Origin of the sequence: Aquimarina sp. EL_43, assembly GCF_943422735.1 — a bacterium.
GTDB classification, from domain to species: Bacteria; Bacteroidota; Bacteroidia; order Flavobacteriales; family Flavobacteriaceae; genus Aquimarina; species Aquimarina megaterium.
Genome location: NZ_CALSBR010000001.1, coordinates 3517958 through 3575628 on the forward strand (window position 1 = coordinate 3517958; position 57671 = coordinate 3575628).

The 57671-nt window shown below is 32.5% G+C and carries 58 protein-coding genes and 2 tRNA genes (2 of these 60 running past the window's edge); 49 read left to right on the forward strand and 11 right to left on the reverse strand.

Annotation, left to right across the window (positions count from 1 at the left end; all coding sequences use genetic code 11):
- From NNL09_RS15070 to NNL09_RS15080, 3 genes are all read right to left on the reverse strand, one after another.
- On the reverse strand, window positions 1-763 hold the 5' portion of the coding sequence (locus tag NNL09_RS15070; protein ID WP_196909719.1) for a DUF2306 domain-containing protein. 38 nt of this gene lie to the left of the window's left edge; only the first 763 of its 801 coding nucleotides appear in the window; the start codon lies at window positions 761-763; its stop codon lies off the left edge, out of view.
- A gap of 289 nt (window positions 764-1052) precedes the next feature.
- Window positions 1053-1130, reverse strand: a tRNA-Pro gene (locus tag NNL09_RS15075).
- Between the two features lie 161 nt (window positions 1131-1291).
- Window positions 1292-1648 (reverse strand): hypothetical protein, encoded by a 357-nt coding sequence (locus NNL09_RS15080; RefSeq protein ID WP_025666341.1) that lies wholly within the window; start codon window positions 1646-1648, stop codon window positions 1292-1294.
- A gap of 416 nt (window positions 1649-2064) precedes the next feature.
- On the opposite strand from NNL09_RS15080, the gene NNL09_RS15085 reads away from it, so the two are divergent.
- From NNL09_RS15085 to NNL09_RS15105, 5 genes are all read left to right on the forward strand, one after another.
- Entirely contained in the window at window positions 2065-3366 is a 1302-nt protein-coding gene (locus NNL09_RS15085) for a cytochrome ubiquinol oxidase subunit I (protein ID WP_196909720.1), read from the forward strand.
- Window positions 3367-3368: 2 nt separating this feature from the next.
- Window positions 3369-4391, forward strand: a complete 1023-nt coding sequence (locus tag NNL09_RS15090; RefSeq protein WP_025666343.1) for a cytochrome d ubiquinol oxidase subunit II — start codon at window positions 3369-3371, stop codon at window positions 4389-4391.
- Window positions 4392-4647: 256 nt separating this feature from the next.
- On the forward strand, window positions 4648-4794 hold the full coding sequence (locus NNL09_RS15095; RefSeq protein WP_159025531.1) for a hypothetical protein: 147 nt from the start codon (window positions 4648-4650) through the stop codon (window positions 4792-4794).
- 63 nt (window positions 4795-4857) lie between these two features.
- A complete protein-coding gene (locus NNL09_RS15100; RefSeq protein ID WP_196909721.1) occupies window positions 4858-5031 on the forward strand; it encodes a hypothetical protein in 174 nt (57 codons plus the stop codon).
- Between the two features lie 198 nt (window positions 5032-5229).
- A tRNA-Pro gene (locus NNL09_RS15105) sits at window positions 5230-5304 on the forward strand.
- A 37-nt stretch (window positions 5305-5341) separates the two neighbouring features.
- Here the strand turns inward: NNL09_RS15105 and NNL09_RS15110 are convergent.
- Entirely contained in the window at window positions 5342-7435 is a 2094-nt protein-coding gene (locus NNL09_RS15110) for a thioredoxin domain-containing protein (RefSeq protein ID WP_196909722.1), read from the reverse strand.
- A gap of 235 nt (window positions 7436-7670) precedes the next feature.
- Between NNL09_RS15110 and NNL09_RS15115 the strand changes: the two genes are divergently transcribed.
- From NNL09_RS15115 to NNL09_RS15310, 40 genes are all read left to right on the forward strand, one after another.
- A complete protein-coding gene (locus tag NNL09_RS15115) occupies window positions 7671-10967 on the forward strand; it encodes a VCBS repeat-containing protein (protein ID WP_196909723.1) in 3297 nt (1098 codons plus the stop codon).
- 193 nt (window positions 10968-11160) lie between these two features.
- Window positions 11161-11724 (forward strand): GNAT family N-acetyltransferase, encoded by a 564-nt coding sequence (locus NNL09_RS15120; RefSeq protein ID WP_196909724.1) that lies wholly within the window; start codon window positions 11161-11163, stop codon window positions 11722-11724.
- 15 nt (window positions 11725-11739) lie between these two features.
- A complete protein-coding gene (locus NNL09_RS15125) occupies window positions 11740-12321 on the forward strand; it encodes a Crp/Fnr family transcriptional regulator (RefSeq protein WP_196909725.1) in 582 nt (193 codons plus the stop codon).
- Window positions 12322-12400: 79 nt separating this feature from the next.
- A complete protein-coding gene (locus NNL09_RS15130; protein WP_196909726.1) occupies window positions 12401-12931 on the forward strand; it encodes an NADPH-dependent FMN reductase in 531 nt (176 codons plus the stop codon).
- Between the two features lie 25 nt (window positions 12932-12956).
- Complete coding sequence (locus NNL09_RS15135) at window positions 12957-13370, forward strand: nuclear transport factor 2 family protein (RefSeq protein WP_196909727.1); 414 nt, start codon at window positions 12957-12959, stop codon at window positions 13368-13370.
- 5 nt (window positions 13371-13375) lie between these two features.
- Window positions 13376-14110: an N-acetyltransferase gene (locus NNL09_RS15140; protein ID WP_196909728.1), complete on the forward strand. Its 735-nt coding sequence runs from the start codon at window positions 13376-13378 to the stop codon at window positions 14108-14110.
- A gap of 207 nt (window positions 14111-14317) precedes the next feature.
- The gene (locus tag NNL09_RS15145) at window positions 14318-14566 is read left to right on the forward strand and encodes a GlsB/YeaQ/YmgE family stress response membrane protein (RefSeq protein ID WP_025666352.1); all 249 of its coding nucleotides are present in this window, start codon (window positions 14318-14320) and stop codon (window positions 14564-14566) included.
- Window positions 14567-14781: 215 nt separating this feature from the next.
- The gene (locus tag NNL09_RS15150; RefSeq protein WP_196909729.1) at window positions 14782-15600 is read left to right on the forward strand and encodes a DUF4440 domain-containing protein; all 819 of its coding nucleotides are present in this window, start codon (window positions 14782-14784) and stop codon (window positions 15598-15600) included.
- 12 nt (window positions 15601-15612) lie between these two features.
- Window positions 15613-15984 carry a hypothetical protein gene (locus NNL09_RS15155; RefSeq protein ID WP_196909730.1) on the forward strand — a complete coding sequence of 124 codons (372 nt, stop codon included), beginning with the start codon at window positions 15613-15615 and terminating at the stop codon, window positions 15982-15984.
- A gap of 1 nt (window position 15985) precedes the next feature.
- Window positions 15986-16501 carry an RNA polymerase sigma factor gene (locus tag NNL09_RS15160; protein WP_196909731.1) on the forward strand — a complete coding sequence of 172 codons (516 nt, stop codon included), beginning with the start codon at window positions 15986-15988 and terminating at the stop codon, window positions 16499-16501.
- Window positions 16498-16845: a hypothetical protein gene (locus NNL09_RS15165; RefSeq protein WP_196909732.1), complete on the forward strand. Its 348-nt coding sequence runs from the start codon at window positions 16498-16500 to the stop codon at window positions 16843-16845. The genes NNL09_RS15160 and NNL09_RS15165 overlap by 4 nt, the downstream gene beginning before the upstream one ends.
- A 119-nt stretch (window positions 16846-16964) precedes the next feature.
- On the forward strand, window positions 16965-17369 hold the full coding sequence (locus NNL09_RS15170; RefSeq protein WP_196909733.1) for a hypothetical protein: 405 nt from the start codon (window positions 16965-16967) through the stop codon (window positions 17367-17369).
- Between the two features lie 161 nt (window positions 17370-17530).
- Window positions 17531-18370: an AraC family transcriptional regulator gene (locus tag NNL09_RS15175; protein WP_196909734.1), complete on the forward strand. Its 840-nt coding sequence runs from the start codon at window positions 17531-17533 to the stop codon at window positions 18368-18370.
- Between the two features lie 89 nt (window positions 18371-18459).
- Window positions 18460-19017 carry a YbhB/YbcL family Raf kinase inhibitor-like protein gene (locus NNL09_RS15180; protein ID WP_196909735.1) on the forward strand — a complete coding sequence of 186 codons (558 nt, stop codon included), beginning with the start codon at window positions 18460-18462 and terminating at the stop codon, window positions 19015-19017.
- A 5-nt stretch (window positions 19018-19022) separates the two neighbouring features.
- Entirely contained in the window at window positions 19023-19400 is a 378-nt protein-coding gene (locus NNL09_RS15185) for a VOC family protein (RefSeq protein WP_196909736.1), read from the forward strand.
- 116 nt (window positions 19401-19516) lie between these two features.
- Window positions 19517-19867: a DUF1801 domain-containing protein gene (locus tag NNL09_RS15190; RefSeq protein WP_025666359.1), complete on the forward strand. Its 351-nt coding sequence runs from the start codon at window positions 19517-19519 to the stop codon at window positions 19865-19867.
- Between the two features lie 212 nt (window positions 19868-20079).
- Entirely contained in the window at window positions 20080-22590 is a 2511-nt protein-coding gene (locus NNL09_RS15195) for a glycoside hydrolase family 3 protein (protein WP_196909737.1), read from the forward strand.
- 160 nt (window positions 22591-22750) lie between these two features.
- Window positions 22751-23326, forward strand: coding sequence for a PD40 domain-containing protein (locus NNL09_RS15200; protein ID WP_196909738.1), 576 nt, complete (start codon window positions 22751-22753; stop codon window positions 23324-23326).
- A complete protein-coding gene (locus NNL09_RS15205) occupies window positions 23307-23663 on the forward strand; it encodes a PD40 domain-containing protein (RefSeq protein ID WP_196909739.1) in 357 nt (118 codons plus the stop codon). The genes NNL09_RS15200 and NNL09_RS15205 overlap by 20 nt, the downstream gene beginning before the upstream one ends.
- Before the next feature lie 20 nt (window positions 23664-23683).
- On the forward strand, window positions 23684-23935 hold the full coding sequence (locus NNL09_RS15210; RefSeq protein WP_025666362.1) for a hypothetical protein: 252 nt from the start codon (window positions 23684-23686) through the stop codon (window positions 23933-23935).
- A 62-nt stretch (window positions 23936-23997) separates the two neighbouring features.
- Entirely contained in the window at window positions 23998-24531 is a 534-nt protein-coding gene (locus tag NNL09_RS15215) for a Crp/Fnr family transcriptional regulator (RefSeq protein WP_025666363.1), read from the forward strand.
- 57 nt (window positions 24532-24588) lie between these two features.
- On the forward strand, window positions 24589-25002 hold the full coding sequence (locus tag NNL09_RS15220) for a hypothetical protein (RefSeq protein ID WP_196909740.1): 414 nt from the start codon (window positions 24589-24591) through the stop codon (window positions 25000-25002).
- A 158-nt stretch (window positions 25003-25160) separates the two neighbouring features.
- Window positions 25161-25616 carry a hypothetical protein gene (locus NNL09_RS15225; protein ID WP_025666365.1) on the forward strand — a complete coding sequence of 152 codons (456 nt, stop codon included), beginning with the start codon at window positions 25161-25163 and terminating at the stop codon, window positions 25614-25616.
- Between the two features lie 146 nt (window positions 25617-25762).
- Window positions 25763-27184 carry a serine hydrolase gene (locus NNL09_RS15230; protein WP_196909741.1) on the forward strand — a complete coding sequence of 474 codons (1422 nt, stop codon included), beginning with the start codon at window positions 25763-25765 and terminating at the stop codon, window positions 27182-27184.
- Between the two features lie 168 nt (window positions 27185-27352).
- Window positions 27353-27880 carry a hypothetical protein gene (locus tag NNL09_RS15235; RefSeq protein WP_196909742.1) on the forward strand — a complete coding sequence of 176 codons (528 nt, stop codon included), beginning with the start codon at window positions 27353-27355 and terminating at the stop codon, window positions 27878-27880.
- Between the two features lie 157 nt (window positions 27881-28037).
- Window positions 28038-28574, forward strand: a complete 537-nt coding sequence (locus NNL09_RS15240) for a Crp/Fnr family transcriptional regulator (RefSeq protein WP_196909743.1) — start codon at window positions 28038-28040, stop codon at window positions 28572-28574.
- Between the two features lie 54 nt (window positions 28575-28628).
- Window positions 28629-29180 (forward strand): DinB family protein, encoded by a 552-nt coding sequence (locus NNL09_RS15245; RefSeq protein ID WP_196909744.1) that lies wholly within the window; start codon window positions 28629-28631, stop codon window positions 29178-29180.
- An 84-nt stretch (window positions 29181-29264) separates the two neighbouring features.
- A complete protein-coding gene (locus NNL09_RS15250) occupies window positions 29265-30110 on the forward strand; it encodes an AraC family transcriptional regulator (protein ID WP_196909745.1) in 846 nt (281 codons plus the stop codon).
- A gap of 70 nt (window positions 30111-30180) precedes the next feature.
- Window positions 30181-31374: an alpha/beta hydrolase-fold protein gene (locus NNL09_RS15255; protein WP_196909746.1), complete on the forward strand. Its 1194-nt coding sequence runs from the start codon at window positions 30181-30183 to the stop codon at window positions 31372-31374.
- 406 nt (window positions 31375-31780) lie between these two features.
- Window positions 31781-32059, forward strand: coding sequence for a helix-turn-helix domain-containing protein (locus NNL09_RS15260; protein WP_196909747.1), 279 nt, complete (start codon window positions 31781-31783; stop codon window positions 32057-32059).
- A gap of 227 nt (window positions 32060-32286) precedes the next feature.
- Window positions 32287-32493 carry a hypothetical protein gene (locus NNL09_RS15265; RefSeq protein WP_196909748.1) on the forward strand — a complete coding sequence of 69 codons (207 nt, stop codon included), beginning with the start codon at window positions 32287-32289 and terminating at the stop codon, window positions 32491-32493.
- A gap of 167 nt (window positions 32494-32660) precedes the next feature.
- Window positions 32661-33221 (forward strand): hypothetical protein, encoded by a 561-nt coding sequence (locus tag NNL09_RS15270; protein WP_025666374.1) that lies wholly within the window; start codon window positions 32661-32663, stop codon window positions 33219-33221.
- A gap of 77 nt (window positions 33222-33298) precedes the next feature.
- Window positions 33299-33709 (forward strand): hypothetical protein, encoded by a 411-nt coding sequence (locus tag NNL09_RS15275; RefSeq protein ID WP_196909749.1) that lies wholly within the window; start codon window positions 33299-33301, stop codon window positions 33707-33709.
- Between the two features lie 92 nt (window positions 33710-33801).
- Window positions 33802-35118 (forward strand): hypothetical protein, encoded by a 1317-nt coding sequence (locus tag NNL09_RS15280; RefSeq protein ID WP_196909750.1) that lies wholly within the window; start codon window positions 33802-33804, stop codon window positions 35116-35118.
- Between the two features lie 906 nt (window positions 35119-36024).
- Window positions 36025-36333 (forward strand): AraC family transcriptional regulator, encoded by a 309-nt coding sequence (locus tag NNL09_RS15285; RefSeq protein ID WP_196909751.1) that lies wholly within the window; start codon window positions 36025-36027, stop codon window positions 36331-36333.
- A 109-nt stretch (window positions 36334-36442) separates the two neighbouring features.
- Window positions 36443-37987, forward strand: a complete 1545-nt coding sequence (locus NNL09_RS15290; protein ID WP_196909752.1) for an amidohydrolase family protein — start codon at window positions 36443-36445, stop codon at window positions 37985-37987.
- Window positions 37988-38211: 224 nt separating this feature from the next.
- Window positions 38212-39240, forward strand: coding sequence for a hypothetical protein (locus NNL09_RS15295; protein ID WP_196909753.1), 1029 nt, complete (start codon window positions 38212-38214; stop codon window positions 39238-39240).
- A gap of 202 nt (window positions 39241-39442) precedes the next feature.
- Window positions 39443-40264 (forward strand): helix-turn-helix domain-containing protein, encoded by an 822-nt coding sequence (locus tag NNL09_RS15300; protein WP_025666380.1) that lies wholly within the window; start codon window positions 39443-39445, stop codon window positions 40262-40264.
- Between the two features lie 152 nt (window positions 40265-40416).
- Window positions 40417-40794 (forward strand): VOC family protein, encoded by a 378-nt coding sequence (locus tag NNL09_RS15305; protein ID WP_025666381.1) that lies wholly within the window; start codon window positions 40417-40419, stop codon window positions 40792-40794.
- Window positions 40795-40859: 65 nt separating this feature from the next.
- Window positions 40860-41621 carry a type 1 glutamine amidotransferase domain-containing protein gene (locus tag NNL09_RS15310; protein ID WP_196909755.1) on the forward strand — a complete coding sequence of 254 codons (762 nt, stop codon included), beginning with the start codon at window positions 40860-40862 and terminating at the stop codon, window positions 41619-41621.
- Between the two features lie 81 nt (window positions 41622-41702).
- On the opposite strand, the gene NNL09_RS15315 is transcribed toward NNL09_RS15310, so the two are convergent.
- Window positions 41703-42326 carry a TetR/AcrR family transcriptional regulator gene (locus tag NNL09_RS15315; protein ID WP_025666383.1) on the reverse strand — a complete coding sequence of 208 codons (624 nt, stop codon included), beginning with the start codon at window positions 42324-42326 and terminating at the stop codon, window positions 41703-41705.
- An 85-nt stretch (window positions 42327-42411) separates the two neighbouring features.
- Here NNL09_RS15315 and NNL09_RS15320 point away from each other — a divergent pair, with 85 nt between their 5' ends.
- Entirely contained in the window at window positions 42412-43545 is a 1134-nt protein-coding gene (locus tag NNL09_RS15320; RefSeq protein ID WP_196909756.1) for an FAD-dependent monooxygenase, read from the forward strand.
- On the forward strand, window positions 43542-43970 hold the full coding sequence (locus NNL09_RS15325; RefSeq protein ID WP_196909757.1) for a DUF3995 domain-containing protein: 429 nt from the start codon (window positions 43542-43544) through the stop codon (window positions 43968-43970). The genes NNL09_RS15320 and NNL09_RS15325 overlap by 4 nt, the downstream gene beginning before the upstream one ends.
- Before the next feature lie 73 nt (window positions 43971-44043).
- On the opposite strand, the gene NNL09_RS15330 is transcribed toward NNL09_RS15325, so the two are convergent.
- The 6 genes from NNL09_RS15330 to NNL09_RS15355 all read right to left on the reverse strand — a co-directional run bounded on the left by NNL09_RS15330 (window position 44044) and on the right by NNL09_RS15355 (window position 55933).
- Window positions 44044-45885, reverse strand: a complete 1842-nt coding sequence (locus NNL09_RS15330; protein ID WP_196909758.1) for an Ig-like domain-containing protein — start codon at window positions 45883-45885, stop codon at window positions 44044-44046.
- A 47-nt stretch (window positions 45886-45932) separates the two neighbouring features.
- The gene (locus NNL09_RS15335) at window positions 45933-48236 is read right to left on the reverse strand and encodes a family 20 glycosylhydrolase (protein ID WP_196909759.1); all 2304 of its coding nucleotides are present in this window, start codon (window positions 48234-48236) and stop codon (window positions 45933-45935) included.
- Window positions 48236-49108, reverse strand: coding sequence for an N-acetylglucosamine kinase (locus NNL09_RS15340; protein WP_025666388.1), 873 nt, complete (start codon window positions 49106-49108; stop codon window positions 48236-48238). Before NNL09_RS15340 ends, NNL09_RS15335 begins: the two co-directional genes overlap by 1 nt.
- A gap of 145 nt (window positions 49109-49253) precedes the next feature.
- Entirely contained in the window at window positions 49254-51170 is a 1917-nt protein-coding gene (gene nagB / locus NNL09_RS15345; protein ID WP_025666389.1) for a glucosamine-6-phosphate deaminase, read from the reverse strand.
- Window positions 51171-51297: 127 nt separating this feature from the next.
- A complete protein-coding gene (locus NNL09_RS15350; protein WP_196909760.1) occupies window positions 51298-52908 on the reverse strand; it encodes a RagB/SusD family nutrient uptake outer membrane protein in 1611 nt (536 codons plus the stop codon).
- Between the two features lie 19 nt (window positions 52909-52927).
- Complete coding sequence (locus NNL09_RS15355; protein WP_196909761.1) at window positions 52928-55933, reverse strand: carboxypeptidase-like regulatory domain-containing protein; 3006 nt, start codon at window positions 55931-55933, stop codon at window positions 52928-52930.
- Window positions 55934-56180: 247 nt separating this feature from the next.
- On the opposite strand from NNL09_RS15355, the gene NNL09_RS15360 reads away from it, so the two are divergent.
- Window positions 56181-57200, forward strand: a complete 1020-nt coding sequence (locus tag NNL09_RS15360) for a sensor histidine kinase (protein WP_196909762.1) — start codon at window positions 56181-56183, stop codon at window positions 57198-57200.
- On the forward strand, window positions 57200-57671 hold the 5' portion of the coding sequence (locus NNL09_RS15365; protein ID WP_025666393.1) for a LytTR family DNA-binding domain-containing protein. 254 nt of this gene lie beyond the right edge of the window; 472 of the gene's 726 nt are visible here — the first part of the coding sequence; the start codon lies at window positions 57200-57202; the stop codon falls past the right edge of the window. Before NNL09_RS15360 ends, NNL09_RS15365 begins: the two co-directional genes overlap by 1 nt.

Below are 57671 nucleotides of genomic sequence, written 5' to 3' on the forward strand. Positions count from 1 at the left end.
ACATTCCTTTAGTAGCTAAAAAAATACCAATCATCATATATAGGGTAACAGCAAACAAAAGTATAGATAACCTTTTTTCTGACTTATGATTTTTACCTTTCTTCACTTGTAAATAGAACTCTAAAATAGCTAATGGAATTAGGTAAGAAGCAAAAGACCAATAATCGAAAAAATTATCAACTTGAAAACCAAATAAGTCTTCTATAAAAAACCAGGTTCTATACCCAATGCGTAGAAACCAAACACCACTTGCCACAATAAATAAGCGTAATGCCCATTGGCGATGCGGTTTTATTTTTCTTTGTAAAGCAAAACGTAAGGTTTGTATAGCAAAAAAGACAATAAGAATTCCTTCAATGGTAATAGCAATATCTTGATAAATACTTCCGAAAGAGGGGCGTGGGCGAGACCAGGTTAAATATACTCCTCCTAAACTTAAAATAAAGATTAGCGGTAAATAAATACGACCAATCCATTTGTGAAATCTTCTATAATCCCTCTGGATTTTAGGAATCAATTGTAATGGACCAGCAACAATAACGAAAATCGGGATAATAAGATGTGATGCTAATATTACATTACCTGTAAAATCACCATCTATATACCCATTAGGCATATGTTTACCTCCCATAGATCCCATACCACTTGCCAAAATTTTATACCCATGATAAATAGCCACATAAGCCGCAAAAATCCATTGCCCAACGAGCATTACTATAAACCAAATGGTTGTGCTGTACTTTAAATTAGAGAAAAAAATCATTATATAACATTTAGGAATGTTGCATAAATAATGAATGATTTTAAATGCTACTACAGAATAGATCTATTAAATCTCCTGATTTATAAATTGAAAGAAATTACTATATAACTCTCTTGGTGATAGCGTTTACAGGGATTTAAGCCTAGTAGATCTATTCAATATGTATTATTAGCAAATCGAAAACTAAAACTTTTTTTGAAGAAGACTTGAGGTAAATAAAACACATAAAAACTACACTTCTAAGTTCTAACAAATAAAAAATCCAATCACTATTGTGATTGGATTTTTTTGGTCGGGGTGGCAGGATTCGAACCTGCGACCTCCGCGTCCCAAACGCGGCGCGATAACCGGGCTACGCTACACCCCGAGGTGTATATTTCCCTTTTGAGGGTGCAAATATAGACAAATCATTTAAAATAAAACCAAATTATAGTATAAAGTAAAGAATTTTTTACTCCTTGTTTTAAAAATGAGAAAAAACCCTTCTTATACCTTGATATAAAAAGGGTTTTACATAGGTATGGGGTATTATGCGTGATAATATCGTTCTCTATAAATTTTTCCATCTTTCCACTCGGTAACAACAGTCTGTTCAGAAAGCATAGTACTACCATCTTTTAGTTTTAATTCCATTACAGCGTCATAAAAAGAGTGATTTCCATTAATGGCATAATTGTTAACATCATATCTAATAAATTCTGAAAGCTGATTATCTATAAAATCCTGCTCAAACTTAAGATTAAACGCTTTTCCTTTTTTGGGAGCATCATTGGCTTCTTTTAGTTCTACATCATCATGTAAGTAAGTGTCCATAGCTTCAATAAAAGCGCCTTTCGACAATAATTCGTGAACGTGTTTAAGGTTTTTTTCAATTGTATTTTCCATGTTTGTTTTATTTTTTTAGAGTTAACTATTGTTTTGTATTTGATGATGTAAAGATGCGATGATACTTGCTTTCTAAAAATGTAGTTTTTCCCTTAACTCTTGTCAATTTTTCCCGGGAAGCACATTTATGATGTAATCGAATTAGAAATGGTGATTATGTATCAAATTACTTAGAAAAAACAGAGTATACATGTGTTGGTGTTAGGATACTTTTTATACGCATGATTTTTTTAGTTTTTATAAAAAAAATAAGGGTTTTGTTTAATGATTAAACCAGAGCTAGGTCGTATCTTTATAGACCAAAAGAAGCTTCTGGGAAAACAGTCTTTTTTTTCATGTTTGTAACTCGTGTTACTGACTATTATTATGCTGAAAAGTATCTTTGTAAAACTGAAGATTTAAAAAAAACAGATCTTATGGAAAATCTTGATGCGGCAAGACTCCAAATGGCATTTACTCTAATATTTCATATTGTTTTTGCTTGTATTGGTATGGTCATGCCTTTTTTTATGGTGGTATCTCACTATAAGTGGCTTAAAACAAGGGATCAGGTATATTTGACCTTAACCAAATCGTGGCAAAAGGGAGTAGCAATATTTTTTGTTACGGGTGCTGTTTCGGGCACAGCATTATCTTTTGAACTGGGATTACTTTGGCCCGAGTTTATGAAACATGCCGGACCCATTATCGGAATGCCTTTTTCATTAGAGGGAGCAGCCTTTTTTGTAGAAGCCATAGCCTTAGGTTTTTATTTGTATGGATGGGGTAAACTACCAGAGAGATTTCATTGGATAACCGGAGTTATTATTGGTTTATCTGGAGTAGCATCAGGAATTTTGGTAGTTGCTGCTAATGGATGGATGAATGCTCCAACAGGATTTGAATATATAGATGGAAAATTCCTAAATATAGATCCGATCCAGGCGATGTTAAACCCTGCCTGGTTTACACAAGCTTTGCATATGACATTGGCTGCTTTTACAGCTACTGGTTTTGCCGTTGCAGGGGTTCATGCATATCAGGTATATCGAAAAAGAAAAGTAGAATTACATAAAAAAGCATTTAAGATAGCAATAACATTTGGAGCAATAGCAGCAATACTACAGCCGATTAGTGGTGACATTTCGGCTAAAGATATTGCAGAACGCCAACCTGTAAAGCTTGCAGCGATGGAAGCACACTATAATACTGAAAAAGGCGCTCCTTTATATATCGGTGGAATAGTAAATGCAGAAAAACAAGAAGTGAACTATAAAATAGCAATTCCGGGAATGTTATCATTTCTCGCTTTTTCAGATTTTGAAGCTGAAGTTAAAGGATTAAATGATTTTCCTAAGGACGAATGGCCCAATGTACCTATGGTGCATTATGCATTTCAGATCATGGTAGGAATTGGCACCCTTTTACTTTTTGCAGGAATTCTATATTTTATATCATTAAAAAAGAAAAAATGGTTTGCTAATCATAAGTATTGGTTACTATTTGTGTTATTGGCCCCAATGGGATTTATTGCATTAGAGGCAGGATGGATCGTTACAGAAGTAGGAAGACAACCCTGGATAATTCATAATATCATGAAAACTAAAGATGCAGTAACTCCTATGCCAGGTATTGTGTTTAGCTTCTATATGTATATTGCAGTATACCTTACCTTATCGATTGCTGTAACCTGGTTGATGCTTAGACAAATAAAAGTTTTAAATAATTCAAATCACTAAATATGCTGTATGTTGTATTATTCTTTTTGATTTTTTCCCTGTATCTCTATGTAGTTTTAGGTGGCGCAGATTATGGAGCTGGGATAGTAGAGCTTTTTTCATCAGAAGAAAATCAGAAGATTACCAAAAAAACTATTTATCGTGTCATGGGACCCGTTTGGGAAGCTAACCATATTTGGATTATTATTTTGATTGTGATTCTATGGATTGCATTTCCTGTGTATTATAATATCATGGTAGTGAGTTTGCATATCCCACTTACCATAATATTATTAGGAGTTACCCTTAGAGGGGTAGCTTTTGTATTTAGGCATTATGATGCTATTATTGATAACTCTCAGAAGTTATATGATAATATGTTTAAAATCTCTAGTTTGATAACCCCCATATTTTTAGGAATGGTATTCGGGGCATTGATTAGTGGCGAAATACGTATAGTAGATGATATTAGTTCTTTAACATTTTATGAAGCATTTGTAAAGCCTTGGTTTAATGTATTTAGCATATTGGTCGGATTATTTTTTGCAGCACTTTGTGCATTTTTATCTTCAGTACTGCTAATAGGGGAGTCAAAAGAAGGAAATGAAAATATTTATATTAGAAAATCGGCTATTGCTACAATTGTTGTTTTTGTTGTAGGGCTGTTAACCTTTGGGTATGGATACATTGTCGAGAATGTATTTGTACAGGAGTTTATGAAAAACCCTATTACAATAATTTCTGTTGTATTTTCTGCATTTCTGTTATTTCCGTTATGGAAAACTATCAAAAAAGGGAATACAGTATGGAGTAGGTTTTTTGCAGGATTGCAGGTGTTTTTAATTTTATCAGCAGTTTTAATTTCTCATTATCCAGATATAATAATTACCCAAACAGGAAGCGTTAGTTTAATAGAAAACATAGCTCCTGATAGTGTTATTAATGTCTTAGGGATATCTCTTATCATTGGTGGGGCAGTCATTTTACCAGGATTATTTCATTTGTTAAAATCATTTAAAATGATCAAAATTCTAGAAAGAGATTAATATGTATATCTCACCCGGCAATTTTTAAAAAAAGTATTCTACTTAAATTATTTCTTGTATTTCTATACCAATTTCTTATCCTAAAACATAGGTGTTTCCTGATATAATAAACTTAAAAAAGGTTCATGAATTTTAACTTTTTAGGAATTATTTTTTGGCGTCTCATAATTTGAGATCATCACACATTAGTTTTACCAAAGTTTTCAAATAGGAAGCAACTCAAAAAAATAATGTTTAATTAAAATTCGATCAAAAAATGAGAAATTTAACAGGTAAGGAATTAAGAGAAACTAATGGAGGAATAGACGGTTTAGCTGCAGCTTTGGCTGAGATAGCAAGACAAATGGAAGCGATTAAGAAATTAGGAACGTTAACAGGAACTACTGATGATATACACAACTAGTATTGTGTATACTTGGATCTAAAATTATCAACTATGAAAGATTTACAAAAATTAGGAAAGCCTTTGAGTAAGACTCAACAAAAGGAAATAAAAGGAGGAGCAGCAAGAATTCCAATTGGTGATATTGATGACTGTATATTTCCATTAGCACCACCGCCACCAGGATGTAACTGGCATATTGATATGAAAGCGTGTACGGCAAAACTTGTCTGTCTGGATCTCATTGAAATAAGATAATTTCATAAAGGCTATCAAAATAACTTGATAGCCTTTTTTAATTCGTTTCTGTCATAAATATCCCTTTAAAAAAAGTTTAAGTATGAGATTGAATATGTTTGGGAGTAAAGTGAAATCGTCATAAAAAGTTTTGCATTTTAGTTTATAATCGATTCCCAAAAATTAGAATAAAAAGTTATATTTGCACTCTTAATTTTTCGGGATGTGGCGCAGTCCGGTTAGCGTACACGGCTGGGGGCCGTGTGGTCGCAGGTTCAAATCCTGTCATCCCGACACCAAAAGAGGTTCTGATAAAGGATCTCTTTTTATTTTATAATTGTTTGAGAGCCTGTTCTATACTCTGAACAGGAAGTTTACATGCTCCTTGTTGGCAGACATATATAAAAGTTGCACCTTCTATATACTTGTTTTTAAATACAGGCAATGTGCTTTCTTGAGTACTTCCCACAACAATAGCATTTGGGATGTAATATGAATTAAAAGTATCTGCTATAGAATCTGCTTTTTCTCCTACGATTACGATCTCATAAAAAGGATAAACAGTGTGAAGCTGTAAAGCGCTCCATTTAGAAAAATCTTTTGCGTTATCGGTTAAATAATCTGCCATAGAAGATAACATTTGCTTCGATTTTTCTGTAAGCTGGTTATCATAGTTAAGAATACCAAGTTTTTTTAGATTATGCCCCATAACAGCATTTGGTGATGGTATTACTCCATCATCAACTTTAATTAATGTAGAGATCAATTTACTTTCTTTGGTATACTTATACATCTTAGTCGCCGAATCTGTATAATGTGTTGTAGCGATAGCATGCAGAGCATTTGCACGATCCAGGTATTTTGTTTCAAGGGTCACACTATATAAATTGATGGTAGCATCAATAAGTAAAGCATAATCTTCTATAAAACCTTCTTGCTGCTTATCACCTTTTTTATAAGTATGAACCAGAAAATTGTTGTTGGTATTATTGGTATCAATAACATTGTAAAGTGTGATAGCTTTGTTAAGGTATTCTTTATTCCCAAAAGCTTTGTATGCATCAATAAATCCATTAATCAGTAGGGTATTCCATGAAGTAATCACTTTATCATCAATAGCAGGGGATACTCTTTTTTGTCTTTCATTAAAGAGCAATTCTTGCCATTTAGTTTTTAGGAGTACTAACTTCTCTGGTAAAATATCATTTTGAGCACCGAATATACTATCATTAGAAGATTGTTGTATACTAAAAGAAGTTTCTTTTTCCGAACTTTCAGAAGTTCCTAAATCATAATATGTAGAAAAAAGAGAATACTCTTCTTTTAAAATATGTTGTAACTCTTCTTCTTTCCATTGATAATAACCCCCTTCTTTTCCTTCGCTATCAGCATCTATCGCCGAGTGATATCCTCCATTTTGACTTTTCATTTCACGTTCTAAAAAGGCAATAGTCTCTTCTACTATGGTTTTATACTGTACTTTTTTATAAACCTTATATGCTTTAGAATAGAGGCTAATTAGTTGCGCATTGGTGTAGAGCATTTTTTCAAAATGAGGAACTTTCCAATAGGGATCGGTACTATATCTAAAAAAACCTCCTCCAACATGATCATAAATGCCACCAGAAGCGATGTTGTCTAAAGTATTTTCAACATGTCTTTTAACCGTGTCATTATGTGTTAGTTTGGCATAATCCATAAGAAACTCCAAACTATGTGGTTTGATAAATTTTTGATTTCCGAGATCTCCTCCCCATTTAGAGTCCCAATTTTTTTGCCAATTATTCACGCTTAGATCAAGAGCATCTTTGGTTAAATGGGTATTATCATTTTTGGGTTCTATTACATTGGTTGCATGTATGCCCGACGAAATTTTATCGGCATAATCTGTTAGTTTTTGAGGATCGGTTTGATATAAATCAGTGATTTTATCCAGCACTTCTTTCCATTGTTCATTAGTATGGTAAGTACCGCCATATACTGGTTTCCCATTCGGAAGAAGAATAACATTAAGAGGCCATCCACCATTACCTTGCATTAATTGTACAGCAGTCATATAAACATGATCCAGATCCGGACGTTCTTCTCTATCTACTTTAATATTTATAAAACGCTCATTCATTATCCGAGCGATATTTTCATCTGCAAATGTTTCTTTTTCCATGACATGACACCAATGGCAAGAAGAATACCCAATACTTACAATCAATAATTTATTGGTTTTTACAGCTTCTTCAAGAGCACTATCACTCCAGGGTTGCCAATCTACAGGATTATGTGCATGTTGTAATAAATAAGGACTTGTTTCATTAATTAAACTATTAGTATACGCATGGTTACTTTTTGATGGAGTATCCTTACAACCAAAAACAAATAGTAATAAAGTGAAAAAAGTAAATTTTAGAATTCGAGAAGTATTTAGCATTTCGTTACAAAAAGGTATATTTAGACCAAAGTACAATAATTTGTATAATATCCCTAAATACGATGCTCAGAGGTTTGTTTATATTAAGAAATACATAGTGTAAGGCTATCCTTTAATAAATTAATAGAAGTTGTTTGTCTATAAAAACATGCTGTTTAGAGGATAAGTTTACAATAAAAAGAAATGTTCCTTATTTTCAAATTTCCTCAAAAAAGGAAGGTCTAATTTTTAGAATATGATGCAGAATACGGTTTACCTCTTACTACTCATTTTGATTTTTTCTGGTTGTTCAAAAGATCAGAAAAAAAATAACACTACTGTAGAAGAGAAACAAAGGACAACACTATTTGAAAAAGTTTCAGAAACTCATAGTACTATAGATTTTAAGAATAAGATCGAAGAAACATTATATTTTAATTTTCTTAATTATTCATATATCTATAATGGTGGTGGAGTAGCTGTTGGTGATATCAATAATGATGGATTAGAAGATATATATTTTAGTTCTAATCAGGGAACTAATAAACTTTACCTTAATACAGGTGATTTTGTCTTTGATGATATCACAAAGAATGCAGGAGTTACCGATCAAGAAGGTTGGTCTACCGGCGTTTCTATGATAGATATTAATGCTGATGGCTGGTTAGATATTTATGTATGTAAGTCGGGCGCATTGCAGCATAAAGAAAAGAGAAAGAACAAACTTTATATCAACCAGAAAAATGGAACTTTTATAGAGCAGGCCGATCAATATGGTTTGGCTTCCAGTGCTTTTTCGACTCAGGCTTATTATTTGGATTTTGATAAAGATGGAGACTTAGATATATACTTGTTAAATCATAGGCCAGATTTTAATAATAATGTAACAATAGACCCTAGAATTCAATTTAACTATCATCCCGAAAGTAGCGATCAGTTATTTGAAAATAACAACGGAAAATTTACAGATATTACTCAAAAATCAGGATTGTTAAATAAAGCCTGGGGGCTTAGCGCATCTATTGGTGATTTTAATGAAGACGACTGGCCAGATGTTTATGTAGCCAATGATTTTTTAGAATCTGATTTTCTTTACATCAATAACCACGATGGCACATTTACCAATACCATCCTTAGCACGTTTGATCATATCACTGCAAATAGCATGGGGTCTGATTTTGCTGATATTAATAATGATCTAAAGCCAGATCTGGTGGTTTTAGATATGTTGTCTGATGATCATAAAAGGGGGAAAGAAAATATGGCATCAATGAGCACCGAAAATTTCAATGAGTTGGTTAATGCAGGGTATCATCATCAATATATGTCTAATGCATTGCAACTCAACCTGGGGAATGGCATATTTAGTGAAATAGGGCAGTTGTCTGGGATTTCGAATACAGATTGGAGTTGGGCTCCAGTATTGGCAGATTTTGACAATGATGGATTTAATGACCTTTTTGTAACTAATGGGATCCTTTATGATTTGTCTAACCAGGATTTTAGACATCGAATGAAGACTAATATTCGTAATCGAAAAAAAGTAACATTAGATGAAGCAATTGGTATGATGCCTTCTACCAAATTGAGTAACAAAATGTTTCTTAATAATAAAGATTTAACGTTTTTACCCGTTACCAAAGAATGGGGGTTACAGGAAAAAGTGAATTCTAACGGAGTTGCCTATGCTGATCTTGATAATGATGGAGATCTCGATCTCATCCTTAACAATCAGATGGAAACTGCTAGTATCTATAAAAACAATCAGGATAATAATTATATATCGGTTGCACTTTCTGGCAGTGATAAAAACCCCAATGGCATTGGTGCAAAAGTTAATATCTATGCCAAAGATCAGCAACAATCAAAAATACACTATCCTGTGAGGGGATTTCAATCCTCTGTAAGCCAGCGAATACATTTTGGATTAGGAGATATAACCATAGTAGATAGCATAAAGGTACAATGGCCACAAGGAATGTCTACTACACTTCAAAATATAAATGGCAATCAATTGCTCGAGATCAATCAAAAAGATACAGCGTTAACTGTAGAGAAATCTAAAAAGCAACCGACACATGCCCTGGCTGTCATTGATGCTTCTCAATTTGGGATTCAGTATAAAAATACCGAGCGCAATTTTGATGATTACAAACTTCAGCTATTATTACCGCAAAAACAAAGCGAAAAAGGAAGAGCCCTTACTGTTGGTGATGTAAATAACGATGGAAAAGAGGATTTCTTTGTAGGAAATGCCAAGGGAGCCCCTGCTGCTATGTATATTCAGAAAGAAGATGGAACTTTTAGAGCTTCTAGTATTTCTGTTTTTCAGAATGATAAAGAATTTGAAGACAATAAGGCATTATTTTTTGATATAGATAATGATGGAGATCAGGATTTATATGTAGCAAGCGGAAGTTATGAAGATCAGGAAAATAGCGATTGGCTTATCGATAGAGTATATACAAATGATGGAAACGGTAATTTTACCAGAGATACTACCTTTCCTAAGATCAAGTCAATATCTTCTGCCATAGCGGTATCCGATATTGATCAGGATGGAGATCTCGACCTTTTTATTGGTGGAGGAGTAATCCCGGGTAAATACCCAATGTCATCACCATCATATATATTAAGAAATGATCGCAGGAATTTTGTGAAGGTGACCCACCAAATGATCAAAGGACAGGAACGGCTAAACATGGTAAATGACGCTGTTTTTTCTGATTATGATAAGGATGGAGACGAAGACCTTTTGGTAATAGGAGAGTGGATGCCAATTACCATTTTTGATAATGATAAAGGAATATTGATTAAAAAAGATATAGACGCATTACAGCATACTTCTGGATGGTATTTTACGATACATCCTACAGATATCGATAGTGATGGGGATGTAGATTATTTGATAGGAAATATGGGTCAGAATACTAAGTTTCATCCTACAAAAGACAAACCACTGCACATTTACACCAAAGATTTTGATCAAAACCAAAGTCTGGATATTATATTGAGTAAAGAATCCAAAACAGGATTGCTATTGCCCGTGAGAGGGAAACAATGCTCCTCTGAGCAATTACCCATGCTAAAGAATAAGTTTAAAACCTATGGGGAGTTTGCAAACGCATCATTGTCTGATATTTATGGAGATAAGGACTTGAAAGAAGCAACTCATTACATGGCTAAGGAGTTTAATACTGTTATCTTGATTAATGATGGACAAGGTGATTTTAACATAACATCATTACCAGTACAAGCTCAATTTGGCCCAACTACAGATTTTATTGTCGAAGATTTTAATAAGGACGGAGTAAATGACATTTTTGGAGTAGGTTCTTTATACGAAGCAGAAGTAGAAACGATACGCTATGATGCTAATAAAGGATATTTCTTGCATAGAAACCAGGAAAAAACTCTAAGTTTTTCTGCAACATTACCGGCACTACACGGGCTAGAAATAAAAGCTGCAGAACATATCACGATCGGTGACAAAAAATATATCCTTATGCAATGTAAAAATACAGGGTTAAAATTAGTACCGATAGATTTTTAAACTCTGATATCATATAAAACACTTACCCCATATCCACAAAATTTGGTGGAGCGATTTAGCATGCAAATCTGGATTCATTTTACTTCACAAACATAAAACGATTACCTACCTTAGTTATCTGGATAAGAAATATACTTACCAAAGTAAGCATACCTAAATAATGATGTAGTATTTTTTATAAAATAGCATAGAAATGATGAGAACACGTACGGGGACAGTAACCGATATCAAAGGAATTCTTTCCCTTCAGGAAAAGAACTTGTTTAGCAATTTAAACGAAAAAGAACGAGAAACAGGTTTTGTAACTACCCCATTTACCACTAATCAAATTGAAGAAATCATAAAACAAAACGGAATTTTTATTGCAGAAAATGATGATAATGTGATTGTAGCATATGCTTTTGCAGGAAATTGGGAATATTTTGAGCAGTGGGAGATTTTTAATGTGATGATTTCTCGTTTTCCGAAATTATCATTTGATGGGTATCAGATTTCAACAGAAAACAGTTTCCAATACGGGCCGGTTTGTATTGATAAGGAGTATAGAGGCAAAGGATTGCTAAATTTGATTTTTGAAGAAATGAGAGTCGAATTTGTGAAAAAATACCCGATTAGTATAACATTTATAAATAAAGTAAATGTTATTTCTGAAAAAGCACATACTAAGAAATTAGGTTGGAAAATAATAGACGAATTCGAGTTTAATAACAATACTTATATTGGGCTCGCTTTTGATATGAAAAAATCGGTGTTGTAAATCTATAGTACAAACATGGATCCAATTGATACATTAATACAACATTTTAGAGAGCGTATTGTTCTCACAGATCACGATGCACGTTGCGTTGGTGAATGTTTTCATGTAATAACTTTAAAAAAGAAAGAAGTTCTGTTGCATACAGGGGAGGTTTCTTCGCATATGAGATATATTGCAGAGGGATGCCTAAGAAGTTACTATATGGATGAGGAAGCGAGAGAACATATCATTCAATTCGGAATAGAAGGCTGGTGGGTTAATGATCTGTATAGTTACCTTACCAGAACTCCGGCCAAACAATTTATCCAGGCATTAGAACACAGTGTAGTGCTTCAAATTCATCGGGATACATTAAATCAATTATATGATCAGGTGCCGGCAATAGAACGTTTTTTTAGGTTTAAGTTTGAAAAAGCATACGTTGCTGTACAAGATCGTACACTCAACACTTTAAGTAAAACGGCAGAAGAACGATATTTTGAGTTTCGTTCAAAATATAGAGATATCGAACAGCGCGTACCACAATATATGATTGCCTCATATTTAGGAATAACTCCCGAGTTTTTAAGTGCGCTAAGAAAAAAAACTACAACATAAGCGTTTCTTAAGATACCTTAAGATTTTTAATATCAAATAGCAGTTAGTTTGTATCATAATAATTTTAAAAGTGGTACAAATGAAAAAAATCCTTGCCTTTTCAGGAAGTAACAACCCTGGGTCGATCAATCAACAATTATTGCTTGCTGCAATTCATAAAATCGATGAACGTAATGATGTACATCTCATACAATTATCAGAATATATAACTCCTATTTATAGCCCGGTTATTGAGGAGAAGGGCATTCCGAAACCTATAAAAGAACTTTTTCAACTTTTTACAGAAGCAGATGGATTTGTGATTGCTTCGCCAGAGCACAACGGACTTCCTTCGTCCTTTTTTAAAAACATAATAGATTGGCTTTCGAGAATCGATCAACGATTTTTTGGAGACAAACCTGTAGTCTTAATGAGCACTTCTCCCGGAGTAACAGGGGGAGCGTCTCATCTTCAGATTTTAGAAAAACTCTTCCCAAGATGGGGCGGGAACATATGTGGTATGTATTCTCTGGGAGATTTTAATAACAAGTTTGATGTAAGTAATTCGTCTATCCTGGATCCTTCAGAGAACGCAAAACTGGATAAAGTGATTATGACATTAATGCAATAAATATTCACTCTTTAAAAACAAAAAAATGAAAAATTCAGAAAACAGTAGTACGATAGTACACGATTATTTTAACGCTTTTCAAAATGGCAATATGGATAAAGTACTAGATTTGTTTCACGAAAATTGCCTGATCGTAAGTGTACGTGACGAAGAACGTAAAAAAAACCAGCTTCATGGTACATACAGAACCAAAGAAGAAGCAAAGCAGTTTATTGCCAACATAGTTAATTCTTTTACAACCAAAGAGTTTAATGTAGAAAGGATAATCGCCGAAGGAAATGTCGTTTTTGCAAATGGAAAATTTTCACACGAAGTAAAAGCAACGGGTAAATTATTCATGAGCGACTGGGCTCAAGTAAGCATAATTGAAGGAGGGAAAATTAAAGAATATAGATTTTATGAAGATTCAGCAGCTTTTGTAAAAACTTCACAAAACTAAATTTTATGAACAAGATCATAATAAACCATCTTTTCGAGTTCTGGGAATATATAGGAACACAAGGAGGCTTTTTTAATAGAGAAGAGGGATATGTCTATACCAAACCCGAAAAAAGCTCCTGGCCCAATAAAGTTTTTGGGATAGATCCAGAGATAGTAAACCTGAAGCAACTTTATGCCCAAATGAAGAATGGAGCTTTACCAAAATCATTAGGAGTAGCTGAAAACGAAAATATAGAAAAACGACTATTACAGCACAATTTTGAGCAGCAATCAATGGTAAAAGCAATGTTTTTAGAGATCTCTAAAACTACGATGCCCGCAGATGATTTTGCAACGATAACACCAGTTGATAATGATAAAAAGGCGATAATATTTGCAAGAGTTTCATCAAACTCATTTGGATATCAAATACTCCCCGAGACTATAATTTCATTAATTAAACACCAAAAAAACATGCATCTTTTTTTAGGTAAACATAACGATGAATATGTAAGTTGTGGAATTATATATCATGATAAAAATGGATATTCTGGGATACATATGATAGGAACATTACCAGAATATAGAGGAATGGGATTAGGTAAAATTATGACCAACAAGCTATTGTTTGAGGCTTACCAAAATCAAAGTAATATCGTTCTTTTGGTAGCATCTACACCTGGTGAGCGAATTTATTCTAAAATAGGATTTATAACTGACGGAACACTAAAAAGCTACACGGTTAATACATCTGCATAACTATAGTTTTGTAGTGTTGCTAATAGTTTTTACACCCCTAAGTTATTGATAATCTTTGGTGTGAAAGGTAATGAAATGGCACATAGAACAAAGTGTGTCAATACGAAAAAGTCGACCATATGATAGTGTTGAAATGTTAACCACATCTTAATAAGTTCGTATTTTTTTAATATATTAACACTTTATTAATAATTTAAAACTAACAATATGGAAATAATTGTAACCATTATTATTGGAGCAGTAGCAGGTTGGCTTGGAGGTACCATTTACAAAGGTGGTGGTTTAGGTCTTATCGGAAATATTATAGTTGGAATCGTCGGGAGTTATGTAGGATACTGGCTTTTGGGAAAATTAGGAATTCACCTGGGCACCGGCTGGATTGGTGCTATACTTACCGGGGCTATCGGAGCGATAATCATTCTGTTCTTGCTCAATCTAATATTTAAAAAACGGTAATCAATATATACTTTGATCATATAGGTGTATCATCAATATGAAAAAAGATAAGTTTTGATACTTATAATCATACAAAAAGCTACCAATATAGGTAGCTTTTTGCTTTTAGATCAATAAGAAGGTTTAATGGTTTCGATGATTAAAATAAAATTACAGTTTTTGTAACCTTTTCTTTTTTTCATTCATCTTAATAAAAAGAATATAAAAACGTAATGATGGATTTAAAAAGATTAAAAACACTTAGTACAACAATCATTTGCTTAATGCAATTAACCTGTTTTTTAAGTATAGCCCAAACTAATACTGATCACTTAAAAACTATCAATACTAGTTTGTTTGATGAAGTTTTAAAAATGGACTCTTTGCTTTTTTCTGCTTATAACAATGTAGAAATCGATAAGTATAAGGCTTTAATAAGTGAAGATATAGAGTTTTTTCATGTTAAAAATGGATTGATCAATTCAAAAGAAAGAGTCATAGAAAGCTTAAAAAAAATAGCGAAAGCAAAAAAGAATACACATTATACTATAACAAGGAAATTAGTAAAAAACACTTTAGAAGTTCATGAGATTCCTGGGTTTGGTGCTTTGGAAACAGGACTCCATCAATTTATTGAAACAAGCGAAGGCGGCAAAACATCAATCACACAGGCAAAATTTATCCACCTTTGGAAAAAACAGAACAGAAATTGGGTTGTTACTAAAGTTTTTAGTTACAATCATCAACCTGTAAAGAAAAAAGTAAATCCAGATGAGAAGGCCATTTCTTTAACATATAAACAAATGGATACATATACGGGAGATTATCAATTTGCACCTAAATTTGTACTTACTATACTACGAGAAGGACACAAATTGTTTGGTTTGGCTCAAGGTGATAAAATTGAAATCATACCATATGCTATTCACAAGTTTTTAATTGCAAGAGATAATTCAAAACTCGAATTTCTTATCGATGATAATGATAATGTAACAGGTATTGAGATGCAAACAAAAAAAGGAACAATGAAAGCAAAAAAAATAACTAACAAATAATATTTTAAAATCATGATCTCATTAATTATAGCATGTATTATCTCGGTAACGGCTATTGCGGCGTTATTTTTTGCTTGGTATTTTTACTTACAAGCGAGAAATAAAGAACGAATGGAGTTAATTGACCGTGGAGAAAAATTAGAAGATATTTTTCGTTTGCAGCAAAAAAATAGGTTTAAATTTATATTTCCCTGGTTAAAGGTTTCTGTTGTAATTCTTGGTATGAGTGTATCTTTTTTGCTCATCGGACTTTACTTTTTTATCCTGGAGAATGAACCTGGTAAAGCAAAGGGGTTTTATATAACCTTCATTATTGGTATCTGTTTAGGTATATCGTGTATGATTAATCATTTTATAAAAAAAAGAAATACCAACAAACAATAAAGTGGATGATTTTTATATCGATAAAATCCTTAGCGGAGATAAACAAGCTTTCCGGTATTTCGTAAGAAAATACAAAGATATTGCTTATAACCTTGCCATCTCAATTGTAAAAAATACACATAATGCAGAAGATGTAGTTCAAGAGTCCTTTATTAAAGCATTTAAGAATTTGCGTTATTTTAAGAAAAATGCCCAATTTTCATCATGGTTTTATAGAATTGTAGTAAACGAGGCCTTTATGTATTTAAGAAAAAATAAAATTGATTTTGACAAAATCGATGATCGGATAGCCGAATTAGCTATAGAGGAAACTAAAGAAAACCAACAATGGGAATTAACACAAAAATCTATACTTCATTTACACCCGAACGAAGCTCTGGTTTTGAATTTATTTTATTTGGAAGAAAAGAAAATAAAAGAGATTTCAAACATTACAGGTTGGTCAATATCAAACGTTAAAGTAATATTACATCGCGCAAGAAAAAACATACGAAAACTGTTAAATAAAAGTTTATGAAAGACAAAAATGATGAAGATTTTAACAGGATAAAGGAATTTCTTGAAGAAAGGAAATTTAATTTAGATAATCCTGATTTTGAAGAAATTGTAATGTCAAAAATTGCTCTAGAAAAAAACTATGAAACTAGAGTAAGAAGCTATATAAAATGGTCAATTGGTTGCTTTGTAGGAGGTTTGGTGTTATGTATTGCACTTGTTTTATGGCTTCTTTTTAAAAATGATTCAATTGATATTTCTTATGAGGTTACGAGTATACTATGTTTATTCTCTTTAGGAGTAATTGGAGTGCTATTTATCGATAATTTCCTGAAGCTTTTGAACAATTATAAAACATTAAATTAAAATTAGTTGTTTGAAAAAGGGTGAGATAAAATAAAGACCTGCAATACAAGCAGGTCGTTAACAGACATTAGATATAAACGCAACCTTTTCTTAAAAAGGGATCTATATAAAAAACGAAAATGGGAAAATATTTTTTACTGTCAATTTTAGGAATAGTACTTTTAAGCTGCTCAAATGACGATGATAATTCTCAAAACACAGAATTTGTCGGAAAAACTTTTGACTATCTTTTTTTTGAAACCGAACAAGAATGCATAGATGCGCAAACTGACCCCAATTTTTTTATAAACTGCCATCAGGAATTAAGTTTTATCGATAATGAGAATGTCGAAATACTGTTTACCGACATAAAATATTCTGCAAACTATAAAGTCGGAAATAATAAAATAGTAATATATTCATCATCAAATATATTAGAATTTCAAAATGATATTATTTTTGAAATCATAAACAGTTCTTCTCTAAAATTCGTAGACAATAATACGATATGGAAACTACGAACAGGAAATTCTATCTGGAATTAAAAAATAAGTATAGGGCGTAATAGTTAAATGATAATCTTATAAATAGGAGAAATCGCACACACGTTCTGGTATAATAATGATCTGTTGCATTAGAACGCTTCTTACAAAAGTTAGAAAAAGTACTGCCCAGAACAATGGAATTTCTTAAATTAAGGACTCCTATGAAAACAATAACACTCCCTATTGAATTAACTCCTGATGAACATACGTTTACTAACCTATACTATTATCAATCCACTAGAGAACATGATAAACAACAAATCAAACTCACAAAAAATGTCTTTAGTTTTTTAATTGATGGCCAAAAGGAGGTTTTCACAAATAATTCATCTGTCTTAATCGAAAATTCTAGTTTTCTATTAATGAAATCGGGGCATTGTTTAATGACAGAAAAACTCTCATCAACACATAAAAATTATAAAAGTGTATTGTTGTTTTTCTCTAATGAAGAAATATTGCAATTCATTCAGAAATTCGACATCAAAACGTCTAATAGCAATATACTACAATCTGCATATTCATTTCAATATGATCAATTTATAAAAAACTATGTAACTAGTTTAGTTGATATTTCGAGATTGGAACCAAGTATTCAAAGAAAAATGATTCAGGCAAAATTTGAGGAGATTATGATCTATTTAGTAGAAACTAATGGGACAGATTTTATAAATTCGATGATGACTCATCAAAGTAACTCCTTTCAAAATTTTCTTAGTGTAGTCGAAAATAATAAGCTGAGAAAAATGACATTGAAGGAGTTGGCTTTTTTATCAAATATGAGTGTATCTACATTTAAACGAGAGTTTGAAAAACACTTTCATCAATCACCCAGTAAATGGTTTTTAGATAAAAGGTTAGAACACTCGGCTTTTATGTTAAAAAATAATACTAAGCGACCATCAGAAATCTATCAGGAGATTGGTTATGAAAACCTTTCGAATTTTATACACGCATTTAAAACAAAATTTGGTGTTACCCCAAAACAGTATCAACTAGATTGAACTTTTAGCACTACTTTTTGACCTAAAATAAACATAATGTTCTCCTCTTTAACTCATAATTTTGTATGTATAATTAAATATAAACCATTATGAAAAAATCATTTTTTATTTTAAGCATACTGCTTACCATATCAATATCTTCATTTGCGCAAAAGACATTTACATTAACCAGTACTTCTATAGGTGGAGAAGCAACTGTTAATGAAGAATTTAATGGGTTTGGTTGTACCGGAAACAATGAATCCCCGCAGCTCTCGTGGAAGAATGCACCAAAAGGCACAAAAAGTTTTGCAATAACGATGTACGATCCAGATGCACCAACAGGTAGTGGATGGTGGCATTGGATTGTATTTGATATCCCCGAGAATATAAAAGAATTAGTATCGAATGCTGGTAATATAAAATCAAATTTAGCCCCAAAAGAAGCCATACAAAGTATTACAGATTTTGGAGTAGGGGGATATGGAGGACCTTGCCCTCCCGAAGGACACGGGATACATCAATATATCATTACTGTTCATGCCTTAAAAACCGATAAACTGGGGCTTAACGAAAACACAAATCCTGCAGTCGTAGGGTATTATCTTTGGAATAATACTATAGCCAAAGCTAGCATAGTGATGTACTATCAAAGAACCAAAGAGTAGGAGGGATGAAAATTGATCGTATTGATTATATAGTCCTAACAGTAAAAGATATAGAAAAAACAATTCAGTTTTATACTACTTTAGGAATGGAAGCTAAGGTTTTTGACAAAAATAGAAGTACTCTCACTTTCGGAAACCAAAAGATAAACCTGCATCAAAAAGGAAAAGAATTTGAACCAAAAGCTAAAAACCCAACTTACGGATCAGGAGATTTATGCTTTATAGTATCAACCGAAATCGAGTCCGTCAAAATTGAATTAGAAAATAAAGGGATTGATATCGTTACTGGGATAGTGCATAGAACGGGAGCTATGGGGGAAATACGATCAATCTATATAAGAGACCCTGATCAAAATTTAATCGAATTAAGTAACTACGAATAAAAACTATTACCCATTACATATAAAATAATTGATGAAGCGCAAATCATAAAAGTTTGCGCTTTTTTAATACATTTATAATACCTAGTGTAAGTGGTGTAATGCTATTAACAATTTGTATGAAGGCAATAGACAATTTTTATTTTGATAAAGAAGAACCAATTAAAAGTTGCCTTTTGGTATTAAAAGCTATAATAACCGATTATAATTCCGAATTTGAGTCGAAATGGTATTACCGCTTACCTTGCTTTATGTATAAAAATCAGATCTTTTGCTATTTATGGGTAGATAAGAAAACACAATTCCCTTACATAGCAATTGGAAAAGGTGTAAAAATTAACCATCCAGACTTAATTCAGGGAAAAAGGACGTTTACAAAATTATTAATGATTGACCCGAATAAAGATATTCCGATAGAAAAGATTCATAGCATATTTGATATGGCAATGGAACTTTATACTGAAAAATAAAGCCAGTGAATAGCATCTTAGGCGTATTGCTGATTAACTACCTTACGTTTTTTAAACTAAATGTTATGTGTTCACGAATAAGAAATCGATAATGATAATAATACAAAATAATTGTTACAAACATTTATAAACATAAAAAAGGTAGCTTACATATTGTCTATGACCTGATAGAATTCTTCTTTAGTGTAATAACAACTAATATTAATTTCAATATGCGCACTAAAAAACTTTTAATCTTACCCGTTTCTTTATTATACCTTTTGTCTATTCTAGTTTTGGGCTGTGTTCAAAAAAATAATTCTAAAGCAGAAGTAGAAAAATCAGCAGATCTTGTAAACCCCAAAGATTGGCCAAGCATTAAAGCACTACCATTAGATCCGGTGATCGAAGCACAAATAGACGACCTATTGCCAAAACTTACACTAGAACAAAAAGTAGGTCAGGTAATCCAGGCAGACAATGGATCTATTACGCCAGAAGAGGTTAAAAAATATCGCTTGGGCTCTGTTTTAAGTGGTGGGAATTCTGCACCCGGGCCATTACCTTATGCAGATCCAAAAACTTGGTTGGCAATGGCTGATAAATACTACAATGCATCGATTGATGAGGAAGGTGTTGAAGTTGCGATACCATGTATATGGGGAATAGATGCAGTACATGGTCATGCTAACCTTATTGGAGCAATAATTTTTCCACATAATATTGGACTCGGTGCGATGAACAATCCTGACTTGATGGAGCAAATTGCATCAGTAACTGCTCATGAGCTTACTGTATCTGGTCATGATTGGACTTTTGCTCCTACTTTAGCAGTACCCCAAGACGTTCGTTGGGGTAGAAGTTATGAAGGATTCTCTGAAGAAGCGAAGATCGTAAAGTCGTATGCAGATCGTATTGTTTATGGATTGCAGGGCCGTTTCGGCGAAGCCGATTTTATGGGAGATGGTCGCGTTATATCTAGTGCTAAGCACTTTCTCGCTGACGGCGCAACAGAAAAAGGTGTTGATCAAGGTGATGCCCTTGTTAGTGAAACAGAATTACGTAATGTGCATGCGGCAGGTTATTATAGTGCTATACCTGCAGGTGTTCAAACAGTGATGGTCTCTTTCTCGAGTTGGCAAGGTAAAAAACTCCATGGCGAGAAAGAACTGTTGACAGATGTCTTGAAGGAACGACTTGGTTTTAACGGTTTTGTGGTAGGTGACTGGAACGGTCATGGCCAGGTTCCTGGTTGTACAAATACAGATTGCGCGCAGTCGCTTAATGCAGGCCTGGATATGTATATGGCTCCTGATAGTTGGAAAGGTTTGTATAAGAGCACATTGAAGCATGTAAAGAATGGAACAATTCCAATGTCCCGCTTAGATGATGCAGTACGTCGTATACTTAGGGTAAAAATTGCTTCGGGTATATTTACCAAAGGAGCACCGAGTACACGTAAAAATGCAGGAGACGAAAACCTTTTGGGGCTACCAGAAAATAGAGCCATCGCACGCCAGGCGGTTCGAGAGTCGATGGTTTTGCTTAAAAACAACAACAGTACTTTACCGATTGATGCTATGAAAACAATTTTGGTAATTGGTGATGGAGCAGAAAATATCTCTAAGGCATGTGGTGGTTGGACATTGTCCTGGCAGGGAACAGGTCATACTAATGATGAGTTTCCCAATGGTGACTCTATTCTTGATGGTATTAAGGAAGCAGTTAACACAGCAGGTGGTAAAGTAATTTATTCAGCTAATGGAGATACCACCGTGAAAGCTGATATTGTAATTGCTGTATATGGAGAAGATCCATATGCTGAGTTTCAAGGCGACAGAGAAAACCTTGACTTTATTCCAAATGGTTTTGATGTAAATAAATTGGCAGAATTTCAAAGTAAAGGCATTCCTGTTGTATCTGTTTTTCTATCAGGCCGCCCACTATGGTGTAACCCTGAAATAAACAAATCAGATGCATTTATCGCAGCATGGTTACCTGGTACTGAAGGAGGAGGTATTTCAGATTTATTATTTCAAAGAGATCCTTCTTTTGATTTTACAGGCCGTCTATCATTTTCATGGCCGGCAAGCGCCGTAGTATCAGAAGATAATGAACCGTTATTTAAATTAGGTTATGGCCTTTCTTATAATAATAATATAACGGTCAATCAACTTTCTGAAAATTCTGGCATAGAAAATAATAAAGTAGTATCTACAGGCGAGTTTTTCAGTAAAGGTGCTCCTGTTGCACCTTGGGGATTATGGTTAAACTCAGGCAATTTGGTCAAACAAATTGCTAGTTTTCCAACATCTGTTGGAGGGCTAATTATAAGTAAGACAGACCACATGGCACAAGAAGATGCATTAAGAATAAAATGGTCTAAATCAGATCGTGATCAAATGCGGGTCAGTACGGCTTCACCAAGCAATATGTCTCGCCAAGCAAATGGAGCAATGGAACTTACTTTCTCTGCAAAATCATTTAAAGCAAAGGAGGCAGTTGTCGAAATTGGTATGTGTGATAAAAATTCTTCTTGTGATAAAACTCTTAATATCAATATCGCTGCCGATCATTGGCAAGAATATCGAATAAGTCTAAGCTGTTTTGATAATCTTGGTGTTGATATGACTAAAATAAGCTCTGCATTAATGATTACCGCAGGAGAAGGCGTAGATATTGGACTTAGCAATATTCGCTTAGAGTCAGACATTGATGCTAGGCCTGGATGTAAGGGTAAATAGAGTTTTTATGGTTTAATGAAAGCAATATTAGGTATGTCAAAAAATGATAAGATCAAAATATTTATATTTGGGTTAGCACTAATCTGAAACGTATTGCTTATTATCTGTCTTATGTTTCTTATAGATACCGTTACCTGTAATAGATAAAACTTAGAAATATATGCGTTTACTAATTAGTTGTTTTTTCTGGTGTCTACTAACTCCTTTTATAAGTTGGAGCCAGAAAGTAGATGAGCGTCTCAAGTATCTAGAACAAAAACCTCCATCCCTAACTCCAGAGATATTTGCACCTGGTCTTATTTCTAAAAATACAGAATCAGAATTTGGCTCAGTTTTCAATACCGAGGCAACAGAATTTTTCTATGGGGTAGATATAAATGGAAGAACTGAAATAAGATATTCAGAACTTATAAAAAACAAGTGGAGCAAACCCAGAACTATTTTATCTCATGATAAGTACGGATTTAATGACCCATTTCTTTCTCCAGATGAAAACAGATTATACTTTATCTCAGAAAGAACATTAGACGGTATGGGAGCCAAACAAGATCACGATATATGGTATGTAGAAAAAAAAGGCAACGAGTGGTCAGAACCTGTTAATGCCGGACCCAATATCAACTCTGATAGAAATGAATATTATATTTCATTTACAGCAACCGGAACGATGTATTTTTCATCCAACAAAATAACCGCTAACAAAAAGCAAAACGACTTTGATATATATTGCCTCTAAAAGTATTAATGGAGAGTTTCAGAAAGCGATTACACTAGGAGATTCAATTAACACTTCAAATTACGAAGCCGATGTTTTTGTTGATCCAGAAGAAACATACGTTATTTTTTGTGCAAGAAGACCAGAGGGATTAGGTAGAGGTGATCTTTACATTAGTTTTAAGAATACCGATGGTACGTGGACAAAATCTATCAATATGGGAGAAAAAATCAATACAAAAAACCATGAACTCTGTCCTTTTGTTTCAAAAGATGGTAAATATTTCTTCTATACAAGTAATCAAGATATATACTGGGTAAGTACTAAAATTATCGATGCATTAAGAAAAAGCAGGTAACGTTGTGGGGAATCAAACAAATGGATAAAAAGATATTAGATCGTATAAATCTTGACTTTTGTGGAGAACAAAAAGATCGAGTAATCGATGAACTTTCTTCAATAGAATTAAAACATGTAATGGCTGACTCAGAGTATAATCTAGAAAACACACGATTATCAATTTTGAAATTAGCAAAAGGAGATCTTAACGAGGTTATTGAGTTAACGAAAAGGGCGAAAATTGACTTTCGTGATATAATATTGTGGGCAACACAAGAAAAAAAAATATAGAAAGCATACGCATAATATAGTTCATCGCTATTCGCAGAACGCTGTTAGTAATTAAAACAAAAATGTCTCAAAACAAAACAATTAGCGAGTCGATACACAAGACGATATCATTAGGAAAAGATGATTTTTTTCTTCAATATGGCAAACCTTGTATAGAAATTGGCATGTTGATTAAAGGCGTGATGAGAGGGTTTGTGTATGATAACGAAGGCAATGAAATCACTACTCATTTTTATCAGGAAGGAGATATGATTATTGGTAGTTATATTCCCAAAACAAATGTAGTCATGTCTGTTGAAGCTTTAGAGAAATGCGAAATTTCTGTTGCAAATTACTCAGAAGTGATGTCTTGGGTTAATAAAGACAAAAATATTACCGAAATAGTGACAAACGCGTTCCAAAGACTTAATAAACAGTTACAATCAAGATTAGTGTCTTTGTTAAATTTGAACTCTGTAGAAAAGTATACACTCTTTTTAAAAGAATACCCCAGTTTAATCAATCGAATTCCGCATTATTACATTGCAAACTACTTAGGTATTACTCCAACGCAATTAAGCAGAGCACGAAAACAATTTATCGACAAATGTAAATGAGAAAAAAATAACGTATTTGTTCCTTTGTATCAAGAAATAGTATAAAAGAGAAGCAATATGGAAAAGCATTTTGAACTCACAGACGAAGTGTTTAAAAATCAATTTACGCAGTGTACACTTAATCCAGAAATTTTTAGTCACGAAGCACATTTACGATTGGCGTGGATTATGATTAATGATCACGGTATTGAGCAAGCCGAAAAAAAGATACACGAACAGTTACAGCATTTTGTAGAACTTGTAGGAGCAAAAGACAAATACAACAAAACACTAACCATTGTTGCAACCAAAGCAGTGAATCACTTCATGAATCAATCAAAATCTGATAATTTTAAAGATTTTATAGTTGAGTTTCCGCAGTTAAAAACCAATTTTAAGCAACACATCAATAGTCATTATAGCTTTGATATTTTTAATTCGGAAAAAGCAAAAACAGAATTTTTAGAACCTGATGTACTTACTTTTGATTAAAAGCAGTATGGTAAGATTAGAATCTGTGTTAAACCGAAAATAACATCTTTTCCATAGTGAATGACATAAAATAAATACAAATTAATTTACTTGGTTAAGTAACATTTTACCATGTTAAGACATTTACTCATAAATAGTAGACATAAGTACCTAATAATATGCAGAAATCATCTACATCTCTTTATGGAATTCGAAAAACAAGTTGGGGTATTTGGGTACAAATTTCGGCCAGTGTTAAAAACAGCAATCAGGGAGACAAAATATCAAATAACCTGTATTTTGAATACAAAGCTAATACTACACATTTAACAGATGTTGAAATTGAACTTTTAAAAGAAGGTCTTACCTGGGTAAGTTCAATAATTGAAAAAAAAATTAGCACACCAACCACAATAGTCCTAAATAAAATAGAACTAAATCATTGCGACTATCAAGTTGAAGGTATGTTTTACGGAATAGCATTTTGGGCATCTGAGCATTTTGGATTTGATTTACCAGAATATCAATTTAAGTATGATGTAAAAAAGAATAAGTATATGTTTCCCGACTTAGACGAAAAATTAAACAATCTATTCACCACACTGTATATGAGATCTCGATTTAGTTTTAAATAGAGAGCCTTATTGAAATACAAGTATCACCTTTTACACATAGGTTTAGGCATGTGAGATACTCTTACGGTTACAAATCGAAAAAGTTTAGAAAGAGTTCAATGTAACCTTTTAAAAAAGCGAAGGTCTTAAGTACAAAATATATGTATATGAACCTGTTTCGATCAAAAAGTTTTGTGCTCCTTAGTATTATATTAGTATCAATTTTATTTTTTGCTGCATGTATAACCGATAGAAAACCCGATACTCCCAAAACACAAGAAAAAACTACATTAAGCCAGTTATTAGAGGAGAAAATTAATCTTCATTATCCGGCAGATGGTGCAGGAGCAGTTGTTTTAATCCGTAAACGCGGAAAAACATTGCTCAAAAAAGCATTCGGAAACATAAATATAGAACACCAGGTAGAGGCCCAAACCGATATGAAATTCCGTATAGCCTCTATTACAAAGCAATTTACTGCCGTTTGTATTTTGATGTTAGAAGAACAAGGGAAGTTATCTCTGGATAGTGATATTAAAGAGTATATTCCCGAGTATAAACAATCACATGATCATAATATTACGATTCGACAGTTATTAGGGCATACTGCAGGAATTCCAGAATACACAGAAGTGAAACCTTCTTATGATCATCATGGTACAGACCGGGTAACGATGGACACTATTGTAAATGTAATCAACAATGTTTCACTTGATTTTAAACCGGGAACCGATTGGAAATATTCGAACTCTGGGTATGTTTTATTAGGCAAAATTGTTGAAAATGTCTCCAAACAGGAGTTTAGAGCTTATGTTCAAGAGCATATTTTTGATGCGTTAAACATGAAACAATCAAGTTTCTATGATTTTTATGAAATCGTTCCGCAATTGTCTAAAGGATACGAAATAGCCGAAGAAGAACCTCATAAGATTGTTCATGCAAAAGCTGTAAAACCAGGAACACTTGCAGATGGCGGCATTATTTCTACTATCGATGATATTACTATTTGGTACGACGCTTTAAAAAACAATACATTGATATCTGAGAAACAAAAACAGATTGCGTTCACTTCTCAAAGCTTGCACGATGGTAGAAAAACTAAATATGGGTTAGGTTGGTGGACTACAACTTTAGGAGAGTATACTACGGTTGAGCATGGAGGAAACATACATGGTACCGAGTGTTACTCGCTATGGATTCTTGAAGAGGACTTACAAATTATTGTATTATCAAACCTAAATAGAAGTTATCCGGCAGGTCTTACCGTACAATTAGCTTCAGATGTTTTAGGGGTTTCATCTAATCTAGAGCAGGTTAAATCACTTGATGAGAGTGTGTTAAAGAAATTTACAGGAGCCTATACTCATGAAGATGGAACCATTCGTAACATCACATTAGAAAACGGACAGCTTAATTCGCAGCGAGGTCAGGGAAGAAAGTTTGTTATTGTACCGATTAGCGAACACAAATTTATTTTTAAATCCGATCCCGATTGGTGGATTGACTTTACCATAAATGAGGATAAAAAAATAGAGAACCTTGCCGTTGGATCCAGAACGACTTTAGTATCAAATGGGAAACGAAATTAGGAGTATAGATATTTTGATGAGGTTTCTTTTTTTTCATTAATGTGGAAAGATAGTTGTGCCGAAAAATGTATGGGTAACTGCATTACGTAAAACAAAGGATATTCTTAAGTTTTTATGTAACCTTTTTTAAAAATTTGGGTATTATAGATACATACTATACAAAGAATCATGAAAAATATTTTTGTACTAGGATTTTTGTTTTTGATCATATCAATGAGTTGCGATTCAAACAAAAAATCAACAATACTAACCGAATCTGAAAAAGCGACCATTCGTAAAATCATCCAAAGAAATATTGATAAAGGTATTGAAGCTACTCGAACAAAAGATATAGAGGCCTATATGAGCCAGCTACCAGAGGATCTGGTGATTTATGATGAAAGTGGAGAAATCATTTCAAGAGATAAACAAAAAGAATATGCCTTAAGAGATTGGGCAATTATAGATACCACGCTAAGTATAAAAATGGAGATAGACAGTATACAATTTTTAAAAAAGGATAGTATTCTTGTTTTTACATCTCAAAGATGGAAAAGGATGATGTTTCAACGAGATGGTATTACTACAGACACCGTACTTACTACACAAAAGCATAAAGAAACCTGGAGAAGAACTAAAAAAGACTGGTTTGGATATGAAATAGAAGAACTTGGCGGAGAAATATTTATAAACGGAAAAAAATATAAACCCGAATAGCACTACATAGATAGTTATAACATCTGATTTCCTTTTCAGAAATTCTCGATGCCAAACCATAAGTTTACTTCTTTTTGCTATTTTAGTATAAGATCAACAAACCCCTGTACTAAAAAGTGATCTTGTTTTATAAAGACGAACACCAGCACGCAAAAATATGAACCCAATTTCAACCCTTTTAGAGGAGATAAACAATCAAAATTTATGGGATAAAGAACTGAAACTGGATAGGAATGAATATTTAAAAGTAAAAGGAAGTATCGATACAAATGCATATCTGGTTGTAAGCGGTAGTTTAAGAATTTTTGTGATAGACGAGTTTGAAGAACATACTATTCGGTTTGGATATAAAGACAATTTTATTGCAGCTCTCGATTCATTTATAAACGAAAAACCATCTGATTTTTATATTCAAGCTTTAAAGAAAACAACTTTAAAAGTGATTGAAAAAGCAAATCTTATGAACTTCATATGGTCTTCTGCAGCACATACTAAAACGTGGTATCTGATTTTTGAAAATTTTGTTTTACAACAAATGGAAAGAGAAAGAGATATTTTAACTACTTCTCCTGTAGAAAGGTATAACAGGGTTTTAAAACGTAGTCCTCAGTTATTTCAGGAAATACCCAATAAATATATTGCATCCTACCTGCGAATGACTCCGGAAACACTTTCGAGAATCAAAAAATCTTAATTTCGATCAATGTTTTAAAACTTCAAATCATAGAGTTTTGTATAAAAAAAACAAATGAAGATAGCATCAAAAGAATTACTACAGGATTTGGTAGAAAGAACACGAAAAAATATAAATGAAGCAGAAAAATATAATCAGTTGCCCATAGAAAAACTGAATTGGAGAAATACACCAGAGAGTTGGAGTATTTTAGAGTGCCTGGAACACCTAAATTTGTATGGGGACTTTTATCTTCCTGAGATTGAAAATAGAATGCTAACATCAAAAAGAAAAAATGTACCTGTTTTTACATCAGGTCTTTTGGGAAATTATTTTGCAAAAATGATGCTTCCCAGAGAAAAACTGAATACCATGAAAACCTTCAAAGATAAAGATCCGATTAACAGTGATCTGGATAAAAGATGTATTGATCGGTTTATAGCACAACAACACAAGACATTAGAATTATTAGATATGGCAAGAAATAAAGATCTAAGTAAGATTAAAACATCGATCAGTATTTCGAAATGGATAACATTAAAATTAGGAGATACGTTTAGAGTACTTATTTATCATAACCAGAGGCATATTGCACAATGCAATAAAATAGCGAATGGCTACTCATGATACTTCTTAAGAGAACAGTACTTAATTTCTAAAGATTACCTATTTTTAACCTTTCATAGTAATCTGAGAGTTGTAGCATAAACAATGAAACAAGAAGAGTTTGTTACCCATAAACCCCAAGACTCATTTTTACAAGACTATATTTCATATTACTATTTTCATTGTTCGGCAGATAGTTTATTACAAAAACGGTTTATGTATTATCCCAATTCAAAAAATGCATTAACGATATATAGAAACTCAAAAGTAACCTACAGTTGCAACTACTCCAAAACTGTACCCGATACAAAAACAGATTTTAGTTTTCTCTATTCGGGAGTACAAAAACAGTGTAGAATAGCCGAGATTTTGGCTCCTTTTGATAAAATAGGGATTGTTTTTAGGGAAACAGGAATTAATCATTTTATAAAAGTTCCTTTATCCAGCATTTCTGGTGATCCTATCGAGAAATCATTTACGTATTTTGGGGATGACTTAAAAAAATGCTGTGAATCGGTTTACGCTGAAAAAAGTATTGAAAATAAAGTGACACTTTTAGATCAATTTTTTGAAGATAAATTCTGTGATTTTAAAGAAGAAGTACTAAAAAAATGTATTCATATTATTTTAGAATCATCAGAAAAACTTACCGTAAAAGAGTTATCAGAAGAATTAAATGTAAGTAGAAAAACACTGTTAAGACTATTTAACAAACATATGTGTTGTACGGTTAAAGAGTATATAGATATTATTCAGTTTAGAAAATCTCTGAATGATTACTTATTAAAAAACAATAACGCTCCACTTACCGAAATAGCTTTAAAAAACGAATATTACGATCAGTCTCAGTTTATTAATCATTTTAAAAAACTTACAGGATTTAACCCTAAATCTTTTTTCAAAAATGTAAAGCATCTTGGCGAAGAAGATACATTTTGGACGTTTAAGTAATCATAGATGTCCCATTTCACCAATTTAGTGACAAACTGACCTCTTATTTTTGTTGAAATTTTTAAACAAGATGAGACAGTTACTATATATACTATTTTGTGTTGGCTTCGTGCTAACTATCAAAGCCCAGGAAACAAACGATGTAATACACAAAATCGATTCAGAATATTTTAAAGAACAAAGAGAGATCAAAGTTCATCTACCTAAAAAAGTTGATACAACAGAGCGTTTACCTGTAATATATGTATTTGATGCCCAATGGAGTCCTTTTTTTAAACTAACAACTTCTATTATAGATTACCTTATAGAAATAAAAGAATTACCTAAGAGTATTGTTGTAGGGGTAAACTCGAATAAAAGGCAATACGAATTAACTCCCGAGCCGGTAAATGAAGATTGGAAGATACCAAGTCTTGGCGGAGCAAAGTTTTTAGAAAATCACCTTACCCATGAGGTGATCCCTATGATAGATAGGTTATATCATCCCGCACCATTTAGAACAGCAATTGGCCACTCACTAGGAGGAACTTTTGTTCTAAATAGCATAGTAGATAATCCAAAACTTTTTAATGCATATATAGCAATAAGCCCTAACCTTCAAATTGATGATGAAGAAATCGTTTTAAAAATTCAGCGAAATATCGATAAGATAAAAAAACTGAATAAATTCGTTTTTACTACTATTGGAAACAAGGGAAAACCCGATATTGACTTTTTACCATCGGTAAAGAAACTGGATGCATTGTTACAAGATCACAATTCAAAAACTTTTAGTTGGCAATTCTCAGTGTATGATGGTTTTACGCATGCTACCATACCAACAGAAAGTATACATAGAGGTATATTAGAAGTGTCTAAAAAATGGGAAATATCAGAGGAACAAAAAGAAAAGATGTTAAATACCGGAAACGTATTAACAAACTTTGATAATTTTTACAAAAACCTTTCAAATTGGACCGGATATACGAATATACCTTCGTTCGATGATGTTTATGATTTCGGTTATTTTTTAGAGAAAAAAGAAATGTATGCCGAGGCGGTAGCTCTTTATAAATTAGAACTCAAAAATTATCCTCAAAAATCTCAATTGTACAACAAAATAGGGGAGAATTTGGTAAAAACTAAAAATGATAAACAAGCAAAAGAGTATTTTGACTTGGCCCTTACCATATTAGAAAAGGAAAAAGATACTTTTGAATATGAAGGAACCTATGAGTATTATAAAAATGTCTACGATAAAAACAGTAAGAAAATTAAGTTATAATATACTATAATATGGTTATCTAAAAAGTGTTTTTTAGTGTCAAACTGAGCTTGTCGAAGTTTTTATTACATTAACTTTAATTTTAATATTTTTTTATAAAATCTACTAAACCCCACTTATATAAGTACCCCCTAGTACTTATATAAGTGGGGTAATATTGGTATATAATGTGTTAGGGGGGCTTATGGTAGTAGGGGTAGTATACTCCAGGTCTTCGTCTGGGGTACTTCAATTAGTGGGGAGGGGTACTACAAACACAAGTACCCCCTGGATATCATTTTAGCCTGGTAAAAGGACTGTTTTTTATACTTTCGTTAACGATATACACTATGTTTATTTGTAATTTTAAGAAACGTTATACATGGGAACCTACACTAGAAAAACACCTTTAAAAATTGATTGCCCGATGGAGAGAACATTACATGTTATTTCGGGAAAATGGAAACTCGCACTATTATGCGAACTTAATAGAGGAAGTTGTAGGCTTAAAGATTTAGAAAAATACAACCCCGAAGCTTCTAAAAGAGCATTAACTAAACAGTTGGGTGAATTGGTAAAGGATGGGATCATTCAAAAAATGGATTATGAAGTATATCCCAAAAAAGTAGAATACTCTCTAACAGAAAAAGGAAAAAAACTTATTTCTGTATTAGAAGTCCTTGATGAATTTGGTAAACAATTATAAAATTGTTCTAAAGAATAGCATATTCCCGATATTGGTACATACTCTACATTCTATAATGTTTTTAATGATTTGTGTTGGTTGTGTAGAGCAGACAAACTCAAATAAAAAAGAACAACCTAAATTGAATCCATCTATAAAAACGGTAGAAAACTCAAAACCTAAAACAGAAGTTGTTCATTCTAATCTATCAATAGAAAATGATAGTATAAACTATAATAAATATAAAAATGGTAAAAAAAGATGGTTTATGGAGAGAATTTCATGAAAATGGAAAATTAGGAGCTGAAGTATATTTCAAAGATGGAGAAGAAGTAGGGATAAAGAGGCTATATTATGAAAACGGTCAAGTAGAGAGAGAAAATAATTGGAAAGAAAATAAAATTATACCTGAAAAATGTTGGGATATAAATGGTAAAGAAATAGATTGCACTTAAGTTGTGATGAAAAAACAACCAACAATAATGCGGTGGTTTATGTATACTAAACGCCACCATACCATATATACTAGACGTTATACACAAACTAAAAACCGTGACTTAGTAACATTTTACGCTGTTACGACACATACTTAATAACGTTACAGAACCTTAAAAAACGACTAATGAAAAACAGTTTTCTCGTACTATTTCTTTTGTATTTTTTAATTGGATGTAGCGATCAGAAATTAACTAATAAGGAGATCGTTACTACATATTATAATGCCAGAGATGCAGCCAACTACAATAAGTTAAAAACATTCATAAACGATAGTATTACAATAACTGCAGGAGATTACATTATGCCTTATACCCATGATAGTTTTTATGAAGAGTTTAAATGGGATTCTATATTTAGAACATCATATAAAATAGTAGAATTAACAGAAAAAAATGATCAGGTTATTGCCTCTGTAACTTCTAATTCTATTCGTTTTGAGTTTTTAGAAAACAACCCTCTAACGTGCCAATACAAAATCTCTTTTAATTCTGGGAAAATCTCAAAAATTGAATCCTTAGAATGTATAGATGCTAATTGGAAAATTTGGCAAAGAAAAGTAGATTCTTTGGTGAGCTGGGTTAACGCAAATCACCCTGAGCTGGATGGTTTTATTAATGATATGACAATGAACGGTGCTATAAATTATTTAAAGGCAATTGAGTTGTATGAAAAAAATAAAAAGTAGCTAATAAAGTATAAAAAACACATTGAAAACGCATTTAATACAAACCGTTGTAAGTAATTGTTAATAAGCTATATTAAATGAGGGTAGATCATGAAACATTACCAAAATGCATGTTGGAAGAAAAGAAATTTTCTTGGGGTGAACCTTATTTAGAAGTAACTCCCATATTCGATACTTTGATATCACAAGAATTAAGTAACCTTGAATTTTGTATTGAAATATTTATAAAAAATAACTTCAGAAATCAATTATTAGAATTTTATAACGTTTTGACAAACTATGAGGAGAATGATCGAATTGAAAATTTTGAAGGAACCCTATCAGAACAACTCCGCAAAGAAATGTTACTAAAAATTAAAATCGAACTTGATTCTGAAAAGAAATTGACACCTTGGGAAAAATATAAAGAATACAGAGAAGAGTTAGATTTCTTGTATATTTTTGAAGAAGAGTTTGATCGAAAAATAGTATTTATAAAACCAAAATAAAACTACTTACAAGATTATATAATAAATCATAATTATTTAACAGCACCCTATGATTGTTATAATAAACAGTTAGTGGTAAGCAAAAAACGGAAATGAAAATAAAGGGAACTCAAATAATAATTCTTTGCTTGTTAATGGTAATAGGCTGCAAACCAGAAAAGAACAATAGCGTAAATGTAATAAATTCTGATATAGATAGGTTTTGGATAGCTTTTGATACCATTTCCAAAGTATCAGATTCTACTCAACAAATGCAATTATTGGAAGAATTGTACCTTTCGAAAGGCACACCAGGCTTGTTCGGTATCATTGAATCTAAACGATACCAAAAAGAAGAGTTTTTGAATATGATAAATAAATATCCTAAGTTTTTAAACTCGGTACGTCAAAATACAAAGAAAGCTAAGGAATTAGCAACCGAATTAGAAGCTGGAATAGACAAGTTTAAATCTGTGTACCCTAATCTGAAACCAGCAAAAATTTATTTTACCATTGGTGCTATGAGAAGTGGAGGAACTACTTTAGATAGCTTAGTTTTGATAGGAAGTGAATTAGCTATGGTTGATGAAAAAACTAATATATCAGAATTTGAAGGCCGGATGAAAACCTGGGCAGAGAATTACATAAAAACCAGACCACTTGATAATATTATCTTACTCAATGTTCACGAATATGTTCATACACAGCAAAAAACAATTCCATCCAATTTGTTGTATCAGTCTTTATATGAGGGAGTTGCAGAGTTTGTTTCTGTAAAAGCGATGAACATGCGATCTTCATCACCAGCTATCGCATATGGAAAAAGAAATCCAGAAGTAAAGGAGACGTTTGAAAAAGAAATGTTTTACAATTGGACATTCCAATGGTTGTGGAGTAACAATTCTCCTAAGGATTTTGGAGTAAGAGATTTAGGCTATTACATAGGCTACGAAATTTGTGAATTATATTATGAAAGCAGCATAGATAAAAAACAAGCAATTAAAGAAATGATTGAGCTAAACTATGAAGATGCAGAACAAATAGATGCTTTCATTGATAAAACGAACTTCTTTTCAAAGCCGATAAGTGTACTTAGAAAAGAAGATGAAAACATAAGACCAAAAGTCGTTGCAATTAAACAGTTTAATAACAATTCTCAAACAGTAAATCCAGATTTAAATGAAATTACTATTGAATTTTCCGAACCCCTTAATGGATATAATACAGGTGTAGATTATGGCGAATTAGGGAAGGTTGGATTTCCAAAGGTTATCGATAGAACTTGGTCAAAGGATTCTTTAGCATGGACAATCAAAGTAAAATTAGAACCTGAAAAAGAATACCAAATTTTAATTTCTAACAATTTCAGAACAACAGAGAATTTACCTTTACAACCCTATTTAATTCATTTTAAAACCGCCAAAAAATAAAACAGAATTACTACAAAATGTATGGTGTTCATTGCTAGAAAAAGTAGAAAACACTCGTGGTTTAGTAACATTTTATGCTACTGCGATACATATAATAAACGTTGTAAACATTTGAACTAAAAAATAATTTAACGAATTAAAAGTTTGTACAAAGTAATTAATTTTATTATTTCTTTTGGTGCTCTACAAGGTCTTATCATTGGAGTATTACTTTTAATAAAAGGCTTCAAGTCGAAACAAGAAAAATTGTATTTGGCTCTAATATTAATTGGTTTTGCTGCTATATTAGGAAGAGTTTTAATATTAGGTATTTACAACAATCAAGCATTGTTCCTGGTTAATCTCAATTTTATTTTATTAATTTCTCCTGCATTCTATTTATATACCAAAGAATGTTCAAACACTACAAAAAATATAAAATTAAAGGGCAAACATTTCCTACCTTTTCTCATTATAAATTTGGGGTATATATTGTTTTGTTTTATGGTTAAAGATGCTGTTAATTATCAGAAGTATCTGCAAAATGTTATAAAAATAAATGAGAGTTTTAGTATCGTTTATTTCGCAATATATTTATACCTAACCTATGACTTGTATAAGCAAAATAAGTCGTACTATTCTAAAATACGATACCAATTATTAAATCAACTAACACTTATGTTTTTTGGTTTTTTTATTATTTGGATAGCTTACGTTTTGACAGAATGGATTTACTTTGATTATAACATGGAACTCATATACTATTATCCAATAATGGTGCTATTAGCTGTGATTCTTTATTATTTGAGTTTACGAATTATTATCCATACACAATTTTTATTTGTTGGTAAGGAAATTCCAACAAGGAAAAATTTTATTTTAAAAGAGAGAGAAAGCAAGCATTTATTAGATAAGTTAACTCTTTTTATGAGTGAGAAAAAACCTTTTTTAGATGGTGATGTTTCTCTAATCACTCTTGCGAATTCACTAGATGTAAACCCAAAAGTCCTATCTTTTGTTATCAATGAACATAGTAATAAGAATTTTAATGATTATATTAATAATTGGAGAGTTGAAGAAGTAAAGAAAAGATTAAATGACAAAGCGTATAAGCATTATAAAATGTTAAGTATTGCTTTTGATTGTGGGTTTAATTCTAAATCAACTTTTAATCTTGCATTCAAAAAAGCTACCGGATTATCTCCATCACAGTATAAAAATTCTAATTACTACTAATCTTATATCTTCTTTTGAGACGACTACAAAAATATTTTGAGTCCTAAATCTTCTTTTAAGGCGACAATCCGTTATCTCTATGATAGTTTTGTCTAATAAAAGATAAAAAATGGACCTATCAAGAGCAATCATTTTTAGCATGTTACTAACTATTATAGGGTGCAAAAATGATAACCCTACCTTCGATGTAGATAACGGATTATATATAGATAATGTTACTATAATATCTGCAAACAAAAACGGTATACTAAAAAAGTATATAGGAAATGTGTTGATTGATAATGAGACTATCCTTTTTTGCGGAAAGCAGAAACCAAATGTAAAAGGCGTTTATAAAAAAATTAATGGAACCGGAAAGTATTTAACTCCAGGGTTAATAGATTCACATGTACATTTAAGCTCTATTGCAGGGATGAATTATAAGCATGTAAGAGCCCTGCCAGAATTGGCAAATAGCTATTATGAACAGCTTCCAAATAGTTATTTATATTTTGGTTACACTACGCTAATTGACCCTAACAACTATAATCCTAGAATTATAAAACAAATCAAAGATAAAGAGATTAAACCCGACATTTATACATGTGGCGAACAAGTAAAAGTGATGAATGATTTTATGATGGCAGAGGATGATCCAAAAGATCGATATAAATTCTACCCTAACTTTTTACATGACAAATACAACAAAAATGTTAGCATACCAGATACAATAAATAGTAATGATCATTCTGTAAAAAAAGTAGTTTCTGATATCGTTAATAAACAAGACGGAATCTGCATGAAAACTATTTATGAAGATGGATTTGGTGGTACCGAAGAGATGCTTTGGGAATTACCTACATTAGATATTATGAAAGATTTGGTGCACCAGGCACAAAGTGAAAACATTCCTGTATTGTTACACGCAAACTCATTTTCTGCGCAAAAATTCGGATCAGAAGCTAATGTCGATATTATTGCTCACGGAATGTGGCATTGGGGATTATTAAAAGAGTATTTGAATGTGAGTAAACTTCCAGAAACTCATAAAGAATTGTTATCGACTATTGCTGATAAAAAGATTGGGTATCAGCCTACTTTTAGAGTAATTGCTGGGCAAAAAGATGTCTTTAATTCTAATTTTGTAAATGATTCAAATTTAGAAAATGTACTACCCTCTAATCTACTAAAATGGTTAAAAACCGACGAAGGATTATGGCAAAAAAAGAGAATCATGAGCTATGGTGGAGATTATTTTGACTCAGAAACCCCAGATAGAGAAATAGCTGGTATGATGCAGTTAGTTTTAGATAAAATCAATATTAGTACGAACTATCTATCTGGTGAAAATGGTAATTTGTTATTTGGATCAGACACACCTGCTATGAACAATCATGCAAATCCTCCTGGATACAATGGTTTTTTAGAGATGAAACATTGGGTTGAAGCAGGAATCTCATTAGAAAAGATATTTATGGCTGCTACATTTAATAACGCAAATGCTTTTCATATAATTGACAAATACGGAACTATCGAAAAAGGTAAAACAGCAAATTTATTGTTATTTAATCAAGATCCGTTAGATAATATATCTGCATATAATGCTATAAATTCTGTTATTGTGCATGGCAAAAAATATGAGAGAAATACACTTTCTGCAAAGGTAAATGATTAAAAATTAGAAGTTTTTAACTAGGGATTATCAGTAAGTATAGAGTCATTCAAAAAACAGAATACGCTTAAGCTTAAATAGGAAAAGAACTTATTTCTGTAGGAGAAGAGGGCATGATGAATTTGGCAAACAATTATAAAATTATCCTAAAAAAATAGGGGCAAATTTGCCCCTTATTGTAACTATCTCAAGCCTATAATACTTTTGTTCTCAATAAAAATACGACCATGAACAGAAGACTACTAGGCAATATTTTGATTGTAATACTCCTGATACTTTCGGGTTCGGGTATACTCATGTATTTTACGCCTTTTGAAAAAAATATGGCCTCTCTACATACTTTTTTTGCTTTAGTATTTATTGTGGGAATGATATTTCATATTATCAATAATAAAATACCACTATCAAATTATATAAAGGGAAAAAGGCAACCCAGATTAAAGAAGCTCCAAAGTCCCTTGATTTTCTTTATTGCCGCATTGGTTGTTATGGGGTTATATTTTGATATGCCCGTCTTTAACACAATTTATAATTGGGGAAATCAAATAAGAAACAAACAAATTGGAACAACTGAAGAAACATTTGATTATCAGGTTATTGAATTGGATAAAACAATTGGAGAACATAAAATAAGTATCGAACTAAAAAAAGGAGAGAGGTTTCAATATCCATTATTTGCAGTTTGGGTAGAAGATGCTAAGGGTAATTATATAGAGACTCTATACATTTCTAGAGTGATTTCTTCTAGTACATTCGATTATGGTAAAAAAGTTGGAGCTAACTGGAAACCAGCAATTGTAAGACGCCCAGAAGCACTCCCATATTGGTCTCATAAAAGAGGGATAAAAGCTTCAGATGGACTTTATATACCTCTAAATGGGGCGCCCGATCTAGATGCCGTTTCGGGGGCGACACCTACAGGTAATTTTGTAATACAATCAAAAACTGACTTTGATACCCTTAGTGATTATAAAATTTTGATAGAAGTAAATCAATCTTATGACTGGAATGAATACTACTCCAAAGATAAATTCCCAAATGATGAAATTTATTCAGGATCAGGACAAGTAGGACAACCCTCATTAATTTATTCTTCAGAAATTAAATCGTCGGATTTTAATAGTACAACACATAAAATTATGAACCTAATTGGGCATGGTCATTATTCTGGTAAAACCGGAAAATTGTTTACAGATATGTCTAACATTTCAACTGCCAAAAATATAGCAAATAGAATAATACTCACAATAGAATAAGTACCAATGTGCATAAATGATAGCTCAACAAATCTCTCATATCCCAAACGTATAATAATTCTGATGTTATCTATAATTTTATGTTTAATTTTATTCTAGTAAACAAAGGCAAAAATATTGAAGAAAATTCTAATGTATATGTAGGTATGATAGATTTTGAGTATGGTTTTAGTAGAGTAATTATTGCCGCAAATCAATGAATATGAATTTAACAAGACATATTCGGGGACTGTTTCAACCTATTCAACCCACCATACAACAAACTAAAGAAAATGTAAATTATATTGAGTTTTTACCAACAACCAAATTACAACCTTACATCTATTGCTATTGGCAATTAAAAACAACCGAAAAACTAAATGATACTTTTAGCTATAAAGTAGTTTCTGATGGTTGTATTGATATTTTATTTGAAATAAATAACCCTAAAGATAATTTCGTTGCTGGTTTTTGTAAAAAATACACAGAATACGTATTACAACCAGAATTCAACTACATTGGTGTTAGATTTTTACCCACTATATTTCCTCAGATCTTTAAGGTTAATGCAAGCGAACTAAGTAACAAGTTTCAAAATTTGGAAGATTTTGTTCCGCAAACATCAAAATTTATAGCTAGTCATTTTCATCCTAAACTGAATATTGAAGAGATTAAATTAAAATTTGACATTTACTTTACCAATATTTTAAATCATACTGTTTTCGATTATGACAACAGACTTTACAATGCCATAGATACAATTCTAAAAAATTATGGAGTATTAAATATAGAAAAAGATGTAGATGTAGGAATTAGTAATAGACAATTACGAAGGCTTTTTCAATTCTATATTGGTGACTCTCCTAAAACATTCAGTAAAGTTGTTCAGTTTCAAAATATATTAAAAGCAAAGCCGTCTAATCAAAGCCTTAAACAAAATAAACTTTTTTATGATATTGGCTATTATGATCAATCTCATTTTATTAAAGATTTTAAAAACTTTTATGGTGTCACTCCAAATAAAGCTTTTAAGAGAACTCAGTAATATGTCCGTTTTTTACAATATTTAACTGTGTTAACGCTATAGTTTTGAAGAGTAAATAAAAACTTAAAATGATGAAACAAATTTTTAAAATCACATTTATTCTATTAGCTACCACACAAGTATTTTCTCAGACAGATCAAAATTTAAAAACTATGAAACTAAATGCAGGAATTATCACCGAAAAATTAACCGAAACTAAAGAGTTTTACACAAAAGTGCTCGATTTTGGAGTTACATTTGAAAATGAATTTTATCTGCTAATGCATACCCCTAATCATCAAGCTGAAATTAGTTTTTTACTACCTAATCATCCAACACAAAAACCTATATTTCAAAAGCCCTTTGCAGGTAATGGTATGTACCTTACTATTGAAGTTGATGATGTAGATAAAATCTATACTGAAATTAAAAAGAAAGGTGTAAAAGTTGAAATCGACATACGCAACGAATCATGGGGAGACAGACACTTTGCTATTGTAGATCCTAACGGAATAGGTATTGATTTGGTTACATATACAAAACCAGAATAAAACTATGTGCAACACTGTAAAGAATAGTACAAGGCCATGTATACTCATCATAAGCAAAAAATAAAATGAAAAAATATTATACACTATTGTTATTCGTCTTTTTAATGATTTCTTGTAATAAGAGAGTAGAAAAAAACAAGATATTGTTTATAACCACTAGCGTTAACAAGATGGGAGGCAAACCAAACGGAACTTATTTGATTGAATTAGCAATTCCGTTTAATGAATTTTCTAAAAAGAATTATCAAGTTGATATTATGTCACCAAAAGGAGGTGAAATTCCAATATATCATAGTGGAGATACCACAGAAATAGTAAAATCAATCATAAAATCAAATGTATTTTACCATAAGACCAAAAACAGCCTTAAGCCCAAAGACATTAATCAAGAAGAATATTTGGCTGTTTTTATTCCCGGTGGATATGGACAATTTTGGGATACTCACAAAAATAAAGAAGTTCAGAAAATTATAGCCGAAATCTATGAGTCAAATGGAGTAATCGGAACAGTAGGTCATGGGACAGCAACGCTTATTGACGTAAAATTGAAATCTGGAGAATATTTGGTAAGTAATAAAACAATGACAAGTTTTCCTTCCTGGAATGAGAAAAACATTATGAAACAATCGAATTTTGGTGCTTTATTACCTTACGATATGGAAGTAGAATTGCAAAAAAGAGGAGCTGATCTAAAAATATACAATCACGAAAAAAAAGTGAATTACGAAGTCATTGATTCGGAAAACAGATTGATAACCGCATCATTTTCTACAAGTGGAAAATTTGTTGCAGAAGAAGTTTTAAAATTGCTTAATAAAAGCGAATAAAAACTACACACAGCAGAATGAATAATATATATATACGCTATAAACATCACCATATTATCTATGAAGAGGTGTTACCACCAATTAAACCAACTGAGATGGAAAAATAGTGTCGTACTGATTTTTTGCTTCATCAGTTAAATATGGATAAATACTTTGGCTTATTAATAATGAGTATTGCTCAATAGATTCCCTTGATAAAACGTCGGCTTGAATCAAAATAGAAGAAAACCAAAAATTACTAATAACCTCTATCCTTTTGAATAAACTGTGATATTCATTTTTTAGCAATTCTTCACGAAATACCCCATTTTTAATAAGAACATCTACAACTTTTATAAACTCTATTTCTCTTCGTTTTGAAAGCTCAGAATAATGCCTTTTTATCTTCTGATTTCTCCTTGTGATAGTTATAAAATCCAATAAAAAGAAATGATACTCATAAAGTATAGTAACAATTTCTACAGAGATATTTAAAAATGATTGCAATAAATCATCGGTTTTTATAAAAAGAATACTGTCGATTTTTTCAACTAACTGAAAATAGAGCGCTTCAATGATATCTTCTCTTTTTTTGAAATGATATTGCAGATTACCCACACTAATCCCCGCCTTATCAGCAATGGCTCTTAAGGATACATTTGAAATCCCAGAATCATTAAAGAGGTTCAGGGATTTTATTAAAATCTTTTGTTTTGTTGCATTCATCAATACAAAGATATTATTTTTTAGTACAAATGTACTAGGCTGATTGTTTTTTAGTACATTTGTACTATATTAACAATTGTTATTTATGACTGTAGATATTATCGGAGCAGGAATAGGAGGATTAACCACTGCAATTGCACTTCAACAAAAGGGGATTAGAACGAGAATTTTTGAGCAAGCTGAAAATATAAAACCTGTTGGAGCGGGGATTATTTTAGCTAATAATGCAATGCAGATGTATGAAAAACTAGGGTTGAGAAAAATAATTGAAGACAATGGAAATTACATTGCTTCGATTAATATTACTAAAGCAGATCTAAATCCCATCTCTAAAGTTAATTTATCTTTTTTCGAAAAAAAGCATAAAGTAAAGAATATTGCAATTCATCGGGGTGTTTTACAACAAATTTTAATTAACGAATTAAAATCTAATGAAATACACTTAAATCATCGTTTAAAAAAGGTAAAATCAAACGATAATGGATATTCACTAACGTTTGAAAATGGAAAACAAATTCAATCTTCAATACTCATTGGTGCAGACGGGCTAAAATCGGTTGTGCGACAAGGCTTGTTTCCAGAGACTATAATAAGAAATGCTAAGCAAGTTTGTTGGAGAGGAGTAACAGACTTTAAACTTCCTGGTGTATACAAAAACGAACTAAATGAAGCCTGGGGAAAAAGAGACCGATTCGGGTTTGTTCAAATAGCAAAGGATAAAGTATATTGGTATGCCTTGAAATCGTTCAAAAATGACAAAAATGAATTTTCTGTACATGATATTGAAAATTACTTTGATAAGTACAATTCGGTTATTAAAAGTATAATTTCTTCAACTAAAAAAGAACAAATAAATACAGCAGAAATATCAGATTTAAAACCAACTAATTTTTGGTATAAAGAAAAGGTTTGTCTTATTGGTGATGCAGCACATGCAACGACCCCAAATATGGGGCAGGGGGCATGCCAGGCAATAGAAGATGCTTATATTCTATCAGAGTGTTTACATAAATATGAAGTGGATCAAGCTTTTGCAACCTTTCAAAAATTAAGACTTCCTAAAGCACATCAAGTAGTAAAGGCAAGTTGGATGCTTGGAAAAATTGCACATTTATCAAATCCAATTTTAATCGGAATTCGAAACCAATTGATGAGCATGACACCTTCTTCATTCAACAGAAAACAATCTGAACACATCTTTCAAATCCCAAACTTATGATTACTACAATACTATCTATAATTTTATGTTTAATTTTTGTAGTACTTGGAGGCTTTCATTTCTATTGGCTTTTTGGAGGTGTTTGGGGCGTAAAAAAGGTTATTCCTACAAAAGACAATGAAGAAAATATGCCATTCATCCCTAAATTTGCAACCTTACTGGTAGGACTTGTATTAGTTTTATTTGGATTGGCTTATCTTATAAAATCAGGACTTATAAATATTATGATTTCAAATTGGATAACAATTTATGGATACTGGTTTATTCCTTCTATTTTTATCTTACGGGCCATTGGAGAGTTTAAGTATGTTGGCTTTTTCAAGAGAATAAAGAATACCGAATTCTCGAAAGCAGATTCAAAAATATTTTCTCCATTATGCCTGGTAATTGGAGTAATCGGGATATTAATTCAACTTATAAAATGAAAAATACAGATATAAAAAAGTCCTCCTTCACTGATCCAATGTGTCGGAGGACTTTAACAATCAAAAACTATTTTTAGTTACAGGTACCTATGGTTTTCCACCAGTGTTCTCCACTACCTGGGGTTACCCATATTGGTCCCGATTGAGCTTCGTATAATGTACCTTGATATACTACTTTGTCTCCCACATTATATACTGTTGGATATGCTTCCCAATTTGCAATACCACTACAAGAACCACCATTACCACCACCAGAAGAAGTAATCGTAATAGATACTGAAGCCGATGTAGTTGTTGCATTAGCATTATCTGTAGCAATAGCACTTAGGGTATAATTTCCTACAGAAGCATTATTCCAGGAATAGCTATAAGGGCTTGTTGTGTCTTCTCCGAGTTTAGTAGTTCCTTGAAAGAATTCAACCTTCGTAATTGTTCCATCAGTATCAGAAGCATTTGCTGTAATATTGATAGATTGTCCTTCGGTTACAGATTGATTATTTGTAGGAGATGTAATAGATACAGATGGAGATTGATTGTTTCCTCCCCCGTTACCATTGCAATCCTGAACGAATTCCCATGGTAGTCCACCTCCTGCATTTGATGATGGATTATCATTTTTGGTCCACCATTTTGCACGATATAATTTATTGTTATAGACAACCTCCTGTCCCGTGTTATAAGTAGAAGAGGCATTCCAGGGAGCAGATTCACAGCCTGATCCACCGCCTCCGCCGCCATCGCCAGTGTATGGAGATTCTGGATAGTTTTCTGCATTTGCTATAGCCTGAGATTGTGATGTACCATTTAGTACCTGGCTTGCAACATGAAGATATCCATATGCCGATGAAGTCGTATTACCCAGTAATAATTGCCATATCATAACTCCATCATTAGAGGTATTATTTACAGCAATATGGTTAGATAGTTCTGCTACGTTTTGATAAGTATATTCATAATATGGTCCCCAAGGCTCATTAGGATAATGAACTCCGGCTGCAATAGAAAACCCATACTGGTTTGAATAATGTTTATAGGCATCATACATGATTTTTCTGTTACTGGCAGCTCCTGTATTATATCCTTGATATGCAATAAGATCGATTTTATCACCAACAGCCTCCATTACAGGGATCATATGCCCGGTAGTAGCAAAACCAAATAAGCTAATGGCTTGATTAGGAGAAGTTGCATTAAATAGGTTGGTATCAGACTCTCCTGTTACTGTGTTTCTTTTACTATAAGCAAAAGGAGAGGAGGGATCATCATTATTTGCGCCACCTAAGGCTCCAACACCAGCAGGAGCACAAGCTAATAGGTATTGTCCTTTTGGCATAATGGCTCTCGAATTTGTAAAGAAATCGATAAAGCGTTGTACATTTATAGGATCACCTATAGTAGCAAAACTACCATTAGGTTCAAAATCCCAATCAACACCTTCGAATCCCATATCATCTACAAGATCTTTGATCTGTTGATAATTGATGTCATAGGCTGCATCTGTACCCCAGTACGTTTCTCCACCTACAGATAGAATAACTTTGATTCCTTTTGATTTTAGCGCTGCAACAGATTCTTTTAAAGTATCCCCTCCATAAGGAGTTTGAATACCTGTATTAGTGATATCTAAAGAACCTTTTTGATACCGAAGATTAGGCTTTGCAAAAGCCAAAAAAACGTGAGTGATGTGCTCTGGAATATCTCTTAGTTTAGATCCTTGCCCAGGCCCAGCCCAGCTTTCGGACCAGGAAGGGAAATACCCTAAGACAATAGGTTCTGTGAGTGCTGTTTTGTCTGTTAGATTTGCTTCAGAATTTTGAACCTCTGCGGCCCCTTCTTCTAAAAAATTTTCATTCGTACAGGAAAATAAGAATACCTGTATGAGTAAGACGACTGATAATCTTTTAAGTAATTTCATTGTGTATTAAATTAAGAGTTTGTGAATATTTAGAGGTTATTATACAGCTAATGAAAAATCATGTTTTCGTTTATTTCTTTATAATCAACCTCAGAAGCTTTTCTGTATTTAAGTTCTACAGTATTCCAATCTGTAGCCCAACCTTTTGCTATATTGTTTAGATACACTATTTTTAATTTATGCTTTCCCTTTTGTAATGCGATCGAACTTTCTTTAGGGTGTTTTTTTAATGGAGTTTTATAATCAATAACAAGTTGATTTCCTATCCAAACCTGATCCTGAGTACTAGAAAAATAATATACTCCGTCTTCTGGGATATCAACATAACCATCAAGAAAAACAGCTTTGAAGTTATTCTTATTCACTTCATGACCCCAATGGTAAGTGGTATTAGCATCTTTAATTTTTTGAACTACAGAAGTATGCACTTTTGTAGTATCCTTAATATCATTGATACTTTTAAAATCCCCTTTTATCTCTTTCATGATAAGCCCTTGAGATAGTTTTGCTGTATTAGAAGCGGCAATAGGATTTTCTTTTGTGATGTTCAATTTTCGAATACTACTCATTTTTCCATTTTTCAATATGGAGGCAATTCGTAGTTCTGCATTTTCCTTAAAATGCAAGGGTTCGGTATATGCTGTACTAGATGCATTTGGATCTGTTCCATCTGTAGTGTATACCATTTTAACCGGATGTGTGGTGGTAAAAGGAATGCTTACACTATCAATAAATGCAATTTTATTTGAAGTAGGCCCCTCAGGAAGAGGAATATGATAATTGGCATGATGATATTCTAGCACATCATAAACAGTATTCAATCTATTTAAGAAATCATCGAATTTTTTATTTTCTTTTTGCGACCATGTAGTTTCAGCCAATGCTATAATACGTGGGTATAACAGGTATTCAATTGTTTTGTCTTCATAAGCATATTCTGTCCATACATTTCCCTGTGCGCCCAAAATATGTTTCTTTTTGTCGTCTTTAATTTCTTTTGGTATTGGATCGTAGTGATATACTTTTTCTAGTGGGATATATCCCCCAAAGGCTAATGGTTCTGCTTTAAAGTCACCCTGATAAAAGTTAAAATAACAATATTTTGCAGGAGTCATGATGACATCATGTCCTTTGTTAGCAGCTTTGATTCCTCCTTCTTCTCCCTGCCATGACATAATATTGGTCGTAGGAGTAATGCCACCTTCCAGGATTTCATCCCAGCCAATCATTTTTTTATCAAATTTTGATAAGATTTTTTCTACACGAGCCATAAAATAGCTTTGGATCTCTTTTTCATCTTTTAAGCCTTCGCGTTTTTTCAACTCTCGGCATTCTAAAGAGTTTTTCCATTGATCTTTAGGTACTTCATCTCCTCCCATATGGTAATATTCATATGGAAATAGGGTAGATAGTTCCTGAACTACATCTTCTATAAAAGTGTAAGTTTCTTCTTTTCCTGCACAAAGGATACTGGATTCTACACCCCATAGATTTCTTACTTCATATTTTTCTTTACTACAAGAAAATTCGGGATATCCAGCTAAAATAGCTATGGCATGTCCTGGTGTGTCAAATTCTGGAATTACATCAATAAATCTTTCTTTGGCATATTGTACAACCTCTTTTATTTCTTCCTGGGTATAAAATCCTTGATGAAACGAACCATCGTTATTTTTCCTTTTAGACCCAATCTCTGTAAGCTTAGGATATTTTTTGATTTCTATTCGCCATCCCTGATCATCGGTAAGATGCCAATGAAATTTGTTGATCTTGAAAAGTGATAATATATCAAGTTGTTTTTTGATAAAATCGATAGAGAAAAAATGCCTAGAAACATCCAGGTGCATCCCTCGCCAACCAAAACGAGGTTTATCTTCTATATTTAGAGCCTGGATTTTAATAGGGAGGTGCATTTGATTTTTTGGATTAGCATCATATAACGGAAGAAGTTGCATAAAAGTCTGCATGCCATAATACAATCCTTGATCAGTTTTAGCTTTTATTTTTACTTCATCTTTTGATATAGATAGATGATATTCTTCTTCACCAAAATCCAAAGTACTTTCTTTGATTAATTGAATACTGTTTTTGGTGCGATTCTCACTATGCATTGAAAAAGAATGACCTGTAAAAGTCTTGATTTTTTCGATAAAAAAACTTGCAATAACCTCTGAAGATGTGTCATTACATTGAAAAGTAGTTTTTTTGTTGATCTCGAAATATCCTTGTTTTGTATCTACTTTGAAAGGTATGGGGGTAATACTCAAAGATCGATTAACAGGAGATGATGAATCAGGACTTTTGCAGGCCATGAAAATTAAAAAAAAGATGGGTATAATTCGTAAACTCATTACTGACTTGTTTTTTGAGAAATTCTTTGCGTGATCAGGCGATTAACTAAATGGTCTATTGGTTTTTTTACAAAACCCTTAACCCGATAACCACGATCATCTAATAATTTTTTTATAATATCTTGTGAGTAGTATGCTACCGAACCAACAAAGTGTATAGGGTATTTAGATAATTCTTCTTTATACTGAAAAAGGTAAGTACTTATAAATTTTGAAACACCATGATGTAAAATTTCTTCGAGATAAGCATTTCCCCGATTTCTAAAAATGAACTTAGCATAAGAAGCTAAATACTTATTAGGGTGATCAGCACAATATAATTCATCAAGAATTTGATTAAGCTCGGTAGTATAATCATTCTTAAATAATGAGGCCGTATCTGCTGGCATTTTACCTAGAAAATAATCTTTAATTAATTTTTTCCCCAAATAGTTACCACTCCCTTCATCTGCTAATAGATATCCTAAAGCAGGAGATTTTTGAATAACGTTTACTCCATCAAAATAGCAGCAATTTGCTCCTGTTCCCAAAATGCATACCACACTTGGTTTTTCTGTTGTAGCTTTTACAGCTCCGATAATATCTTCTTCTATAACAATAGATGTTACATTTTTAAATATGGATTGCAATACGAGAGCTATTTTTTTCTTAGCATCGGCCTCACCACACCCTGCTCCATAAAAGTAAATCTTATGAATAAGATCTCTTTTTTGAAGTATGGTATCTGCTTTTTGAACAATATTTATGATAGTATCGTCAGAAAGTAAAAGAGGATTTATACCATCGGTTTTAGTTTTGTGAACGAGTTCTCCATCATTTTTAACAAGAACCCAATCACATTTAGTAGAACCGCTATCTGCAAATAATATCATTAGTCATTAGTTTATTTATCATTTATGTACTGTCTTATTGTTGATGCATAACGAAGAGATTCTTTTTTAAAAGCAACTTTCCCTCAATACATGAGGGAAGGTTGTTTTTTGCAAAAATTTATCTAACAAACAAAGCATTAATTTTTTAAAATATATATCTCTTAAAAGCTTCTATAGCTTCATAATCTGCAAGACCAAGCTTATCATATAATATCGCTGTATTTCTATTTCTTTCACGAGCTCTTAACCAAAACTCTCTAGAATCCTCTCCTTGAAACATCACCCTGTCTTTTTGGGATTGGTGATATAAGATAGCATTAGTTTTTTTGGATACTTCGTGTGGACTTAGAGGTACAGCCATTTCAATTTCAGAAACGTCCCATTCTTGCCAGGCACCTCTATATAGCCATACCCAACAATCATTCATGAAACTTTTACTTTTTAGGTTGTTAACAGCCTCAAAAATAGCATCTAGACAAACTTTATGAGTTCCATGAGGATCGGCAAGATCACCTGCTGCATATATTTGATGTGGTTTTATTTTTTCGATAATATCTGCTGTAAGGGCTACATCTTTTTCTCCCAGAGGATTTTTTCTAATTCTCCCGGTTTCATAAAATGGGAGATCGAGAAAATGAACTTTATCATCATCTAATCCAAAATAACGAGTAGCTCCCAAAGATTCCATTCTTCGAATTAATCCTTTAATTAAACGAACTTCTGGTATATCAATATCACCTGGATTTTTTGATTTAAGAAATGCTATAACCTTCTTAAAAGTATCTTCATCTTTACCTGGGTGAACACTATTGGCTACCTCAGAAAATTTTAAGGCTTCATCATCTGTAACGGCTATATTACCCGAAGTCTGATAAGCAACATGTACATCATGTCCTTGATCGATTAATCTTAAGAATGTTCCTCCCATTGATATAACATCATCATCTGGGTGAGGGCTAAAAATTAAAACCCTCTTTTTTGCAGGTAGAGCTCTCTCGGGCCTGTTGGTATCATCTGCATTTGGTTTTCCTCCTGGCCAACCTGTAATGGTATGCTGAAGTTTATTAAAAATCTTAATGTTTAAATCATAAGACGACCCTTCAACTGCCAAAAGGCCAGACATTCCATTATCATTATAATCTTTATCTGTAAGTTTTAAGACAGGTTTATTAAGTTCTTGACTCAACCAGGTTACCGCTTTAAATTTTAATTGTTCTTTCCAAATGCATTGATCTACAAGCCATGGTGTTTTGATTCGTGTAAGTTCAGAAGCTGCTTCAGAATCAAGGATGATCGTAGTATTTTTATGTTCTTGTAAAAAAGATGCGGGGATGTTGGATGTAATTTCACCTTCTATGGTTTGTTTTACTACTGTAGCCTTTTTATGCCCCCAGGCTAATAGTAACACCCTTCTGGATTTCATTATGGTACTTATTCCCATAGTAACCGCTTTTTTAGGAACATTTTCTAAACCATTAAAATCAGATGAGGCATCAGTTCTAGTTACATGATCTAATGTGATGATTCGTGTTCCCGAATTAGGGTGTGATCCAGGCTCATTAAAGCCAATGTGTCCTGTTCTACCAATTCCTAAGAGTTGAAAATCTAATCCACCATACTTTTTGATCTTCATTTCGTAATCAATGCAGTACTGATCCATTTCTGTAACAGGAATGGTGCCATCAGGAATGTTGATGTTTTCTGGGTTAATATCTACATGATCAAATAAGTGTTGATGCATAAAATGATAATAACTTTGCTGGTGACCTGTATCCATAGGATAATATTCATCCAGATTAAAAGTAACTACATTTGAAAAGCTTAACTCTCCAGAACGATGTAGGCTTACCAATTCTTCATATACTTTTATAGGTGAAGAACCTGTAGCCAGACCGAGTACACAAAGTTTTCCTTCTTCTTGCTTTTGTTTAATTAGTGTTGCAATTTCGTGGGCAACAAGTTTTGAAGCTGTCGAAGAATCGGGAAATATTTCATTATGAATCTTCTCAAACTTCGTTTTTTCAAACTGTCCTACCTGTTTATATTCAATTTCCTGGATCATTTTTCCTCAAGAGTTTGATATTTTTATTGTTTTTATTATTTCAAGGCTTTTGATGAAAAGAGATGGAGTCGAGAGATATTGCTCTATCCATCTCTTTTATCAGTATTATTTGGCTAACTCAAATTTTTTAAAAATTTCCACCAGGAACATCCCACCATAGTCGGGTTCCTCCGTTATCAGCACCACCAAGAAGTGTTCTTGCTTGCGCTACTCCTTGTGGGTTAGTACTTCGCTGACTAGCTGGGAAAGGTAATCTTCTTACTTGAATATCAGTATCTACCGTACCTCCACTATTATTAGCTACCGAAGGGAATATTTTTGGATATCCTGTTCTTCTAAACTCACTCCATGCTTCTTGTCCATCAGGGAACATAGCGATCCATTTTTGAGTAATAATTCGCTCTAATTTTTCTTCATTTGTTGCTCCGCCATCCCAGGCTATAGTAATCGTACTTAATGCAGGAGTACTATGAGATCCGACAGGGTCAACATAATCAATAGGTATAGAGGCATTATCAGCAATGTAGGTTGATGCCCCAGCAGCGCCGTGTTGCTCAAAAGAAGTTGTGATTCCCATTTCATAATTTGATTGCGCATCACCGGCACCAGCCCATCCTCTTAAGGCAGCTTCTGCCTTTAAGAAATATGCTTCTGCAGCAGTCATTAATTGGATATCTGTAGTTGGAGTTTTATCTACTATATAAGAATTTCCTAATCTAGAAAAACCAACATAATCTCCTTTTTGATCAATATCATCAGTATACCCGTCTAATAATGGTAATCCACTTCTTAATCCTTTTAGAGATCCAGGTGTTACTGTAGATTCTTCAAATAAAACAGGACCTCTGGCATCGTTATAACCAACTAGTATAGACTCCATAGAAGCGTTCATACGAACGTCATTCCACTCAGAATTAAAAACAGTTAATGGATGTTTTGCTCCTCCTTTAATAATAAAATTATCAGCATTAGTTTCTAAAAGCCCTGCACCAAGTGCTAGTGATTTCTCTCCTTCAGTTTTTGCCTTAGCAGCATCTGCTTTCGAAATTCTAATAGCTAAACGTAATCGAAGTGTATTGGCAAATTTTATCCATTGTTCATAATTTCCACCATATACAAGATCAAAATTAGTGAACTGCTCATTGGTTGGGTCTGTAGATAAAGTGGTGATTGCTTCATCAAGTTCAGTAAAGAACTGGTTGTATACTTCTTGTTGAGTATCATATTCTGGAAAAGATGCTCCTGGTACTCCAAATTTTGAATATACAATCGGACCATATACATCTGTTACTCTATGCATACCTTCGACTCTTAGTATTTTTGCAACCGAATAGATTAATGGAAATTTTTCTTCTCCACGCTCTTTGACTAATGCAGCATTTTGCATAACTCCAGTAGAGGAGTATGGGATATCCCAAGGGAATTGATCCCAAAAATCAATAAAATTATAGTTTGTGGTATTTGCTCCTCCTGCAAATGGTCTTGGTGGGGCCATATATCCACAAAAAGTATCTGCATTTAGATTATGCTGTAACTGTGTATGCCATGCAGGATCATACCTGTACAGGTTTAAAAAGATAGGATTAAATGGTCCACCTACATTAATAAAATCGGCTTCACTTTGTGCATCCGTTAATCCATTAGGATCTGTATTTAATGCTTCAAAATCGTCTGTACATGAGAGTACAAATACCGAGATAAAAGCAGTAATGATTATTTTTTTAAATATATTTTTCATGATATTCTATTCCTTTTAATTAAAATGATAAGCCAACATTCAAACCGATACTTCTGGTAGATGGCGATCCGAATACATCAACACCCTGAAGTCCGTTTCCTGTACTTAAAGATATATTGGGGTCATATGGAGCGTCTTTATAAAAGAAAAATAAATTTCTACCTACTAAAGAAGTATTGATCGAATTAAAGAAACTATTCTCTCCAAGGTTAAAATTATATCCTATAGATAATTCTGCTAATCGGATATTAGTAGCATCATATACATATTCACCACTAAATTTATCTCTTCCTCCAATTGCCTGATGGTATTCTGCAGCTGGTATTGTAGTTTCTGAACCAGTAGCTTCATCAAAAATTCGCACGCTACCTGTTCTGTCTAATGTTCCGAAACCATCAACGATAGCTTCAGTAAGACTCATTACTTCTCCACCAAATTTTCCATCAACTAAAAAGGATAATGTTATGTTTTTGTAAGTAAAAGAATTATTCCATCCTAAAGAAAAATCAGGATTTGCATTTCCTAATAAATCAAAACCTCCTCTGGTATTTGCATCAGGTGCCGCTTGAGTAAAGTTACCATCTGCATTTCGAATTGGCAATCCATTTGCATTTCTGTTAAGTCGTTTTCCGTAAATATCACCAAAAGACCCACCTTCTGCAATTAATAAAGCATAAGAGTTAACACTTATTGGAGTTAATTCTAGGAAATCTCTATCTAATCTAGCATCTAATTCTTTAATAGTATTTTTATTACTAGCAAGGTTTACAGAAGTGTTCCATGAAAAATTCTCAGTTTGTATTGGGTCTGCGGTAATAGAAACTTCAATACCTTTATTTTCAAAATCCCCTGCGTTGATAGCAAATTGATCTGCTGTTTGACCATTAGCATTGGTTTGACCACTGGCAGACTGGATTGTCATAAATTGATCTATAGTATTGGTTTGGTAATATCCAATTTCAAACCCTAAACGGTTATTAAAGAATTGCCATTCTGTACCGATTTCAAAAGATCTTTGAGTTTCTGGTTTTAGCTCTGTAAGTGGTCTTACCGTAGGACGGTTTAACCCACCAGGACCAGTACCAATAGTATTGATTGGATTGTTAGCAAAACTTTGTATATCATTACCTACCTCTGCATAAGAAGCTCTTACTTTTGCAAAAGAAATCACTTCAGGTAATTCAAACATTTCAGAAACAACTCCCGTAATACCAAAAGATGGATAGAAGAAAGAGTCTGAAACTGTTGAAGACCAGTCGTTTCTAGCTGTTACATCTAAGTATAACATATCTTTGAAACCTAGTGTAGTACTAGCAAATAGAGATTGTACTTCTTTTTGCTCTGCTTGAGTTTCTTTTAATATTGGATTAACCCCTACTGTACCAACTACAAAATTAGAAAGCGTAAAGATGTTTGGTATTTTTAAATTACCTCCTACACCAGAATCTAATAAGGTGCTTTCGCCTAAATCTGATTTTCTGATACTAGTACCGATATTAGCGGTTAAATTAAAACTATCTGAAAGAGGAGTATTAATAGTAGCTATGATATCACCATAGATCTGAGTATCCTCTACATCATTTAATAAATAACGACCATTTGAAGCAGATAACGTTCCATCGGTAGTTGCGTGAATTCTTCTTTCAAACTTATAAAAGTTTTTGTCATAACTTCCTCTGGTTTGAACGGTTAACCAATCATTAAACCTGTATTTTAAAGAAACAGATGCCAAAACTTTTTGATTCTGATCATCACTGGCATTTCTATTGATTATCCAATATGGGTTTTGTTCGATATCAGAAGTTCCTCTAAACCAACGTTGCGCCATTAAATTTCTATCTACATTAAATTCTTCAAAAACTCTATAATTACTTAAAGTTTCTGTATCCGAATTAAATGCTGTTGCTCCTACTAATGGATTATAATATAAACCAGAAACAGGCTTATTGTGTATTTTTTGAGTTGAAAGCAAGATATTGGCATCAACAGTTAACTTGTTATCGAATAGTTTAGCCGTTTCTCTAATATTAAGAGTATGCTTTTTTACATTGTGAGTAGGAAGTATTCCTGATGCTTGTGTATTTGCATACGAGAAATAAGTTTGAGCATTTTCTGTTCCTCCTGATACTGACAATGAATTAATTGCAGTTGTTCCTGTTTCTAAGAAGTCATCTATGTTTTTTTCTGTACGATCATTAAAATCAAGTAAATAAGCAGCGTTATCTACTGTGAAACTAGAAGATACATTTGTTCTAAAACTTCCTGATTTACCTTTCTTAGTAGTAATTAATATCACACCATTAGATCCCTGGCTACCATATAAAGCCGAAGCCGAAGCTCCTTTTAGAACACTAATACTTGCAATGTCATCTGGATTGATCAAGGATAGAGCATCTCCACCATCTCTATTTCCTGCATTTTCGATATCACCAAATGTACTATTAGGTTGAATCGCAGAATTGTTTAATAAAGGAATACCATCTACAACGTATAATGGTTGGTTATTTCTGGTAGAAGTATTACCTCGTAAAGTTACTTTTACCGATCCACCAACACCAGAAGCACTTCTGTTTACAACAAGACCAGATACCTTACCCGAAAGACTGTTGATAGGGTTGGCATCTTTGATTTTTGTTAGCTCATCAGATTTAATATCCTGAGCTGCATAAGTAAGTGATTTTCTGGTTTTTTGAATCCCCAGTGCAGTTACTACTACATCTTCTAATTGTTCAGCATCTTCTTGCAATTGAACATTTATTACTGTTTCACTACCTACAGTAATTTCTTTATCTGACATTCCTAAATAGGAAAACTGAATTACGTCTCCTGCTGCTGCAGTGATTGTGTAATTTCCGTCAAAATCGGTCTGTACTCCATTTGTAGTTCCCTTTACAATAATATTAACTCCAGGTAGTGGCACACCATCTGAAGCTCCCGTTACTGTCCCCGTTATTTGGGTTCCCTGCCCAAAACTCAGAAAAGAAAAAAATAATAGAGTGGTTAGGGTTAAAATCTTTTGTTTCATATTAATATGTGTTTTTTGAATGATCTCAAAGTAGTATTTTAATTATTTAACAAAATTTTTTTTAGACCAACGACATGGTTTTAATAACAATCGACATGCATTGATAGATAACGGTTTTTTTAAAATTTGATATTCTCATTTTTTTTGTTTTTCTCTATAAATAGCCTTACATTTTTCAAAAATTTTTGTTAAAAAAGTGATTTTAACAGGTGTTATTTAATGATTTTTTAAAAAAAAGAGGGGTAACGTGCAAAGGACTATTAAACGAAAATATCATTTATATTTTTGGATTATTTATTTTTCATTTAATGTAATTCGATGGGGAAGTTATTTTAATGATTATTGGTATTCATTAAAATCAAACCTTGTAGAATTTCCTCTACACATCATCTTAGTATATTTTAATATTTATTATTTGGTCCCTAAGTTCATATTCAAAAGAAAGTATGTGCATTATGTACTTTTCTTATGCATGTCTCTTGGCGTTCATTATATGTTAAGATCAGGTTTAAACCTATTATTGGTTACCGAAGATATCTGGCCCGAAGTAGAAGGACGACTGGATCCATTTGGGTTTAATCATATTGTAGCAGTAGCTATAGGAGAATTGTATGTTGTAGGACTAACTTCTGCAATAAAGTATACGGTCGATTTTTTGATTATGCAAAATAAGAATAGAGACCTAAGTGAGTTGCAATATAAAACAGAGTTAAAATACTTAAAAGCACAGATACAACCTCATTTCTTTTTTAATACACTTAATAGTTTATATGCATTAACAATAAAAAAATCGGATTTAGCACCTAATCTTGTATTAAAACTATCTAACTTTATGAGATATGTGATTTATGATACCAGTAAAAAAAAGCTCCCTCTTTTGCAGGAGATTGATCATATCGATAATTATATAGAACTCGAAAAAATGCGTTATGGTGATCGAGTTGATTCTAGAGTTGATATAAATGGTAATATCGATGATGTAAAAGTAGTTCCCATGCTGTTTTTACCATTTATTGAGAATGCTTTTAAGCATGGACTTAGGAATAATGATAGAATGGAGTTATTAATTTCTTTTGAAAGATTTGAAAATGAATTGATATTTATATCCAAAAATAATTATGAAGATGAATCAGAAACTAAAAGACTTAATGGAATTGGAATAAAAAATGTAAAAAGAAGATTAGAAATACTTTACCCAAAAAAATATACATTAAACATAGCACAAAAAAATAATGAGTATTCGATTTTGCTTAAAATCCCTATATAATGATTATTAAATGTATCATAATTGATGATGAGCCCTTGGCAATTGAAGTTATTGAATCTTTTTTAAAAGAATTTAAGAACATTCAGATCGTTGATACTTTTAAAAATCCGATAGAGGCATTATCTATATTAGAACAAGGAGATATTGACGCTGTATTTTTAGATATTAATATGCCTAGAATGAATGGCTTAGAATTTTTAAAAAGTTTACAGGAGTATCCCCAGATTATTATTACCACTGCATATAAAGAATATGCATTAGAAAGTTATGAGCTAGAAGTTCTCGATTATCTGGTAAAACCTATTTCTTTTAATCGATTTCTGAAATCTATAAATAAATTAACGGCAAGACTTATAGCCATAAAGAAACATGAACCTTCTATGGATTTGGTTCAACCGGCTCATATTTTCTTAAAAGTAGATAAGAAATTGGTGAAAATTTTGTTAACCGATATCCTTTTTATAGAAAGTC

Coding starts and splice junctions, on each gene's coding strand:
- NNL09_RS15155 (WP_196909730.1), top strand. CDS start 15,613: ATGATCTCATTAATTATAGCATGTATTATCTCGGTAACGGCTATTGCG.
- NNL09_RS15150 (WP_196909729.1), top strand. CDS start 14,782: ATGGATTTAAAAAGATTAAAAACACTTAGTACAACAATCATTTGCTTA.
- NNL09_RS15170 (WP_196909733.1), top strand. CDS start 16,965: ATGGGAAAATATTTTTTACTGTCAATTTTAGGAATAGTACTTTTAAGC.
- NNL09_RS15085 (WP_196909720.1), top strand. CDS start 2,065: ATGGAAAATCTTGATGCGGCAAGACTCCAAATGGCATTTACTCTAATA.
- NNL09_RS15250 (WP_196909745.1), top strand. CDS start 29,265: ATGAAACAAGAAGAGTTTGTTACCCATAAACCCCAAGACTCATTTTTA.
- NNL09_RS15140 (WP_196909728.1), top strand. CDS start 13,376: ATGAACAAGATCATAATAAACCATCTTTTCGAGTTCTGGGAATATATA.
- NNL09_RS15200 (WP_196909738.1), top strand. CDS start 22,751: ATGCGTTTACTAATTAGTTGTTTTTTCTGGTGTCTACTAACTCCTTTT.
- NNL09_RS15215 (WP_025666363.1), top strand. CDS start 23,998: ATGTCTCAAAACAAAACAATTAGCGAGTCGATACACAAGACGATATCA.
- NNL09_RS15230 (WP_196909741.1), top strand. CDS start 25,763: ATGAACCTGTTTCGATCAAAAAGTTTTGTGCTCCTTAGTATTATATTA.
- NNL09_RS15320 (WP_196909756.1), top strand. CDS start 42,412: ATGACTGTAGATATTATCGGAGCAGGAATAGGAGGATTAACCACTGCA.
- NNL09_RS15165 (WP_196909732.1), top strand. CDS start 16,498: ATGAAAGACAAAAATGATGAAGATTTTAACAGGATAAAGGAATTTCTT.
- NNL09_RS15220 (WP_196909740.1), top strand. CDS start 24,589: ATGGAAAAGCATTTTGAACTCACAGACGAAGTGTTTAAAAATCAATTT.
- nagB (WP_025666389.1), bottom strand. CDS start 51,170: ATGATCCAGGAAATTGAATATAAACAGGTAGGACAGTTTGAAAAAACG.
- NNL09_RS15175 (WP_196909734.1), top strand. CDS start 17,531: ATGAAAACAATAACACTCCCTATTGAATTAACTCCTGATGAACATACG.
- NNL09_RS15285 (WP_196909751.1), top strand. CDS start 36,025: ATGAGTGAGAAAAAACCTTTTTTAGATGGTGATGTTTCTCTAATCACT.
- NNL09_RS15290 (WP_196909752.1), top strand. CDS start 36,443: ATGGACCTATCAAGAGCAATCATTTTTAGCATGTTACTAACTATTATA.
- NNL09_RS15115 (WP_196909723.1), top strand. CDS start 7,671: ATGATGCAGAATACGGTTTACCTCTTACTACTCATTTTGATTTTTTCT.
- NNL09_RS15305 (WP_025666381.1), top strand. CDS start 40,417: ATGAAACTAAATGCAGGAATTATCACCGAAAAATTAACCGAAACTAAA.
- NNL09_RS15335 (WP_196909759.1), bottom strand. CDS start 48,236: ATGAGTTTACGAATTATACCCATCTTTTTTTTAATTTTCATGGCCTGC.
- NNL09_RS15255 (WP_196909746.1), top strand. CDS start 30,181: ATGAGACAGTTACTATATATACTATTTTGTGTTGGCTTCGTGCTAACT.
- NNL09_RS15300 (WP_025666380.1), top strand. CDS start 39,443: ATGAATTTAACAAGACATATTCGGGGACTGTTTCAACCTATTCAACCC.
- NNL09_RS15350 (WP_196909760.1), bottom strand. CDS start 52,908: ATGAAAAATATATTTAAAAAAATAATCATTACTGCTTTTATCTCGGTA.
- NNL09_RS15260 (WP_196909747.1), top strand. CDS start 31,781: ATGGAGAGAACATTACATGTTATTTCGGGAAAATGGAAACTCGCACTA.
- NNL09_RS15340 (WP_025666388.1), bottom strand. CDS start 49,108: ATGATATTATTTGCAGATAGCGGTTCTACTAAATGTGATTGGGTTCTT.
- NNL09_RS15130 (WP_196909726.1), top strand. CDS start 12,401: ATGAAAAAAATCCTTGCCTTTTCAGGAAGTAACAACCCTGGGTCGATC.
- NNL09_RS15245 (WP_196909744.1), top strand. CDS start 28,629: ATGAAGATAGCATCAAAAGAATTACTACAGGATTTGGTAGAAAGAACA.
- NNL09_RS15275 (WP_196909749.1), top strand. CDS start 33,299: ATGAGGGTAGATCATGAAACATTACCAAAATGCATGTTGGAAGAAAAG.
- NNL09_RS15295 (WP_196909753.1), top strand. CDS start 38,212: ATGAACAGAAGACTACTAGGCAATATTTTGATTGTAATACTCCTGATA.
- NNL09_RS15355 (WP_196909761.1), bottom strand. CDS start 55,933: ATGAAACAAAAGATTTTAACCCTAACCACTCTATTATTTTTTTCTTTT.
- NNL09_RS15080 (WP_025666341.1), bottom strand. CDS start 1,648: ATGGAAAATACAATTGAAAAAAACCTTAAACACGTTCACGAATTATTG.
- NNL09_RS15280 (WP_196909750.1), top strand. CDS start 33,802: ATGAAAATAAAGGGAACTCAAATAATAATTCTTTGCTTGTTAATGGTA.
- NNL09_RS15185 (WP_196909736.1), top strand. CDS start 19,023: ATGAAAATTGATCGTATTGATTATATAGTCCTAACAGTAAAAGATATA.
- NNL09_RS15310 (WP_196909755.1), top strand. CDS start 40,860: ATGAAAAAATATTATACACTATTGTTATTCGTCTTTTTAATGATTTCT.
- NNL09_RS15190 (WP_025666359.1), top strand. CDS start 19,517: ATGAAGGCAATAGACAATTTTTATTTTGATAAAGAAGAACCAATTAAA.
- NNL09_RS15225 (WP_025666365.1), top strand. CDS start 25,161: ATGCAGAAATCATCTACATCTCTTTATGGAATTCGAAAAACAAGTTGG.
- NNL09_RS15240 (WP_196909743.1), top strand. CDS start 28,038: ATGAACCCAATTTCAACCCTTTTAGAGGAGATAAACAATCAAAATTTA.
- NNL09_RS15180 (WP_196909735.1), top strand. CDS start 18,460: ATGAAAAAATCATTTTTTATTTTAAGCATACTGCTTACCATATCAATA.
- NNL09_RS15090 (WP_025666343.1), top strand. CDS start 3,369: ATGCTGTATGTTGTATTATTCTTTTTGATTTTTTCCCTGTATCTCTAT.
- NNL09_RS15135 (WP_196909727.1), top strand. CDS start 12,957: ATGAAAAATTCAGAAAACAGTAGTACGATAGTACACGATTATTTTAAC.
- NNL09_RS15120 (WP_196909724.1), top strand. CDS start 11,161: ATGATGAGAACACGTACGGGGACAGTAACCGATATCAAAGGAATTCTT.
- NNL09_RS15265 (WP_196909748.1), top strand. CDS start 32,287: ATGGTAAAAAAAGATGGTTTATGGAGAGAATTTCATGAAAATGGAAAA.
- NNL09_RS15325 (WP_196909757.1), top strand. CDS start 43,542: ATGATTACTACAATACTATCTATAATTTTATGTTTAATTTTTGTAGTA.
- NNL09_RS15110 (WP_196909722.1), bottom strand. CDS start 7,435: ATGCTAAATACTTCTCGAATTCTAAAATTTACTTTTTTCACTTTATTA.
- NNL09_RS15270 (WP_025666374.1), top strand. CDS start 32,661: ATGAAAAACAGTTTTCTCGTACTATTTCTTTTGTATTTTTTAATTGGA.
- NNL09_RS15315 (WP_025666383.1), bottom strand. CDS start 42,326: ATGAATGCAACAAAACAAAAGATTTTAATAAAATCCCTGAACCTCTTT.
- NNL09_RS15195 (WP_196909737.1), top strand. CDS start 20,080: ATGCGCACTAAAAAACTTTTAATCTTACCCGTTTCTTTATTATACCTT.
- NNL09_RS15145 (WP_025666352.1), top strand. CDS start 14,318: ATGGAAATAATTGTAACCATTATTATTGGAGCAGTAGCAGGTTGGCTT.
- NNL09_RS15125 (WP_196909725.1), top strand. CDS start 11,740: ATGGATCCAATTGATACATTAATACAACATTTTAGAGAGCGTATTGTT.
- NNL09_RS15330 (WP_196909758.1), bottom strand. CDS start 45,885: ATGAAATTACTTAAAAGATTATCAGTCGTCTTACTCATACAGGTATTC.
- NNL09_RS15235 (WP_196909742.1), top strand. CDS start 27,353: ATGAAAAATATTTTTGTACTAGGATTTTTGTTTTTGATCATATCAATG.
- NNL09_RS15210 (WP_025666362.1), top strand. CDS start 23,684: ATGGATAAAAAGATATTAGATCGTATAAATCTTGACTTTTGTGGAGAA.
- NNL09_RS15095 (WP_159025531.1), top strand. CDS start 4,648: ATGAGAAATTTAACAGGTAAGGAATTAAGAGAAACTAATGGAGGAATA.